Here is a 57,127-nt window from a genome sequence, read left to right as displayed (position 1 = left end):
CTTTGGACCCGGTCAGCCGAACTCGAATAGTCGTACGGTCCCGACCCGCAGCCGACATGCCTTTCGACTTGGGCGACTGCGCCTACTGAAAGGAAAATGGCCCAAATACCAAAGAACCCTCGTTGTCCCTGGAAAACGAGGGTTCTTTTTGTCTATGTCCGGTCGTCAGGATGCCGCGCCGACAACGCCCGCATGCGAGGGGAAGAAGCGCTCGAGACCGCGGCGCTTGCCGAACAGGATGTCGTGCTGCAGGAGCCGATAGTCGCGAATGAGCGGATCGATGTTCTTCTTGCGCGACCAGTCCGGTGTTGCTTTGCCGTCGTCGCCGATCAGCTGGTAGCGGTCGATGACGTCATACTGTTTCTGAACACGACCGAGAAAGCCGGTGTAGTAGGGGTGCTCGAAACCCGCCTCCGTCAGGATGTGGTAGGGCAGCAGCGCCGGGCTGATGGTGCCGATGTCCTCCTTCACGCCGGTCTTGTTGGACCAGACGATGAGCGGGGTTTCGTGCTCCTGCTTCATCTGCTCGACCGAGCCGCGGCGGGAGGCGGTTACATTGTTCATGTAGCCAGTCGCCGTATAGACGGTGTTCAGCGGCGGCAGGTGGTCGCCGAAGACGATGATGATCGTCTCGCGGTCGCGGTTGCTCGCCCAGTCCATCAGCGTCTTCAGGCTGTCATCCGCCTCCTTCACGCCCTGGGCATAGGTAGAAAGTGCCTGCCGGTCGGCAAAGGGCAGGTCACCTTCGACCTTGATCGTGTTCTTCGCATACCGGTTCGGCTCATAGGGGCCGTGACCCTGCAACGTTACGGCGAAGAAGAAGAACGGATCTTGCTGTGCATCGGCCTGGCGAATGATCTCGTTCGTCAGCGCCTCGTCGGAGGCGAAAATACCCCGTTTTGTCATGACAGGCATCGTCTCTTCGGTGCGAAAGGTCTCGAAGCCAAAGGACTTGTAGACGGAGGTACGGTTCCAGAACCAGCCGGCGAAGGGGTGAATGGCACGCGCGGTGTAGCCCTCGCCGCGGAAGAACGTCGCAAGTGACGGGATCGGATTGCGCACATACTGCTGGTAGGGAATGCTGCCGGTTGGCAGGAAGGCGTTGGAGAAACCGGTCAACGCCTCGAACTCCACGTTCGCCGTCAGTCCACCGAACTCCGGAGAGAAGACCGCGCCGGTCGTGTTCTCGCGAATGACGGGCATCGGGTCAGGGGAGAGTTTCAGGCTCGGCAGGCGCGTCGGATCCCATAGCGACTCGCTCATGACCACGATCACGTCGGGCTTGCTGCGGTGGTTGGTCCCTGCGGGAAGCGGCTCCTGCTGAATATGGTCGATCGCGTCGCCCGAGTAGCCGGCCGGAGCCTTGACGTTCGCCATCGGCAGGTTGATCGCAAAGGCGAGCATGAAGCCGTTGTGGCGATAGTTCTCCGCCTGGTCCCACATGATCGGGAAGACGTGCAGACGATCGCGGACCCAGGAAAACTGGTTGTAGTCCATGATCGAGGAGAAGCCTGCCAGCAGCGGAACGGCGATCGCCAGCCGCAGGGCGCGCTCCTTCAGGGTCAGCGGCCGAAACCGCTTCCAGGCAAAAATCCAGACCGAGACGAGTGCGGCGATGGCTGACAGCGAGCCGATTCCGACGGCGACAGCTGTCCACGGCCGATCGCGAACCAGCGCCGGCATCAGTTCCATGATCTGGCGGCCGAACAGCAGGTCGGTGGGATAGAGCGGATCAGTCAGGAAGATCTGCTTCTGCTCGGAGATGAAGGCGAGAAGGATCGCGATCGGCGCCAACACCAGCACCGCCTTGTGCTGGCGGCCGATCAGCGCGTCAAAACCGAGAAAGGCAAGAAGGAACAGGCCGCAGGTGGTCCATCCGGGCTGCGCATAGGTCGTCAGGAAGGTGATCGTGGCACTGGTCGAATTGCGTGTGATCAGTTCGACGGCGGCGACGGTCGCGACGGCGAGCAGCACTGTCAGGCCAACGGAACCCAGCACCGCCATCGTCTTTGCGACGCGGGCGGGATGACCTGTGTCGACGGTAAACCGCTTTTCGACGGCGGTTGCCGTGACGGCAGAACTTACAAGGGTCACGCGTTACTCCAGGCTTCATAAAAGTGTCGTCTCTCTGTCATATCGCTGTCACCTTGAACAGGGGATGAATAGTCGCGCCGGCCGCCGGCGGGACCTCGCTGGCCGTCAGATCGCACGATCCGGCCGCGTCGCCTGACGCGCCCTTGCGGAAACGAAAACCCTTCATTTTCAAACCAGCGATCATCCTTTAAACAGCGTCTTGAGACCGCCCGTCGTGATGACGCCCGGGCGAGTGCGGATCGAGGGCAGAGATGAACGAGAACAACAACAGGACGACGCTCCGGATTGCGGTTGCGCAACTCAACCCGACGGTCGGGGACGTCGCCGGAAACCTGGCGAAAGCGCGCGAGGCGCGTGCCGATGCCGCCCGTCAGGGAGCGGATCTGCTGCTTCTGACGGAGCTGTTCATTTCCGGCTATCCGCCGGAGGACCTCGTTCTGAAGCCGGCGTTCCTCAAGGCATGCCATGCTGCCGTCAATGCACTCGCCGCTGATACCGCCGATGGTGGTCCGGGCGTCGTCGTCGGTTTTCCCCGCCAGGGGGCGACCGGCCGGCACAATTCCGTCGCCGTGCTCGATGGGGGGCGCATCCTTGTGTTCCGCGACAAGCTCGACCTGCCGAACTACGGCGAGTTCGACGAGAAGCGTGTGTTTGTCGAAGGCGCGATGCCCGGTCCGGTTAATTTCCGCGGCGTTCGGCTCGGCATTCCGATCTGCGAGGAGATCTGGAACGACATGGGCGTATGCGAGACGCTGGCAGAAAGCGGAGCGGAAATCCTGCTGGTGCCGAACGGTTCGCCCTACTATCGCGGCAAGGTCGACGTGCGCCACCAGGTGGCGCTGCGACAGGTGATCGAGACAGGGTTGCCGATGGTCTTTGCCAACCAGCTCGGCGGACAGGACGAACTCGTGTTCGACGGGGCGAGCTTTGGCCTGAATGTCGACAAGTCGCTCGCCTTCCAGATGAGCCAGTTCGAGGAATCGGTCGCGCTCGTCACGTGGAAGAAGGAGAACGGCACCTGGCGCTGTGACGGCGGGCCGATGGCCAAACTGCCCGAGCAGGAGGAGGCCGACTACCGCGCCTGCATGCTGGGGTTCCGCGACTACGTCAACAAGAACGGCTTCAAGAACGTGGTGCTCGGACTTTCCGGCGGCATCGATTCAGCGATCTGTGCTGCGCTCGCCGTCGATGCGCTGGGGGAGGAGCGGGTGCGCTGCGTGATGCTGCCCTATCGCTACACCTCGCAGGAGTCGCTGAGCGATGCGGCCGCCTGCGCAAGGGCGCTGGGCTGCCGGTATGACATCGTCCCGATCGAAGCGCCCGTCGTCGGCTTCATGGACGCGCTGTCCGACATGTTCGAGGGCACCGAGTCCGGCATTACCGAGGAGAACCTGCAAAGCCGTGCGCGCGGGACCATTCTGATGGCGATCTCGAACAAGTTCGGCTCGATGGTGGTGACGACCGGCAACAAGTCTGAGATGTCCGTCGGCTATGCAACCCTCTATGGCGACATGAATGGGGGGTTCAATCCGATCAAGGACCTCTACAAGATGCAGGTGTATGCCTTGTCGCGTTGGCGCAACACATCGGTGCCGCCCGGGGCACTCGGCCCCTCGGGCGAAGTGATCCCGCGCAACATCATCGACAAGGCACCGTCCGCCGAATTGCGGCCGAACCAGACCGACCAGGATTCGCTGCCACCCTATCCGGTGCTCGATGACATCCTGGAGTGCCTGGTGGAAAACGAGATGGGCACCGAAGAGATCGTCGCGCGTGGCCATGACGAAGCCACCGTCCACCGTATCGAGCACCTGCTCTACATTGCCGAATACAAGCGCCGGCAGTCGGCACCCGGGGTGAAAATCACCAAGAAGAATTTTGGCCGCGACCGGCGCTATCCGATCACCAACCGGTTCCGCGACCGATGAGGCAAAGGTGAACGACGATGCGCAGTTCGGTCGAGATACACAACATCCGGACAGGACTGACGCACGTCGTCTGGCAGACCGAGCAACTGGTGGAGGCGCCGAACTTTTCCCGGGATGGCCGGTCACTCCTCATCAATGGCGACGGCCGGCTCTACCGGCTGCCGCTCGACGGCAGTCCGCCCGTGCCGATCGACACCGGATTTGCAAACCGCTGCAACAACGACCATGGCCTGTCGCTGGACGGCCGTTGGCTGGCCATTTGCGACAAGACGGAATTCGGCAAGTCGGCCATCTATATCTTGCCTGCTGAAGGTGGAGTGCCGAGGCTCGTCACGCAAAGGCTGCCATCCTATTGGCACGGCTGGTCACCGGACGGGAGGCAGATCTGCTATTGCGGCATCCGCGACGATCTCTTCGATATCTATACGATCCCGGTTGACGGCGGCGAGGAGGAGCGGCTGACCTTCGGCGAAGGTCGCAACGACGGACCGGATTGGTCGGTCGACGGTCGCATCTACTTCAATTCGAGCCGGAGCGGGCGCATGCAGATCTGGTGCGTTCGGCTGGAAAATCGCGAGGTCGCGCGCATCACCGACAGCCAATGGGCAGACTGGTTCCCGCATCCGTCGCCGGACGGGCGACACCTGCTCGTGCTGTCCTACGATGCCGACGTGCTCGACCATCCCCGTGATCAGCGCGTCCGCCTCCGGTTGATGGATGCCGACGGCCGAAACGATCGAGTGCTGTTCGAATTGCTCGGCGGGCAGGGGACGATGAATGTGCCGAACTGGTCACCCGATGGCGACGAGTTCGCCTTTGTGCGCTACGCGCCTGCAGGTTGACGCGCTCGCGGCTCGACCACGTGACGCTTCAAAGGCCGTTCTGCAGCTTCAGATTTTAACCTTTCGGAAACCAGGCTGCTTAAGGGAATATTCCCGCTTTCTGCGCCAAAGTGCCGCGACAAAACGCACAAGGCGGCAATGCAGACCGCCGGCATGTCGGTGGGGAAAGACATGGCGAATGCTGGGGCTGAGGGTCCGGTCGCGCGCCGGAGCAGCGTCAAGATCATGATTGGTCTTGCGGCGATAGTGATCGTCGCCCTGTTCGCGTCCGCCAATTTCATGGTGCTTGACTACTCGATCCGGCAGGCGAACGATTTTGTTGCGACCTCCGAAAAGACGCTCGTTAAGAACGAGTTCCGTCAGCAGATCGAACAGGTTGTGCTTTACCAGAGCGGAATGTCCGTCTGGGATCGAGGCTTCGATGAACTGGCCGACGGCTCGTTCAGCGACGATTTCATTCGCAGGGAGTTGCGCGACTGGCTCTGGAGCGATTTCGGCTTTTCCTGGACGGTCTTCACGAAGCCGGGCGAAGAGACAGTCCTGGCCGTCCACAATCGCCATGTCGTCCGGCCGCAAGAAGCCGACCAATTGCTCTACTGGGTCAGCGACCTGACCAAACGCGCCGAAGCGGCCTACTATGCGGCGCTCAGCCGTACGCGCGATGGCTGGCTTCTTGCAAAGCCGGCCGAGAGCGGCGGCGTATTGTCGCCGACATTGGCGCAGATCAACGTCACCGGAATGCGGATGATCGACGGCACGATGAGCATCATCGTGGTGCAGTCCGTCGTCCCCAAGCGGCTTTTCATTCCGGATGCGCGCAAGAAACCTGTGCTGTTGGTCACCGTCAAGCCGATCACGGCCAAGATGCTGGTGAATTCCGAGCAGCGCCTGGGGATCCGCGATCTGGGCTTCCTGCCAATCACGACCGAGGATAGCGATCTCTTGCTCACCGGTGTCGGCGGCGACGCCTTCAACCCGATGGCTGCGTCCTGGCGCCCGAACCGCCCCGGCTCGTTCGTCTGGTCGATGGCGATGCCGCAGATCACCGCCCTGGTCGCGATCTTCGTCGTGGTCATGGGTTTCGTCGCGCTGAAGTTCGCCTCAACTGTGCGGGCCCTGGAGCGAAGCGAAGCGCGAAATGCTTATCTCGCCTGTCATGATGCGCTGACCGGCTTGCTCAACCGTTCCGGCTTTGACGACGCCATGAAAAAACTGCTCGACAAGGACACCCGTCCGTTTGCCGTCTTCGCGGTCGACCTCGATCAGTTCAAGGCCGTCAACGATCGGCATGGTCACGCAGCGGGCGACGCCGTGCTTAGGACGATCGCTTCCCGGTTTCTGGGCAGGGTCGCCGAAAAGGGAGTGGTGGCGCGCCTGGGTGGCGACGAGTTCGCGGTGCTGCTTCCCGGCATGACCGACAGGCAGGCCCTCCTCGATCTTGCCAACGGTCTGGTGCGCGACGCGCAGATCCCAATTCCGTTCGGCGGACAACTGCTGGCTGTCGGTAGCAGCGCTGGCATCGCTGTTTATCCCGACCATGGCCGGACCGTGCACGACCTTATGGTGGTTGCCGACACGGCGCTCTATACCGCCAAGAACGGTGGCCGCAACCGCGCCGTGTTTGCGTCGCCCGAGGAGGACAACGCGGCAAAAGACATCGGGATTGTCTATCCGCGACACGCCATCGTCGGCCCCGGCCTTGCATCGTAGGCACCGGCGTGCGCAAGTGTCGCCCGTCAGGTGCCCTTGCGCGAGCAGGGGAGAATCGGGAATTCGGTGGGGCTGACGCCATGCGTTCGATCTGAACGCAGACACCTTGGCAAACTCCAGCCTCGAAGCCGAAACGTGCCCAACGCTGTGACGGGGACGGCCAAGCCTGGAAGGATCTACCCTTCCGATCGCCACTGGTGTTTCAACCGGGAAGGCGGCGCGGCCGGAGGATCCGGAGTCAGAAGACCGGCCTGGCGAGATAGACCAACCCGCGCGGACGGCGGACGGTTTCATGCATTGTTGGGGAGATGACGATGCAGCCTCTGCCGAAGGACGATCTCGTCCACGCACAACCCTTTTCGCCCGCGGAGCGGGCAGCCGTATACCGTGCGATCGAAACACGCCGCGATGTGCGCGACCAGTTCCTGCCAGAACCGGTGCCCGAAGACCTGCTCGAGCGCTTGCTTCGCGCGGCACATCTGGCACCCTCGGTCGGTTTCATGCAGCCATGGAACTTCATCGTCATTCGCGATCAGGCAGTGCGTGCGCAAGCGCACGAGGCATTCGAGCGTGCCAACGAGGAGGCGGCGATGATGTTTGCCGGCGAGCGCCGGTCGCTTTATCGCTCGCTCAAGCTCGAGGGCCTCCTGAAGGCTCCGGTCAGCATCTGCGTGACCTGCGATCCGGACCGCGGCGGAGCCGTGGTGCTGGGCCGCACGCACAATCCGCGCATGGACGTATATTCGACCGTGTGCGCGGTTCAGAACCTGTGGCTTGCGGCCCGGGCGGAGGGCGTCGGCGTCGGCTGGGTCAGCATCTTTCACGACGCGGAGATTCGTGCGCTCCTGGGCATTCCCGAACGGGTCGAAATCGTCGCCTGGCTTTGCCTCGGCTTCGTCGACGAGCTCTATCGCGAACCGGAACTCGCAGTGAAAGGCTGGCGGCAACGATTGCCGCTCGACGAGCTCGTTTATGCCGAGCGGTGGGGAGAGCGGCGGTAAAGGCGGTTCAGTTCGCGCCCGCGGGGTTGCGCAGATCGATCTTGGGTTCGTCCGGGACGAAAACAGGGCCGACATTGCGCACCTTGTCCTTCTCCGGATCGTAAGGGCGTTCGATCACGACCTTTGAAGCCGCGCTGCCCACCGGATGCATGCGGATCGTCGTGACGGAGCCGGTGCTGTCCTTGATGGTTTCGGTACCCGTTGCCGGGCTGGTGTAGGCAAGCCGGCCGCAGCCACAGGCTTGCGGCTTCGGCAGGCCGCGTGTGCGATAGGCGAAGGCTGCCGGCAGTTGTCTGTAGAGCCTGCCGGTGACGGTGGAAACCATCTCGCCGCTGTCGACAGAATCGAGCGCCTGGTAGAAGAGTTCGGTTTCCGTCTGTGGACACAACCTGGCGCAGACCCTCTGGTCTCGTCGAAAGTCGAGCGGGGAAGCGCCTGAGGTTACGGGGAAGAAGCCGCCGTCGCAGGTTCTGACGCAGACCGTGCGCAATCTGCCGCCCGAACCGCCGCTGGTAACGTACCGGGTCGCCAGGCCGTCAAGCGGAAACTCGCCATCGGGCAATGGCTCTTCCGAAGCCCGGCTGGCTTGCGCCGTGCTTGGTTCGTCGCCACTGTCGCAACCGTGCGCTTCGATCGCCGCAAGGATATTGACGCGGGCTTCCTGTCCGTTTCCGGCCGACGCAAGTGCGCTGCGCCCCGCCTCGATATTCCTGAGGTTGCGTTCCATTCGTTCGACCGAGGAGGCGAGTTCGCTACATTGGCGGGCAGTCGACGTCCGGTAGACCTTGACGCTGCCCGTGCTGCAGCCAAGCTGGCGCAGACTCGCTCTCGCGCTCTGCAATTGATTGTTCTGCTCGGTGATGGCGCTGGAATAGGGGGCACCGCCGCCGGTCGGAATTTCCACATTCGTGAGGGCCGCAAGACGCGAGTGAAGATCTGCGCAGACGTCGACTGCCCGAGCCGGTACGGCCATGGCGAGGAGGAGGGCGGAGGTCGCCAGAACCATCGAGCGGCGCGAGCACAAGGACACTGCGGCGACTCCGGACAGGGGAATTGCTGGCATCACATCATCATCATACGTTGCAGGAGCGCCGGCGCAACGCGCTCATCGAAATGTGATTAATCGCCGCGCGATGGCCGTCGAAACAGCTGATTTTGGAAATCAGGTTCGCACCGCCGGGTGGAATTGATCTCGCCCCGCCCATGGTGTAGCACAGTGCATCCTATCCGATTGCGTCCACACCTATAGGTTTTGTATGCGCCTCACTTCCGTCCTGCTGAGTCCGTTCTACGCCCTCCAGCTCGCATCGGGTGCCAAATCCTTTGCCGACAATCCGATCATTGGCAGCAAGACGCTGAACAGGATGGGCCTGCACGCGAAACGCGTGGCGGTGGCAATGGACATGGCGGACCGGCGGCGCAAGTCGCTCGCGCAACTCGTCACACCCGAGCAGCGGCGTGAATACGAGGAGAACGGCTTCGTTCGAATTGAGAATTTCCTGCCGGCCGAAGTCTTTGCCAAGGTGACGGCGGAACTGGAGAACAGCGATTTCGACCGCTACGACATGCTGCAGGGGACCACTGTCACCCGCCGCGCACTGATCGATGACAGCGATCTGGAGCGGCTGCCGGGTTTCAAGGCAGCGCGCAACGATCCTCGGATGTCGAACCTCCTGCGTTACGTCTCCTCGCACGATGGCCAGCCGCTGCTCGTCGTCCAGGTCGTGATGGCACTGCCTTCGACACCCTCCAAGGAGACTGCATCCGACCCGCAGACGGCCCTGCACAGCGATACCTTCCAGCCCACCGCCAAGGCCTGGCTTTTCCTGAAGGACGTGGGCGAGGACGACGGGCCGTTCTCGTACGTGCCGGGCTCGCACAAGGTCACGCCGCAGCGCATGGCGTGGGAAAAGCGCATCAGCGAAAACTCCGACACGATCGAGAACAAATACTCCGCGCGTGGCTCGCTGCGCATCATGCCGGAGGAATTGACAGCGCTCGGCTACGGCCAGCCCGTGAGGATGGTGGTGAAAGCGAACACGCTGATCGTAGCCGACACGCACGGCTTCCATGCGCGCTGCCCGAGTTACAAGGAAACGACGCGGGTCGAGATCTACGGGTCGCTGCGCCGCAACCCTTACCTGCCGGTGACCGGCCTGCACTTTGCGTCGCTTTCCTTCATCAAGTCCCGCGTTAATCGGTTGATCATCGGCGGCATGAGCCTCCGTGGGAAGATCGGCCTCAAAGGCTCCCCGTGGGCGCCGGCCGGTCTCGGCAAGGCGCTGGAATGGTCCAAGCGGCTGAAGCGGAAGTAGGCGAAGGATACGGTTGCAAAGTACGATTGGGTGGGTGAACGAGTTGCGCCGCGCCGAATGGCTCGGGCACCGACGAACCCTCGCCGGCCTAGCTACCGCCCTGCTTGTTGCGACCTCAGGTCGTCAAGCCGCACTCGGTCCCGGGTCATCGCCGTCGTTCCGGTCGAAGGGTACCGGCATTGCGCGGGCCGGAAATGAGATGACACGCGAGGTTTCCGCAGGCTCCCCGTGACGTTGCTCCGACCGGGGCACCACTTTCTCGACGATGACCGTTCGCGGCCATCCGTCGTCCGGCATCACCGCTGCAGTATCACCTTCCGAAAGCCCGAAAAGTGCCAAACCAAGCGGGTCGTGAATCGATAGCGCGTGCGGTACGGCCTCGACGGGGAGTTCCGCCTGCACGATCACCACGGTGTGCGGGCTGCATCCTTCAAACCTGTAGGTCACACGGCTATTGATTGTGACGACATCAGGCGGGATTGCACCACTGCAGTAGATCTCCGCGACCGCCAACTTTGCTCGAAGCAAGACCGCGAGCGGATCGCTCGCATCGGGCAGGCGGTCGAGCATGGTCTCCAGGATCGCCATGTCATTGGGGGTGAGTTTGCAACTGATCGGTTCCACGGGCATCTAAAATCTCACTTTCGCCGCAACGATATTCGTTGCACGCTCCAAACGAGGTCCAAGTCGCTGAAATGTTCCCCTGGTCGCGGCGGCCCGCGCCAGGGGTTACGAGCCCGTGATCAAGCTACTCGCATGATGAATGAAGCGGAGGCGGCGTCGGTGGACTGGCGAGGAAGGGGGGGCGCCAAGCCGGGGCAGGGCGATCGCTGCCGAACTCAGTCGATGACACGTGCAGGACGCCATCAGCCAATCCTCACAACCCAGGCGCTAGAAGGGCCCGGATGGCAGGATCGGTGCGCCGGCATGAAAAGTCAAGCGACGGGCCGGTGAGCGAAGAGATCGACGCATGAAGGGAGGCTAGCACAGCGATGACGACATTGGCTCGTCAACGTCATCGAGAACGTTCCGGACTTTATTTCGGGACTGTCTGCGCCGACACCGTAAGTCTGTATCTGGAATGTTCTCATTTTGCCAATGACTGCGTCTTGGCATTTCCTTGATGTGGTAGCAAAATCAAGGTCTTCAATGGTCGGAGCGGCGGGATTCGAACCCACGACCCCTTGACCCCCAGTCAAGTGCGCTACCGGGCTGCGCTACGCTCCGAACCGTCGCAACCCCTATAGTCTCGGTGCCGGGGATGCAAGGGGCAATTTCACCTATGCCAACAAATTGCGAAGATGTTCCCGCTACGGACGCGATGCAGGCGGTGCGGATGGCGCTCGACCAAGGCGAAACGAATGCGTTTCTGTCGAACAACCCCCAGTCTGGGCCAAAAAGATATGCGAAATCAAAAGCTCTGAAGCGCAGCGGGCCTGTGTCAAGCCCACTCATCCTTTAAGGCGGAGTGGGTGCGGCTGTATTACGTGACAAGGCTGCGGTAGATCGCCTCCGTTTCCGATATCATGCGGGGCAGATCGTAATCGTTGCTGCGCAACCTCGCGGCCACGGCGTAGCGTTGCAGACACGAGGGATCGGCGAGGCCTATCATCGCGTTTGCCAGCGTGCGAGGGTCGTCGTCGTTGGGAACCAGAATGCCGTTGTGGCCGTGCTCCAGCACGGTCGATGCGCCGCCGACCTCGGTGAGAATCAGGGGCTTGGCCGCGGAGGCCGCCTCGAGCATGACATAGGACATCGCTTCGTAGCGGCTCGGCATGACGATCGCATCGACCGCATCCATTGCTTCCGGTCCGGTGAAGCGGCTTGTCAGATGAATGCGTGCGCCGGCCGGGCTCTGGTTGATCCGACCGCGTACCAAGTCCTCCAGTTCTCCGGCGCCGACCATCAGAAGATGGGCCTCCGGCAGTTTCGCCGCGGCGATCGTGAAGGCGTCGACCAGACGTTCGGGCGCTTTCTGCGGCGAGAGGCGACCGACAAAGCCGAAGACGAGGGCCTCGGCGGGGATGGCGAACGCCTCACGGACCGTGTCGCGCAGGCCGCCCGGCGGGGTCTCAACGCCGTTGACGACGATGGACAGCTTCTTGCGGGGCATGCCAAGCGCCCGGGCATGGGCATATTCATCGGCGGAGACGCAGATCACCCGGTCGGTTAAAAATCGTGCCAGGCATGTCTCGATTGTGCCGTAGACGAACTGACCGGTCCTGCCGAGTGTGGGATCCATCGTGCGAAACGCATGCGGTGTATAGACCCGCGGCGCATGGCGGCCCGGCAGCCGGATGCGCGCGAGCGCACCGGCCTTCGAGCTGTGGCCGTGGATGGCGTCGAAGGGTCCGTGCTTCCGCATCAGGCGGCGCAGATTTGCAAATGCGCCGAAGTCGGACAGTCCCGGCGAGCGGGCCATGTCGACCGGGTGGACGCCGTCGAGCCCAAGCGAGACGAGCTCATCGACGAAGCGCTCCTCGGCGCGTCGCGGAGAGTAGACCGCGTGAACCGTGTGGCCGCGTTGGGTGAGTCCCCGGCAGAGATCGATGAAATGGCGCCCCGAGCCGCCGCCGCTCGGTTCGAGCACCTGCATCAGGCGCAAGCGTCGCGTGGCCTTGTCGCTATGCCGGTCCATGTTCGCTTCGCTGGTTCGGCCGGAAGCGCTTGCGGTGGCGATGTTCGAGGGCGAAACAGCCCCAGAGAACGCCGACGATGAGATAGAAATGCCGCCAGTGGTCGGTGTCGATGACGAAGCCGATCGCCGTGTGTCCGACAAAGGCGATGTAGGCGATCATCAGATAGGGCTGCCAGGGACGGTTCAGCAGCAGGTTGCGGAAACCGGTCCAGAGCGTCCAACTCACCAGCGTCAGGTAACAGAGAAAGCCGAGCCAGCCGTAGCTGGTCAGCGACTTCAGCCAGATGTTGTGCTCGTCCTCGGGAAAGATGGTGCTGAAGACCATCGGGCCGATGCCGAGCGGGGTTTCCATCGACATGAGAAAGCCGAGGCGGTGCCGGGCGAAGCGGCCGAGATGGCCGCCGTCGTAGTCCTGCACGAGCTGGGTGCGGCTGGAAAACAGCTCGGCGATCTGCGGGATCTGCAAGGCAATGACAAGGCCGATCACCATGAGCCCGATAGCCGAAATGCTGAGCGCCAGGATTTTCAGGCGGAAGGCTCCGGTACGCTCCTTGAGCAGCATGATGAAGACCAGCGCGACCGCCGAAAACAGAAACAGCGCCCAGGCCGCGCGCGAGAAGGACAGGAAAAGCCCGAGCGCGATTATGAGAAGCCCGATCACGTTCAGCGGTGCCTTTGCCAGCCGATTGGCGAGCAGGCCGTGCATCAGATAGAGGGCGGGGGCGACGAGAAAGGGACCGAAGACGTTCGGATCCTGGAATGCGCCCTTTGCGCGATCGTAGAGCGTGAAGGCCTCGCTGCCGGGAAATGCGTTGAAGTAGCCGAGGATCCCCAGCGTGGCCGTGATCAGGGCGCTGGCGACCCAGGCGCGGAAGATCAGTTGCAGCCGCTGCGGCTTCGCCTCGATGATCGCGGCGAAGAAGATGGATGACAGCGCAAGAAACAGCGAGACGGCGACATACATCGGGCCGTCGGCCATGTCGGTCATGACCGTCAACGAAAGCATGCCGCCGATATTGAAGGTTACAAGCAGCGCCAGGAGCGGGGCGACGCTGCGCGAGATCCGCAGCCCGAGGAGCGCCCAGATGCCGATCAGCCCCGCCATGAAGAGCTCGTACGGCGCCGGTTCGGAGATGACGAAACCGGACAGGAACACGCCGATCGTGACGAGCGCAGACGCGATCACGCCGATGGCGGCAAGCTGTGGCCGCAGGGGCGGGAATATCGGCAGGGCCGCGGCGCTCAATAGGCGTTCTCCGTATTGAGCAGCCGGATCGGCGTCAGGAACAGTATCTTCAGGTCGAACAGCAGTGACCAGTTCTCGATGTAGTAGAGGTCGAACTCGGTGCGGTAGCGAATCTTGTCGTCATGGTCGATTTCGCCGCGCCAGCCGTTGATCTGCGCCCAGCCGGTGACGCCCGGTTTGACGCGGTGACGGGCAAAATAGCCCTCGACGATGTCGACGTACTTGCGGTCGTGCGACTGCGCCTGGATGGCGTGCGGGCGCGGACCGACAAGCGACAGTTCGCCTTTGAGCACGTTGAAGAACTGCGGCAGTTCGTCGATCGAGGATTTGCGCAGGAAACGTCCGACCGGGGTCACCCGTGGGTCCCCCTTGGTGACGGCGGCCCTCGCGGTCGGATCGGACATGTTGGTGTACATCGAGCGGAACTTGTAGACCTCGATGATCTCGTTGTTGAAGCCGTGTCGCTTCTGCTTGAAGATGATCGGTCCCGGCGACGTCAGCTTGACGGCAAGGGCTGCGCCGATGAAGACCGGCCACAGCAACAGCAGCGCCAGCAGGCTGAAACCGATGTCGAAGATACGTTTTGCCACCGAATCCCAGTCGGCGATCGGCCTGTCGAAGAGGTCGAGAAGCGGGACGTTGCCGACTTGCGAATAGCTGCGCGGGCGGAAGCGAAGGCCATTGGAATGCGCTGCCAGCCGGATGTCGACGGGCAGAACCCAAAGCTTGCGCAGCAGAGACAGGATGCGCGTCTCGGCCGAGAGCGGCAGCGAGATGATGAGCATGTCGATCCGAGCCAGCCTCGCAAACTCGACCAGCTCCGCTATCGTTCCGAGCTTCGGGTAGCCGGCGACGATCGAGGGGGAACGTCGCTCGTCCCGGTCGTCGAAGATACCGCAGATGCGGATGTCGTTGTCGGGCTGGCGCTCCAGCGCACGGATCAGTTCCTTGGCCGGTTCGCCGCCACCGGCAATCACGGCGCGGCGTTCCATCGTTCCGTTCCGGGCCCAGCGACGGATCGAATAGGCGATCAGTTGCCGCTCCGCTACGAGATAGATGGCACCGAATAAAAACCAGAGCATGAACCAGACGCGGGAGGTGTTTTCGGCGACCTTGAAGAAGAAAAGCGCGAGCGCCATGGTCGCGAACGCAATTGCCCAGGCGCCGAGCAACCGGGGGATCATGCGCCAGGCCGCTCGTAGCGACGGGATCTGGTAGGTGTCGGCCACGTGCAGCAGCAGCACGCCGAGCGCCGAGCCGGCGGCGATCACGCCGATGTAGAACAGCATCATGTCCAGCGATGGGGCGACGTAGATGCTTGTGATGCCGTAGCCGATGACGAACAGCATCGTGAATTCCAGCAGCCGCAGCAGCCCCGTGATCATGTTTGGCGAGTAATTTTCTGCGCGAAACTGCAGAGCAATCTGCTGGGCGAGCGGGTTGAGTTCGACCGTCTTGCCGCCATCCTGCTCCTCGGCCGCGCCACCCGGTTCGATGGTGCGCACCTCGGAAACCTTGCGCCGGATCCGTTCCGGGTCGAAGGCGTCTGGCTTGTCAATACGGTTCATGGCTTGCATCCGGATCGGTCATGCGCACCCGATAGCAGAAAGCCCCTAAGAAACCGCTTACGCGAGGTGGGGCGAAACCGTACAACCTGTCTGGCAGCCGGGGCGTGGCAGCAGTTCGCGGTAGAGCTTCATCATCGACGTCGCCATGACGGAGGCTGAAAACTTGCCCTTAAAGGAAGTCGGGTCCGGCATCACCTGCGTCCGCCACTTCGGGTCGGTGACCGAGCGTGCCATCGTCGCTGCGAGCGCGTCGGCATCGGCGGGTTCGGCCAATGCGATGTTGCCCTGGCCGAGAGCTTCCGGGATGCCGCCGACGCGGCTCGCAATCACCGGCACATTGGCGGCGAGCGCCTCAAGCACGATGTAGGGCATGGATTCCGCCCGCGAGGGGACGACGATCGCGCGTGCCATTGCAAACGCTTCACGGGCCTTCATCGCCGGCATCATCGCGATCCGCCGGCCCAGGCCGAGACGCAGCATCGTTTGCTGGTATTTCTCTTCGTCCGGGCCGTCGCCAATCATCAATGCCGAGAGTGGTCGTCCGACCCGCCGCTCGGTCTTGGCGAAGGCATCGATGAAGACGTCCGGCCCCTTCAGGTCGCGGAGCATGCCGATATAGAGGAAATCGGCCGCACCCTCGTGCGGATAAATCGTGTCGAAGTCGCGGTCACTGATGCCGTTGTAGATGCGCTCGCTTCGGCAACGGGGCTTGCCGACCTTGGCAACGTAGGCTTCGCGCTCGAAATCACAGACGAACACGAGGGCGTCGGTGAAGGGTTCGAGCAGCCGCTCGGTTCGGAGCACCGCATTTCCCGTCATCGTGGCGCGGGAGTAATGCAGGCTGCCGCCATGCGGCGAATAAAGGCGGGCTACGCGATACCTGTTCACCCGCAACGCTGAGCCGATGAGCCGGGCAATGGCGCCGCCCTTGGCGCCGTGCCCGTGAAGCACATCCGGCTGCAAACTTCTTATTTCACGATAGCTGCCCGACAAGGCCCGCAGGTCGCCCGGACTGACCGAGCGGCGGATCGGCAAGCGGAAGATCCCCAGCGACAGGAACGGCCGGATCTCGTCGAACAACGCGTCCTCATAGGTGCCGCCGGTGCTGCTGTCACATACGATTCCGACATCATGGCCTTGCCGCGCATGGTATTCCGCGAGGTCGCGCACGTGCCGGAAGATCCCGCCGATCGGGGAGCGGAAGCAATGGATGATGCGCAGTGGAGGCTCGCTGGCCATGGGCGTCAGAACAGCCGCTCGCGGACATAGATCGTGTCACCGGCCATGATCGGATCGGAGATCGATACGCGGCCGGTGATGATCTTGCCGTTGATCTTGCGTGTGACGTCGACATTCGCCTGGTTCGCCCGCGGTGAGAAGCCGCCGGCGACTGCGATCGCGTTCTGCACTGTCATGCCCGCGACATAACTGTATTGGCCGGCCTGGCCGACTTCGCCCATGATGTAGACGGCGCGATAATTGGCGACTTCGATGGAAACGTCCGGATCGCGCAAATATCCCTGCCGCAGCTTGCCGGCGATGATGCTTTCCATCTCCTGGATGGTGTTGCCGCGCGCAGGCACGGAGCCGATCAGCGGAAAGGCAATGTAGCCGGCCTGGTCCACCAGGTAGGTGTTGGAGAGGTTCGCCTGTTCGAACACGGTGACGCGCAACCGGTCGCCGCTGTCGAGCCGGTAGGGCTGGATCGTCGCTTCCTGAAAGGCTTTTGGGGCAGGGCGATAGCCGCTGCAGCCGGCAACGATGGCCGGCGCGAGCGTCGCCGCCGCAATGATCGCGACTCTGATTGTCCTTGCGAATGCCATTTCGCCCATGCCTGCCGGAAGTGCTTCGTTTCGCTCACTGTTATCAATCCGTTAGGGTTAATAGCCGGTAAATCTGCAACGGGTGGATGTCGATTTCTCTGGCGGCGGCTCTGGGCGGTTGTGGCTGATGTCCGGCATTAACGCTTAGGTTACCATGATTGTTTACCGTGCGCGTGCAGTTGCGTGTTCATGGAGTAGCAGATGTCTGGCGGTTACGGAGCTCAGGACGATGTCGATATCGACCTCGGCGGGCTGGTGCGTGCGATCTGGCGGCGCCGTCGGCAGGTGTTGCTTGCCACTGTGGCATCCGCAGGCATCGCTTTCGGAGTTGCCAGCCTGATCGCGCCGACCTATCGCAGCGAAACCCGCCTGCTGATCGAGGCGCGCGAGCCCGAATTCACGACCAGTGCGGACCGGAGTGTCGGGCGTGAACCGGCGATCGATGAACTGGGCGTGGCCAGCCAGGTACAGTTGCTGAAATCAGCGGACCTCATCAAGCAGGTCGCCCGCAACATGAAGCTCTATGAACTGCCCGAGTTCGATCCGACCGCCAATCCGTCTGCCCTGTCGGACATACTGGTGGCGTTCGGGTTGAAGAAGAATCCGCTCGACCTGCCGCCGGAAGAGCGTGTGCTGAAGGAATTCCAGGAAAAGCTGATCGTCTACCAGGCGGAGAAGTCGCGCGTCGTCGCGATCGAATTCACCTCCAGGGACCCGATGCTCGCCGCCTCCATCCCCAACGAGATAGCAAAAGTCTACCTCTCGCTGCAGAGCGGTGCGAAGCTCGACAGCAATTCGGAGGCAACGCGCTGGCTGGAACCGGAGATCGCCAATCTGCGGGAGAAGGTGCGGGAGGCCGAGGAGAAGGTGGCGAAGTACCGCTCCAGTTCCGACCTGCTGCCCACCGGTGAGAACGCCACCTTCGCCGTGAAGCAGCTGAACGACATTTCCACCGAGCTTGCGCGGGTGCGGACGGAAAAGGCGACGGCCGAGGCGAGGGCGGAGAGCGTGCGGGCCGTGCTGAAGAATGGCGGCGAGCCGGATACGCTGAGCGATGTCGTCGGTTCCCAGATGATCCAGCGGATGAAGGAGACCGAGGCGCAGCTGCAGGGCCAGATTTCCGATCTGACGACGTCGCTGCTCGATCAGCACCCTCGTCTGAAGGGGCTGCGCTCGCAGCTCGCCGGCATTCGCGGCCAGATCAAGGCGGAGACGTCGAAGATCCTCGCGAGCCTCGAGAACGAGGCCAAGGTCGCCCGTCTGCGCGAGCAGCAGCTCGTGCAGCAACTGAACACGCTGAAGGCGGATTCGGCGCGCGCGGGTGAAGAGGAGGTGGGGCTGAAAGCGCTCGAGCGCGAGGCGACGGCACAGCGTCAACTGCTGGAGACCTATCTTGCGCGCTACCGCGAAGCGGCCTCGCGCACCGGCGCCAACGCGACGCCCGCGGATGCCCGGATCATCTCGGCAGCCGTGCCGCCGACCGAACGGCAGTTCCCGAAGGTGCTGCCGATCACGATCGTCGGCGGCCTGGCCGGGTTCCTCCTCTCGGTCGTTGCCATCATGCTGGCGGAACTGTTCAGCGGACGAGCGCTCAAGCCCGTTTCGCCGGCGCAGCGGGAACCGGAAAACGGCTTCTCGGACGACGATTCCATTACCGGGCGTAACGCCACGCGGGCCGACGTGGCTGCAGCGCGGCGCGCATTGACGAATGTGGACATCGCCGCGCAGGGGGACAGTCCAGCCCATGAGCCGTTTCTGGTCGGGCTTAACGCCGACGAGCCTGCGGGATTGTCTCCGCAGGATACGCAGCCTTCCGGAGACGGTGAAGAAGACGCGAATTTCACGGTCGCAGCCGTGGCGCGCCATCTGATCGATAGCGATGTGGCCGTTGCTATCACCATCTCGCCGTCCGGCGATCCGGGCTCGTCCGCCACCGTGGCGCTTGCCCGGACTATCTCGAACAGCGGGCGAAAGACCGTGCTGGTCGACCTGACCGGCTCCGCGTGCCCGACCCGGCTGATGGCGGCGACGACCTGGCTTCCCGGGATCACCGATCTTCTCGTCGGCGATGCGGCGTTCTCGGACATCATTCACGGTGACGAGGAATCGAAGGCGCATATCGTCGCGCGCGGCAACGCGAACATCAAACGGGCGATGCGTGGCATCGACCGGCTGTCGATGATCATCGACGCCCTGGCTGATGCCTACGACACGGTTCTCGTCGAGTGCGGGGCGGCGGAGGTGGAGGGCGTACGCCGGCTGACCCGGTCCGGCACGGCGGAGATCATACTTTCGATCCCCGATGCCGATGAGGACCGGCTCGTCGAGCTTATCAACGCCTTCGGCGATGCCGGATACAGCGAGATCGTGCTGATGACTGGAGATGGGGCACCACGGTATCCAGGGCGCCGGGCGGCTTAGAGCGGTTTCCCTTCGGCGTCATTCGGGTCGCCATCGACGGGGTTCTCGCGGAAATCCGTGTTGCCCGAGCGAAGCCGCTGGACGAAGCCGTACAGTCGGGGGTTCTGCTTGATGGTGCGCTTGACGTTCGCCTTGGCACGGTGCAGCGCTGCGATCGCACTGCCCGCAGCCGTCGTCGGCCAGAGCAGGTCGTGCTGACGCGTTTCGATGGTGCACCAGGAACGCTTGTACGCCTGATCGCCGATGCCGAAATCGAACACAGCGACGCCTTCGCCGCAGAGCTTCCGGATCATCAGGTGAAACAGGAATTCACCCGGACTGGTCTCGGGCGCAAACGTCTCGTCGATCGAGCCGAACTGGCAGATGACGTGGTCGCCTTTGCGCGAAAGACCAGCGATGGCGATGATCCTCCCCTGTTCGTCACCACTTTTGATCCGCAGGGCGTGCAGTTGCAAGGCATACGCGTCTCTCTTTGCCGGCATGCGGACTAGGGTTCGGAAGAATGCCTGCGTTTCGTCATCCCGAAACACGTTGGGCAATCCAAGGGCTTCGAAGCGCGTCGCCTTCTGCTGAAAGAACTGGTCAAGCGTGGAGCCGGTATCCCCCGGTGTTTCGGCAATGAGATGCTCATACCCTCCGAGCGCCTCCAATCGGCGCTCGGATTGGCGGAACTTCTTGCGCCGCCGCTTGGCGTTCAACTGTGTGAGTGTCTCATCGAAGTCCGCAAGAAGCGGCAACTGGTAGGCCGCATTCTGGTTCAACACGGCGGGGAGGTGCGAGAACGGATGTTCGTGTCCGCGCCAATGAAGCGGCATGTTCTCCAGCATGAACAGGTCGAAATGGCGTGAGAATTGCCCGCGTGCCTGATCGAGCGCCCGGCGCAGCATCGCCGGCGAGACGAGCGACCGGAAGCTCTCCGTATAGAGGCCGGTGTTGATGTTGCTGAAACGGGAGCCGAGAAAGCGCGCCGTGCGGACCGGGCCCTGGCGCACGATTTCCAGCGGCATGATCAGCTCCGTCCGGCCCGCATGAACCCCCTCGACGATGAGGAGGCGACTGTCGTGCGTTTGAGCCCAGGCGCGGCACCAGTCATAGCTCTGGTGCAGGGAGAGATCGTTGCCCGCCTCCAGCCGACGCCACGTCGCCTCGAGCGGCTCCATCCGGTTGTGCAACTGGATCGTAAAGGGAATGACGGACGCACGCCGCTCGGCGCCGGGGGCATAGCGCGCCAGCTTGCCCAGGACGTCCCCGTCCGCAGGCATGACCTGGAAATCAAGCTGCATTGCACGCATGTCCAGCCCCATTGCATCCCTTCGCGGCTACGCTGCCGTTGTCGACCTTACGTCGGGATGATCGGTAACTGGTTTACATCCATGCCAGCGGCGGGATCTGTCCGCCAAAAACGGCCGCCACGGTTAGCAAGACGCTAACGTCTCGCATGCGCAGGATTTGCTGCTGGGCCAGTGCGGCCGGCCGTCCGTCAGTCTCGCGGCTTGGACGGCTTCTCCATCCACTTGATGATCAGCATTGCCGGGAGAATCCAAAGCAGCCCCGTGAAGAAGAAGTAGAGCATGTGGACCCACCAGGGCGATGTCGCCAGCGTCAGCGATGCCACGGTCGTCGCGACCAGCGCGTAGACGATGACGAGTATGATAATCAGGACTGTGCCGATCAGTTTGCGCAGGCGAGGGGGCATCGAGTTTCTCATTTCGTTGCGCGGGCAGGCCGGCAAAATCGCCGCGACCGGATGCCGCAAAGGTTTCAGGCTTGTTTTGCATGGCACGGTGATGCAAATCAACGCCGATAAGACAGGAGCCGCCATGACCACCACCGCCGCCGCCGCGACAGAACAGCAGCTGTTGAGCGACATTGATCGCAACGACCGTAACCGCCGGCTGGTGCGCCGCTGGCTTGCCGTAGTGTTGCTGACGTTGTTTGCACTCGTGCTCGTTGGCGGGGCGACGCGGCTGTCCGGATCGGGCCTTTCTATCACGGAATGGAAACCGATCCACGGCGTCATCCCGCCGTTGAATGCGGCCGAATGGCAGGAGGAGTTCGAGCTCTACAAGCGCATTCCGCAGTACTCCGAGCTGAACAGCGACATGACCGTGGAGAGCTTCAAGTCGATCTTCTGGTGGGAGTGGTGGCACAGGATCCTCGCCCGCTCCATCGGCTTGGTCTTCGCGCTGCCGCTGGTCTTCTTCTGGGCGACCGGACGGATCGAGCGGCGTTTGCGCTGGCCGCTCGTCGGCTTGCTGGCCCTCGGCGGCTTTCAGGGCTTTATCGGCTGGTGGATGGTGTCGTCCGGGCTTTCGGAACGGGTCTCCGTCAGCCAGTACCGGCTCGCCACCCATCTCGTCATCGCCTGTCTGATCTTTGCTGCTTGCACCTGGATAATGCGCGGCCTGTCACCGCATAGTGACGATCGGGCGCCGACGGCGCGATCGCGGGGAATGGCGGCGGCGATCGCCTGCATGGCCCTGTTTCAGATCTATCTCGGTGCGCTCGTCGCGGGGCTTCATGCGGGATTGACCTACAACACCTGGCCGCTCATGGACGGCGCTATCGTCCCGGGCGACCTGTTTATCCAGCAGCCGTGGTGGATCAACCTGTTCGAAAACCCCAAGACGGTTCAGTTCATCCATCGTTGTGGCGCCTATATACTTTGGGCGCTGGCCCTTGTGCACATGATCGCCTCGCTGCGCGCCGCACCTAATACCACCCATGCCCGCCGCACCGTCTTGCTGTTCGGTCTCATCAGCCTGCAGGCGTTGATCGGCATATTGACGCTGGTCTGGCAGGTGCCGTTTGGGTGGGCGCTTGCGCATCAGAGCTGCGCGCTCATCGTCCTCGGCTTTGCCGTCGCCCACTGGCGCGGTTTCGTCGGCCCGTATCCGAAAGAGGCGCGGATCGAAGTCGGGGCGTGACAGGCTGGGCTCGCCACCGCCGGAAATGTAGCAATACAATGAACGAAGGGCGCCGGTCCCGCTTGGACCGACGCCCTTCTGCATATCTGTCGGATGCCGATCGGTCGTATTCGGCCGCTCAGTTCCCCAGCATCAGATCCATATTCTGCACTGCAGCCCCCGAGGCCCCCTTGCCGAGATTGTCGAGCAGCGCCACGAGGTTGACGTGCGGCGCTCCGGCGGTGCCGAAGACGTAGAGCTTCATCCGGTCGGTATTCGCCAGTTCCACTGCGTTGATGCGCGCGAGGTTGGCGCTCTCCTTCAGGTCGACGACCTCGACGATGTCCTGCCCGGCATAATGGTCGGCGAGTGCCGCGTGAATGGTGCCAAGCGAAGCGCCATCGTTGAGGTCCGCCAGATAGAGCGGTACCTGCACGATCATCCCTTGCGGAAACTTGCCGACGGAGGGGGAGAAGAGGGGCGCGCGGGACAGAAGCCCGTGCACCTGCATCTCCGGTACGTGCTTGTGCTTCAGCGGCAGGCCGTAGAGGAAGTGCGGCGCGTCGATGTGGTCCGCGTTGTCGGCATCTTCCATCTGGGCGATCATCTGCTTGCCGCCGCCGGTGTAGCCGGAGACCGCGTTGACGGTGATCGGGTAGTCCTCCGGCAGGATGCCGGCGGCACGCAACGGCCGGATCAGGCCGATCGCGCCGGTCGGATAGCAGCCGGGATTGGCGACATAGAGGGCTCCGGCGATCCGTTCGGCTTGGCGCGAATCCATCTCGGCAAAGCCGTAAGCCCAGTCCGGATGGACGCGGTGGGCCGTCGAAGTGTCGATGATGCGCACCCTGTTGCTGCCCGCCACCATGGCGACGGCCTCTTTCGCGGCGTCGTCCGGCAGGCAGAGGATGGCGATGTCGGCGCTGTTGAGCAGGTCCTCGCGCATCGCATTGTTGCGGCGCTCGGCTTCCGGGATCGACAGGAGTTCGACGTCGGTGCGGTCGGCCATGCGCGTGCGGATCTGCAAGCCGGTCGTGCCGTGTTCGCCATCGATGAAGATCTTCGGTCTCATGGGGATGCCTTTCAGTCTGCCGGGCTGCGGGTGCTCTGGGTCAGGACTGCCGCCATGCACTGGTGCCCAGCGCGGCCAGCCGTTCGCCATGGAGAGGCTATAACGCCTCCCCATGGCGCTTTCAATGCGCGCGTATTGCCGGGCCGGTCTAACGCCGTTCGGCCAGCCAGCCGGCCCGCAGGCCGAGCATGTACATCGCGATCGTCGAGCCGGCGATGGCGGTGATGTCGGCGTGGTCATAGGCCGGCGCGACCTCGACGACGTCGGCTCCCTTGATGTGCAGCGCGCCGAGTTTGCGCAGCACGGAGAGGATCTTGGCGCTCGAGGGGCCGCCGGAAACGGGCGTGCCCGTGCCAGGGGCGTAGGCGGGGTCCAGGCAGTCGATGTCGAACGTCATGTAGCAGGGGCGGTCGCCGACATGGCGCAGGATCGTATCGGCAATGGCGTCGGCGGTCATTTCCTCGACCTGGTAGCCGTACATGATGCGGATGCCACAGTCCTCGGGCGCATGGGTGCGGATGCCGATCTGGATCGAACTGTCGGGATCGATGACGCCGTCCTTGACAGCGCGGCCGACGAAGGAGCCGTGGTCGATGCGACCCTTCTCGTCGCCCCAGGTGTCCTGGTGTGCATCGAACTGCACCAGCGACAGCGGCCCATGGATCGCCGCGTGCGCCTTCAGCACCGGCCAGGTGACGAAATGATCGCCGCCGAGGGTGAGCAGGAAGGCGCCGGATTTGAGAATTTTTGCGGCCTCGCGCTCGATCGTGGCCGGCGTCTTCTGGTGATTGCCGTAGTCGAGCAGGCAGTCGCCGTAGTCGATCACCGCCATGTTCTCGAACAGATCCTGCTGGAACGGATACTGCGGATCGTTGTCCATGATCGCCGATGCCCGGCGGATCGCCTGCGGCCCGAAGCGCGCGCCGGGACGGTTGGAGGTGGCTGCATCGAAGGGGATGCCCCAGACGACGGCATCGACGTCCTTCAGGCTCTTCGTATAGCGGCGGCGCATGAAGGAGAGGATACCGGCATGCGTCGGGTCCGAGGCAGCGCTCTTGAGCGTTTTCGCGGTAATCGCGTGATCGATGGTCTTGTTGGCCAATTTGTCCTCCTGAAATGCGCCGGGAACGTGGACAATCGGCGGACGGATGGCAAGGGGGGAGGAGTGCGAATTTATTGGCCCGCGGGGCCGGTGTGCCTCACCAAGTCACAGGGCAAAGAAAAAGGCGGGGCCGAAGCCCCGCCTTCCAGATGCGTGATCCGCGAGCGCGATTAGCGCTTCGAGAACTGGAACGAACGGCGGGCCTTGGCCTTGCCGTACTTCTTGCGCTCGACGACGCGGCTGTCGCGGGTCAGGAAGCCGCCCTTCTTCAGGACCGAGCGCAGGCCCGGTTCGAAGTAGGTCAGCGCCTTGGACAGGCCGTGACGAACGGCACCGGCCTGGCCGGAGAGACCGCCGCCGGCAACGGTTGCGTCGATGTCGAACTGGCCTTCGCGGGCCGCAGCGACGATCGGCTGCTGCAGGATCATCTGCAGGACCGGACGGGCGAAGTAGGCTCCGTGCGGCTTGCCGTTGATGGTGATCTTGCCGGAGCCCGGCTTGATCCACACGCGGGCGACGGCGTCCTTGCGCTTGCCGGTCGCGTAGGAGCGGCCCTGGGCGTCAACCTTCTTGACGTGAACCGGGGCAGAAGCCGGAGCGGCTGCGACCGCGCCGAGATCCTTCAGGGAAGAGAGGTCAGCCATTATCAGGCGCTCCTTACGTTCTTGCTGTTCAGCTTGGCGACGTCGAGGACGGTCGGCTGCTGTGCTTCATGCGGATGGTTCGGGCCTGCATAGACGCGCAGGTTCTTCATCTGACGACGGCCAAGCGGGCCGCGCGGAACCATGCGCTCGACGGCCTTCTCGAGAACGCGCTCCGGGAAGCGGCCTTCGATGATCTGGCGAGCGGTGCGCTCCTTGATGCCACCCGGATGGCCGGTGTGCCAGTAGTACGTCTTGTCGGAGTACTTCTTGCCGGTCAGCGCGACCTTCTCGGCGTTGATGACGATGACGTTGTCGCCGTCGTCGACGTGAGGGGTGTAGGTGGCCTTATGCTTGCCACGCAGGTGATTTGCGATGATGGAGGCGAGGCGACCGACAACGAGGCCTTCGGCGTCGATGATGATCCACTTCTTTTCCACCTCGGCGGGCTTCTGTACGAAGGTTGCCATGGTAAAACTCTTTTCGTTCGGACCCGAGACGATGCCCGGGCGTTTCTTGTTGCTTGGCTTGGCAGGCTTGAAATATGCCAAAAACGAAAGCGGCCCGTGAGGACCGCGATCCGCGCCAGCTTATAGGCGAGGCGTCGCCGGGCGTCAAGCGCGGGGTTTCAGGTAGTTGTTTAAATAAACGTTTAGATTCAATGGCTTATTGTTGCGGTATTATGTTACCACAAGTTACCGCGGCGGAATCGAATAGGTTGCGGTGGCGTGCGCGACCAGTTCGTCGTCTACTCCCGTCGAAATCGACACCTCGATCACGGCGAGTCGCTTGCCGAGTTTGAGGAGCCGGCTGGTGCAGGAGAGGGCGCCCGGCTCCGGCTTTCTCAGGAAATTGATGTTGAGATTGGTGGTGACGGCAAGAGCGACCGGACCGATATGGGCCAGCACCGCGCAATAGGCCGTGACATCGGCGAGCGCGAACATCGTCGGGCCCGAAACGGTGCCGCCCGGACGCAGGTGTTTCTCCGACGGTGCCAGTCGCATCGTCACGCTGCCCGGTTCGACTGCCGTCACCTCGAACAGCTTGCCGTCGGTGTGAATCTCGGGAAAATCGGTCTCGAGAAAACGGTTCAGTTCGGAGACCGTCATGACCGGGGTGAGTTTGGTTTCCATGCTGGTCTCCATTTCTTTCGGTTCAAGCTTTCTTAGAGGTCAAGGCCGACCGGCGGCAATTGGCGAAAGGTCCGACTGGCGAGGAGCTTAGCCAGAGACACTTGAAAGGCCACTCCCGTCCGCGTACCACGGTTCAACGACGACGACGACACGGGAGATGGCCATGGCCGATGTGGTGCACTTGCGCAAAGAGGATGCCGGCGGGCTGGTGCTGAAGGAGCAGACCGGTGCGGTCCTGCGCCTCACCCTCAACAATCCGCCGGCCAATGTGCTGTCGATCGCGCTGATGGAGGCGCTGTCTGCGGCACTGGACGCAGCAGCCGCGGACGGGGCCGTTCGCGTGGTCGTGCTGGCTTCGACCGGCAACATCTTTTCCGCCGGCCACGACCTGAAGGAGATGACCGCGCACCGCTCCGATGCCGACAACGGCGGGGCCTTTTTCGAAAAGACGCTGCGGATGTGCGCCGACCTGATGCTGAAGATCGCAGGCCTGCCGCAGCCGGTGATTGCCGAAATCGACGGGCTCGCGACGGCGGCAGGGTGTCAACTCGTCGCCACCGCCGATCTGGCGATTTGCACCGACACTTCGACCTTCTGCACCCCGGGCGTCAACATCGGCCTGTTCTGTTCCACGCCGATGGTGGCGGTGACGCGAGCGGCACACCCGAAGCAGGCGATGGAAATGCTGCTCACCGGCGAGACGATCGACGCCTCGACCGCCAAGGATTTCGGCCTCGTCAACCGCATCGTGCCGAAGCAGTACCTGCGCCAGGTCGTCGACAAGTACGCCGCGGTGATCGCGTCGAAGTCGCCGGAGGCGCTGAAAATCGGCAAGGCCGCCTATCGCGCGCAGGCCGGGCTGCCGCTGCCCGAAGCCTATGACAAGGCCGTGTCGGTCATGGTCGACAACATGCTTCGCGACGATGCGAAGGAGGGCATCGGCGCCTTCCTCGGCAAGCGGATGCCGGAGTGGAAGGGCGAATAGGCTCGTCTTCGTCCTTGTATTCGCAACCAACCCGTAGATCGTCCTCAAAGCGTCGATCCAACTCGTACAGCCAGCCCACAGAAAGTTGTTGTAATATGGTAGAGAGCGGCCCGTCGAAACATTGGTCCGTGGTAGAACTCCTGCACGAGACCGTGAAAAATCCGAACATCCATATCCGTGGGACGCACAGCTATTACAGCGCTGCGTGGACAGGCTCATTCGAGGAGAGCGTCGTTCGCTATCACTATGGAGATGAGTACAGCCTCAAGACATGGGAACCCATGTGGCCAATCGATCAGCTCTATATAGGCGACTACGTATGCATCGGTGCAGAAGCTGTCATTTTGATGGGTGGCAATCACACGCACCGGACCGACTGGTTCAGCCTTTATCCGTTTCCTGAGGTCATTCGTGATGCTTACATCGGTAAGGGCGACACCACGCTCGGCGACGGAGCTTGGATTGGAATGCGGGCGATGATCATGCCGGGCGTCACTATTGGCGAAGGCGCGGTGGTGGCTTCTGGGGCTATCGTCACGAAAGATGTTGCACCCTACACGATCGTGGCTGGTAACCCTGCCGCTCCCATTCGCCAGCGTTTTCCGGCAGACACAGTCAAGAAGCTTCTCGAGCTCGATATCTACAAATGGCACGAGGCTAAGTTCGACGCCTTGAAGTCATTCGTTTCAGCCGATGATATTGAAGCGCTCGTCGCTGCTTCAGCCGAGTACGATCAAAAACAAGGCACGACCACTTAGGGTCGAACGCAGTCGTCGAGCCTTGTTCGCCTTGCGCCAATAGGCGGACATAGATGAGCGAACTGTTGGCGGCGACCGCTTTTGGGGCGGCAGACTAGCCTACTGCTTGGACGGCATGCCTGTAGCCATGGGCTTGCTTGCGACAATGGCGTACCGGTGCTGAAGGCCGCGCGCCATCGCCTTGAGGAAGTTCCAGTTCTTTGCCTGCGCCCGGTGAATTGCGCGGAGATTGGTGTCGACTGTGATTGCCTCGAAGCCGGCCTTCTCGAGCAGGTTGGCTACCGCGTCGGCGCGTGCCCCTTCCGAAAAGTGGACGCGCGCCAGGATGCTCTTGTGACGCTCGGCCATGTGTGGTGCCTGCACTGGATCTGGCCGCACGAGACCCGCCTTCTCCAGCATCGCCGCCAGATGTCTTGCGATTCTCTCACCGCGGCCCACGTCAACGAAGTCACCATCGATGACCAGGAGCCGGCCACCGGGTTTCAACACACGCAGCCACTCGCGGAAACAGGCTTCGGGATCGACCAGCGTCCAGACCAGGTGCCGGTTGATCATCACGTCGAAACTGTCGCCCGCCTCCATCGTGTTCTCGGCGTCTCCAACATAAAAACGGATTGAGCGGTTTCGCTGTTTCGCCTTTGCCCGTGCCCGCTCCAGCATTGCCTCCGACCAGTCCAATCCGGTCACCTCGAAGCCGACATCGTCCATCAGGTGAGAGATGACCCCTGTGCCGCTGGCCAAATCGAGCGCTTTACGGCCATGCCCCGGCCCCAGGTGTTTGCAGATGAGCTGCTGCCATGCCTGTCTCTCGGTTTCAGAAAAAATCTCGTGTCCCGGCGACAGGTCGAAGGTTGCTGCGCGTTCAGACCAATAGGCTTTGATGTCCTCGCGCAGACCGTGATTGTGACCATGCATGTGAGCGTTTCCCGCGAACGTTGTTTCGAATTTCTCTAAAAGATAAAACTTGACTATTGCAATCATAAAATAATAGACGGCGCGCAATTTCCACTGGAGACAGTTCAATGCGCCTCAACCTCAAAGCTACGGCCCTCTCGGCCGCGATGCTGCTGTCCACCGTCTGGCCGGCACTGGCCGACACCATCACACTCAAGGACGTGACCGGCCGTGACGTGGAGGTGAGCGTTCCGGTGAAACACGTCATTCTGGGCGAGGGGCGGCAAATCTATTTCCTGGCCGCTCTCAACAAGGAAAATCCGTTTGAGCAAGTCGTCGGCTGGCGCGACGACCTGCCGAAGGCCGATCCGGAGACCTACGCGGCCTATCTCGCGAAGTATCCGGAGATTGCCAAGCTGCCGACCTTCGGCGGCATGAAGGATGGCACCTTCGACATCGAACAGGCGGTCGCCCTCAAGCCCGACGTCATCCTGATGAACGTCGACGCGAAGACCGCGACGGAAGAGGCGGGCTATATCGAGAAGCTCGGCAAGATCGGCATCCCGCTGGTCTATGTCGATTTCCGCGAAAAGCCGATGGAAAACACCGAACCCAGCATGCGCATCATGGGCAAGCTGATGGCGAAGGAACAACTGGCCGAGGATTTCATCAAGTTCCGGTCTGACAGCATTGTCCGCGTCACGGAGGTCCTGGCGAAGGCCAATCCGCAGAAACCGGTCGTCTTCGTAGAGCGTGCAGGCGGCTATTCCGACGATTGCTGCATGTCCTTCGGCAACGAGAATTTCGGCAAGATGGTCGAGATTGCCGGTGGCATCAACATGGCCAAGGACATCATTCCCGGCACCTTCGGCACGGTGAATCCCGAGCAGATCATCGCCTCGAACCCGGAACAGGTCATCATCACCGGCGGGATGTGGGATGCGTTCGTGCCCGGTGGCGACTGGGTCGGCGTCGGCTATGGTGCAGACATCAACGAAGCGCGCGCAAAGCTCGAGAAGCTGACCGAGCGCCCCGCCTTCACAGGCGTCAAAGCCGTGAAGGACCGCCAGGTTCATGCGATCTGGCACCAATTCTACAACAACCCCTATCAGTTCGTGGCCATCCAGGAGATCGCCAAGTGGCTGCATCCCGAACTGTTCCAGGACCTCGATCCCGAGGCGACCTTCAAGGAACTGCACGAACGCTTCCTGCCGCTTGACTACAAGCCCGGGTACTTCGTCTCGCTGAAGGACGAGTAGGCGATGGCCAGCGTGGCGCAGCAACCGGTCGCCGCGGGGCGGGAGCGCTATCGCGCTCTCGCCCTCAGGCGCATCTTCATTCTCATGCTGCTGACGGCTGCATTGGCATTCAGCATGGCCGCCGACATGGCGCTCGGCCCGGCGCGTTACTCGCTGGCTGACGTGCTCAAGGCGCTCTTTCATCCAGCGGAGGTGGGCGATCAGCTTCGCGTCGTGATTTGGGACATCCGCATGCCGATCGCCCTGATGGCGGTGACGGTCGGCGCGTCGCTTTCGGTCGCCGGCGCACAGATGCAAACCATTCTGTCTAATCCTCTAGCAAGCCCGTTCACGCTCGGAATCTCCGCGGCCGCCAGCTTCGGCGCAGCGCTGGCGCTGGTGACGGGCGTCGCACTCTTCCCGGCTGCTCTCCAGTACATGGTGCCTCTGAATGCGTTCCTGATGGCCATGGTGGCAGCGCTGTTTATCCACTTCGCCTCCACCATGCGGGGTGTGACCGTCGAGACGATTGTCCTTCTCGGCATCGCGCTCGTCTTCACCTTCAACGCGGCGCTTTCACTGCTCGAGTATCTCGCTTCGGAGCAGGCGCTCGCAGCCGTGGTGTTCTGGACAATGGGCAGCCTGACGAAGGCGACCTGGGGCAAGGTCTACGTCACCGCGACGATCCTCGTTCTGACCGTGCCGCTCTTCATGAAGAACGCCTGGGCACTGACCGCCCTTCGCCTCGGTGACGACAAAGCCGCCAGCATGGGCGTCAAGGTCCGCAGCCTCCGCCTGCAAACGCTGCTCACCGTCAGTCTCCTCGCGGCAATTCCCGTCTCTTTCGTCGGAACGATCGGTTTCGTCGGGCTCGTGGGGCCGCATATCGCCCGCATGGTGGTGGGTGAGGACCAGCGGTTCTTCCTGCCGGGCTCCCTCATTTGCGGCGCGCTGCTTCTGTCGGTCACGTCCGTCGTCAGCAAGATACTGATCCCAGGTGCGATTCTGCCGATCGGCGTCATCACCGCCGTCGTCGGCGTTCCGTTCTTCTTCGTGCTCATTTTCAGTAACAGGAGGCGGGCATGGTAGCCCTCGCTTTCAAGGACGTCGGTGCCTCCTACGGGCGCAAGACGGTGCTTTCCAATGTCGGCATAGACGCGCTGAAGAGTGGCAGCCTCACCGCCATAATCGGCCCCAATGCAGCGGGAAAGTCGACACTGTTCAGGCGCGTCGCCGGGCTGATTTCAGGGCCGGGTGTCGTGCATTTGTCAGATACCAAGCGCGGTGATCGCGCCATCTGTTACATGCCGCAGGATACGGGAGCGAATGCCGTCCTGAGCGTCTATGAGTCCATCCTGCTGTCCGCCAAGCAAGGCGGCGGCTGGCGGGTCCACGACGACGAGCTCTTTGAGATCGATGCGATTTTGAAAGCGCTGCGGATCGAGGATCTGGCCTTCCGCGGTTTGGGTGAATTGTCGGGCGGCCAGCGCCAGCTTGTCTCCCTCGCGCAGGCGTTGGTCCGCAAGCCGGAAGTGCTTCTGATGGACGAGCCGACCTCGGCGCTCGACCTGCATCGACAGATCGAGGTTCTGGATTTCGTCAGCGGACTTGCCGGCAAGACCGGTATGATTGTCCTGGTGGCCCTGCATGACCTGAACCATGTGCTGCGCTACTGCGAGCAGGTCATCGTCGTTGCCGACGGTGAGATGGTTGTCAGCGGCCCAACTGCGGAAGTCATCAATTCCGACATGTTGCGTGATATCTACAAGGTCACAGCGCGTATCGAAGCCTGTTCGAAGGGCCATCGGTTCATTCTCGTGGACGGATTGGCATAGCGCGCTTCTGGGGAGATGCGCACGCCACCTGGCTGCTCGGCGGCGACTGCTTCATACTCTCGACCAGCCCTGTCCGCTTCGGCCAAAAGCGCGCGGCTTCGAGCAATTCGAGGCAACTCGTGCTGTATCAGGCCAATGCACCGTCAGCTTGTCAATCCGGTGATTGCCGGAAGCGCAAGTGGTTGATTGAGGACACCCTTTCCCGCCGGACGTGCCGGGCAGAAGCCGGCTGCAATCTGGCGTGTTCAGCTATATTTTGGGTGTAAAACGCGGCGCGCGATATTGACCTTGACGGCAGAATCCGTTGGTTTTTATGATCAGTTTTCGAGGTTGAGGCGGAGGTGATCATGCTCGTTTTGATGTTTGCGACCGTCCTGGCGTTGACGGCCGCGCAGCCGACCGTCGAAGACCTGCAAACGGACTTTGAAACGGCGCGGCCGTGCCAGCACGAGGTCGATGGTCGTGAGGTCTGGGAGGGAAAAAAGGCTTTCTTCATAGCCTCATACACGAAACAGGCTGCGGAACTGGACCCCAGCCTTGTCGGGGCTGATGCCGTTCTTCGCGACGATAATTCCCCCGATGTTATTGGCGAGTTTGAGACGGCTTGTTCGGACTAAAGCGCGGCAGCATAGGCCACGTCGAAGCTATCCGGAAACTGAAGCGAGTTGTCACCTTGGCGGACAAATAGGCCCGCATGCGGCTCTATTGCTTCGCGCCAACGATGAGATTGCGGATTTTCTGTAGCCTGACTTCGCGCGGCTCATGCATATCAAGAGTTCCGCGGAAACTGCCGTCGGCGTTCATCAGATAAACGACCGCGGTGTGATCCATCGTGTAGCCGCCGTCGATGGGAACCTTGCGAGCGTATGCGGCGAAAGCCTTCACCGCCGTATTCGTCTGATCCGCGGTGCCCCGCAGCGCCGTGATCCGGGGATCGAAGGAGGTCATGTAGAGTTCCAGCAGTTCCCGCGTATCGCGTTCCGGATCGACGGTAATGAACACCACATTGAGCTTGTCGCCGTCCAGCCCGAGCTCCTTCATCAGGTCGGTCAGTTCGAAAAGAGTCGTCGGGCAGACATCCGGACAATGCGTAAAACCGAAGAATGCGAGATACGGCTTACCGGCCAGCGTGCCGTTGTTCACCACCGCCCCCCGATGTGACGTCAGTTCGAACGGCTTGCCGACCGCAGAGGCCGAAGCTTCCGGCATGACCACGCCAACGGCCCGCCTTGGTGGCAGGATGTAGCCGAAGACGAACAGCGCCGTTGCGGCGGCGGCGACGAGAGTCCAGGCGACCAGGTGGAAAGTCCGAAGTCTTGTCATGATGCGTGCCCCCAATTGCCATCGGCGCATGGCAATAGCCCGTCAAGCCACCAGAGGGTCAAGCCGACGGTGCGCGAATGCGGCAATCTGCCCTTGATCCTGTGGTCTCGGAGACTTTGTTCCGGGGATGCTTTCTGCCAACTTCGTAGCCCCGTCGCGCCTCAGAAGCTCTCTGAAACTCGGATGCATGCCTGCATCGACATAGGCGGACACCGAGAGAGGAGGATCGCCGCAGACCGATATCCTCGGCTGCTGTCGCGTAATCTCGAACAAAGCGTAGCCGTCATGACATTTGGTGAGGCAAAGGCCGGTTTGGACGACAGAGAGAAAGCGCGAGGCAGTCGTTCACTCCTCGAGTCCTTTTTTGTCCGCTGAGGGTCGACTGCCGTCATGGCGCAGAAGCGCCATGCGCGGCCATTCTACCCTTCGCGCCACGATGGAATTCCATGGGTGCTTTTGGCGCGCGCAGTGTAAGCTGACACTTATTCAAGACCATGGAGGTGGCTCATGCCCCGTTTCCTTGCCGTTTACACCATCAAGCCCGAAGACATCGTGTCTTTTCGAAGCCTGCCGAAAGCCGAGCAGGATGCTGTCGATGCTATCGGCGTCGGACAGTGGGCGGCGTGGGAGGAAAGAAACGCTGCGTCTATCCTTGATCGTGGCGGCATGGTGGGAAAGACGACGCGCATCACCAGGGATGGCGTCAACGACGCGGTCAATCCATTCTGCGGCTATCTGGTGGTTGAGGCTGAAACCGCAGATGCCGCCGCAAGGCTTTTTCAGGACCACCCCCACATTACCGTCTTTCCCGGCGACGGCGTCGATATCATGCCGTTTGTAACCTGACTTCTTTGCTGGACCGTCCCACGATGGCGAGTGTGAGCCCTGTCGAGCCAGGAGCGGCGCGCGTGCTCAAGGACGAGGGCAATAAACGAGGGAATCAGCGCGCTCGTCCTGAGCCGTTCCGACCGATGAAAGCTGTTGCAGTCCGCCCAGGCATGCGATAGGCGCGTTGCGTGCGCACTATGCCGACAGTAGGTGAAGCAATGCTAATCCGCCCCGCAAGCAACGACGATCGAAGCGCCATCTGGAGGATTATTGGTCCTACAATCCGCGCGGGTGAGACCTATACCCTCGACCGCAATCTTAGCGAAAGCGATGCGCTGGATTACTGGATGAGTCCGGATCGGGAAACGTTCGTCGTGGAAGAGAATGGCCTGATTTTGGGCACATACTACATCCGAGCGAATCGGACGGGCGGCGGGCAACATGTCTGCAACTGCGGCTACATGACCGACCCAACGGCAAGTGGCCGAGGTGTGGCCCGCCAGATGCACGAGCACTCGCTCGCTCATGCCCGCGCGAAAGGCTTCCGGGCGATGCAGTTCAACTTCGTCGTCAGCAGCAACGAACGCGCGGTGCGGCTGTGGCAATCGCTCGGATTTGAGATCGTCGGCCGGCTTCCGGAAGCGTTCCTTCATCCCTCCCTCGGCTACGTCGACGCCTTCGTGATGTTTCGCAAGCTTTAAGCGGCAGCGTATGCCGCGAGGGGGCACGCGACAGACGCCACCATTCCGTTAGTTTCTCCCCAACCTGGACCATGGGTCCTAAGAACTGGCACTGGCCCGACCTCTCAGTCTGCCATATGGGTCACGGGCAGACGCTGGAGGAAACTGGAATGGCAGATAGCGAACGACGGCCTTCGGCACCGTCCTTGGCAACCGTAACCATCGCCTTTGTGCTGGTCAGTGGCTTGATTGGGCTCGCCATCGCTTACGAGGTCATAAGCGACCGGGCGCGGGCATTCGAACAAGCAAGCCTGACAAGGGCGGTAGAAACCCGGGTCAAGGGGGTGCAGGTCGCGTTGGCCCAGGCCTTATATAGGGAGTGGGGCAATCTCACCTCGGTTCGCCGGACCCTAAGTCCCGGCAATCCGGCACGGACAAAAGATCAGCTCAGCACACTTGCTGGTGAAGGCACGGTCATTTCCTGGGCCGGATTTTCGAACAGCGAAGGCCAGGTGGTTGCAGCCTCCAACGATCTCCTGCTTGGTGCCGATGCCAGCTCCCGACCCTGGTTCCAGCGGGGATTGCAGGGCGATTTTGCCGGCGACGTTCATGAATCTGTTTTGCTGGCCTCCAAACTGCCTCCAGCGGCCGACGGGCGACCGCCGAGTTTACTCGATTTGGCGGCCCCCATCGCCGGACCGGATGGCACCGTCGCCGGGGTGTTGAGCCTTCACCTCAACTTCGACTGGGCGCAGACGCTTGTCGAAGAGCTGGCCGAAGCCATGAACCTGGAGCTCTTCGTCGTCAATCCGGAAGGGAGAGCGGTCCTTGCGAGCGACGGCGGCAACTATGCAGACCTCGACATTCCAAGCTTTCGCATGGCGAGGGCTGGGGCATCCGGCGTCAACGTGGAGACCTGGCCGGATGGAAAGCTCTACTTCACCGCGACCGTTCCGGAGCTTGCTTACCGCGGACTGCCGAAGTTCGGTTGGAACATCATCGCCCGAATCGATGCTGACGCCGTCATCCGGCCGGCGCAGGCGATGTCTAATGAGGTGCTGGTCAACCTCATGCTCTTCGGGTTGCTGCTCGTGCTGCTGACGCTTCTCTTTATCGTGGCCTACATCCGCCCCTTCCGCGCTCTGGCCGGCAATGCCAGCGCCATCGCCCAAGGGGAGGACGTCTATCCATACGAAAGCGGTCGTACCTCGGAGTTGTCCACGATCGGCGCAGCACTTGCCCGTCTTCAGGGATACGCCCGGAGCACGTCCGAAGAAGAGGGCAGTTTTGAGCAAGTCGGCAGAGCCCGCCCTAGCGACGGATAAGCCTGCTGATCCCGTCGCTCAGGATGCCGCTCATCCGGGTCGATGTGATGCTGGGGACGCTGCCTTCTGCGTAGAGCCTGCGCAGAAGCGCGTCGTACTGATCGGGCTGCATCGACAAGGAGAGGACGCCGCCGTCGGCGGTGCTTTCGATCACGGTGGCGGGCATGACCCCGACGCCACGGATCTTGATCTCCAGACGATGGCCGGCATCGAGCGCCAATCCGCGAATCCGTGCGCTCTGCTGCGTCAGGTCCGTCATCCATACCCGCCTGAGCGCGCCGCCGACGGAAATCACGACACGTTCCGGCTGGTCCGCAAAGTGTTTCTCGATCCTCGGGAGTTCCACGCAAACCGCAAGCGTAACGCCGAGGACGACCAGATTGTAGAGCGTCCAGAACAGGATGATGACCTTGCCGTCGCCGGCGTCGTTGTGGGCAAAGTGATCGGAAAAGATGCCGATCAGGAGACCGGCAAAGGTCAACGCGGCCAGGACGGCAAACGGTATCATGAGCCGCCACTGGACCACGACCTTCGTCCGGTCGCCGCCCTTTGCCGTGACGCTGAACGGGTGGCCCTTCGGTTTGATCAGTCCCACGACCGCTGCCCGGGTAATCGGTATTGCACCGAGCAGTTGCCCAACGTCGTTTACGATCGGGACAACCATTCCGGAGGAAATGAAATTCAGGACGAAGAGTACCCAGATGATGTAGGGGCCAAAATACCGGATGACATCAGAAACGCTCGCGTCCACCACGGCGATGTTGAAAAACCAAAACAGCAGCGGGAATGTCATCGCCGCCAGCCGGAAGGAGAAGGTGGTGAGCCAATAGAAAACCGAATCCATGACACTCCACCGGTCGCGCAGTCGCAGCCGGTTTTTTGCGAGTGGGCCTAGACGGCCGCGGGCGATCTGCATCAGCCCCAGGCACCACCGTGCGCGTTGGGTGACATACTCCTTCAATCCCTCTGGAGCCAGGCCTTCCGTCAGCGGCTCGTTCAGGTAGACGGTACGGAAGCCGATTTCCTGAAGCGCGAGCGTGAGCATGAAATCTTCTGTGATGCTGTCGGTCGGAAAGCCTCCGGCTGCCTGCACGGCATCCCAGCGGATCACGGACGACGTTCCACAGCAGAAGGCAATTCCCCAAGCATCGCGGCTTGGCTGCAGGTGGTCGAAAAAGAACCGCTGCTCGTCAGGGTAGGAGCGGCTCAGGCCGAGGTTGTGCTGAATGGGGTCGGGGTTGAAGAAGTGCTGGGGCGTCTGGACCAGGCCGACCTTGCTGTCATGGAACAGCGCAAGGGCGCGTGGAATAAAGTCCCTATGAGGCACGAAGTCGGCATCCAGGACCGCAACGAACTCAGGAGGGGCGGGATCAGCCGCCAAAACTCCGAGCGCGTGGTTGATATTCCCCGCCTTTGAGCCCTTGTTGTCGGGGCGCCTCAGGTATCTTGTGCCCCGGTCTTCGCAGTAATCACGCAGCCAATCGCGGCGGCCGTCGTCCAGGACTAGAACCTCGCAATTCGGGTGGTCGCTCGCGACCGCGCCAACGATTGTCCGTTCCAGCACCGATAGCTCTTCATTGTATGTGGCGATGAGGATTGCCACCCGAGGAGCAGCCGCCGGCTCCCACCAACTCTGGTGCTGATCAACCTCTGCGGTGCGCGAACGGGTTCGACCAAGGATGACCAGGGAACTGATGGACGACATCAGGGCCGCCGCTTCCAGGATGAAGAAGGACCAGCTGAACAGGCAGTCCCAGGTCAAACCGGCGGGAGCAAGCGTCTCCGAGCCTCTCCACCAGATGTACCGGAGAGACAGGCCTATCGCGATCGCGAAAAGGAGGCCCCGATGAACATTGTTGCGCGGATCGAGAAGCGCCGGCAGAAGCAGCACCAGACCCATTGCGAGGAAAATCGCGGCATAGGCGGACTGCGCTTCGCTCACATGATACCAAACGGACATGTCAGGCCCAGAGCCGCCTGATCCAGTCGAGCGGTCGGCTGTCGAAGAAGACACGGCCAGTGCGACCGATGAGGCAGCTCAAGCTTTGGTCCTCACGCAGCGCGGGGACATCCAAGGTGACGTCAAAACGTTGGAGGTGGCGCTGGCTGGGTTTTATGGCCAGGTTCTCATAGATCGTCGCGGTGCCAGAACCGGCGAGACGTGTAACAGTGCCATCCAACAGCCGAGAACTGCCATCCAGCCGAAAGCTTACTCGGTCACCGTGGGTGATTGTGTTGTAAACACTCTCCGACACCGAAAGGCTGACGATCACGGTGCCGCAGTCGACCAGCCTGAGGAGGTCCTGTCCATTCTGAACGGTCTCGTTGGAAGCAGCGAGATAGTCCCAAATCAGTCCGTTGACATTTGACTCCAGCGTGGCCGAGGAGAGCCGGTTGACCCTGCCACGTTCAGAGGCGATGCGTGTGTCGATCGACCTTAGCGAAGCCGTTTGCGCGTCGAGTTGCGCCTGAAGCTCTGCCTTCTGCACCTCTAGTTCTGAGATGCGTTGTTCCGAATAGGGAGCATCATTGTAACCATCGCCGAGAAAAATGCCCCTTTCCGCGGCGGCTAGCCCGATACTTGACACCGCGCCTTGCTGCTGCGCGTTCTTAAGTTCCAGTTCAGACACTTCGGCAAGGGAACGCGCCTCGTCAAGAGACTCGGCGGCCTGGATCCCACGCTCGCTTAGGCGGGTGGATCGCTCAAGACGGGTATTTGCGTGGCGCAGGCGAGCTGCTGCAGCGGCGCTGAGGGAAGCTGCGGCATCCACCTGTGCTCGCAATTGTTGAGTTCGCTCTTCAAGGTAAACGGCGGCGCGCGTCCGCAATTTGTCAATGGCGCTTGCCAAGGACTGTATTGTCACCGCCATACGATCAACATTCGCCTGGTGGACTGCTCGCTCATTGATGAGGTCGGCCAGCCTGACGTCATCGACACGTCGGCCGGAGATCGTGCCGATGGGATCGTTAACACCCACCCGGGCGCCCAATGGGCGGTCGGTAAGTTGAAGACTGCCGGCGATCGGGGCTCTAAGCGTGGTTATCCGGGCATTTACGAAAGCATTGCCGCTTGCACCGGATAACTGTTCGCCAATGATTATGAACAACGCACCAGCGATAACGATCAGACCCACAACGATCCGCAGCAACTTCATCCGGCTCATCCACTCCACCTCGACTCACAGAACTGAATCATGAAGGACACGAAAGGTTCAATCTTTACTGATCCGTATGAAATCATGCTCAACAAGTGGTAAACGGACCCGGCCATGTCGGCTCCGGCAGTGTGCGAGCTCGGACCCAACGTGTCGTCAATCACCCTCTTGAGGCGATCGTCAGATGGACAGGCCTCCTGGATCTCTCCGGCATAGGTGGGGCAGGCGGGCAACTTCGGCTCGAAAGGTCGCTGATCCGGCCTTCCGTGGTCACAACGGCCGAACCTTCCCGAATTCGTTGGAAGCGATGCCTGTCTTAAATAGCTGATTGGATGGTATAAAAAGACCTGTGGACGAAATCTGAGCTTCAGAAACCTGCTCAATGCTTGGTCGCCTTCATTGATGTGAAAAATGAGACAACACCCTTGCCAATGTGCCGTTCGCGTCTTAAAGGAGCGCCATGCTTGTTGTTTAGCCCTCGACTCGATCGGGTTGGGGCTATGAGCGCAGCATAAAGGGGTATAGCTCAGTTGGTAGAGCGGCGGTCTCCAAAACCGCAGGTCGGGGGTTCGAGCCCCTCTGCCCCTGCCATTCGCACATCAGCGCAGCGCCGTCTGGGCGGATGGCGGAAGGCGAACCGGACGGAGGCGTCCATTTTCGGGAAAAGCGTGTTTACCTCTTGTGAAAAGAAGAATCGCGCTTTATGTAGGGCAAAACAGACACGCGGTGCGTGGGGCTGAGGTTTCGGCTTTACGCGCCGTAATGGCGTGGGCATTCAATGGCATCCAAAACGAATCCGATAGCGTTTCTGCAGCAGGTTCGCTCCGAAGCGTCGAAAGTGACTTGGCCGTCGCGGCGCGAGACGATGATCTCGACCGTGATGGTGTTCATTATGGTCTTCTTCGCCGCATTGTTCTTTTTTGCTGCGGACCAGCTGATGGGTTGGCTGATTGGCCTGATCCTGCACGTCGGTATGTGATTGGGTGGAGATGATCATGGCTTCGCGTTGGTACATTGTTCACGCCTATTCGAATTTCGAGAAGAAGGTTGCTGAATCGATCGAGGAGAAGGCTCGCCAGAAGGGGCTTGAGCATCTTTTCGAGAAGATTCTGGTGCCGACCGAGAAGGTCGTTGAGGTGCGTCGTGGCCGCAAGGTCGATGCAGAGCGCAAGTTCTTTCCGGGCTACGTTCTGGTGCGTGCCAACCTGACGGATGAGGCCTACCATCTCATCAAGAATACCCCAAAGGTGACCGGTTTCCTCGGTTCCGATAATAAGCCGATTCCGATTCCGGATCACGAGGCCGAGCGGATCCTTGGTCAGGTGCAGGAAGGTGTTGATCGGCCGAAGCCGTCGATTTCCTTCGAGATCGGTGAGCAGGTTCGCGTTTCCGACGGCCCGTTCGCGTCGTTCAACGGGATTGTCCAGGATGTCGACGAAGAGCGTTCTCGCCTGAAGGTTGAGGTTTCGATCTTCGGTCGCGCCACCCCGGTCGAGCTGGAATACGGCCAGGTCGAAAAAATCTGATAACCGGCGCCGGAGGAGTGAGTTACGTTCGGCGCGGTTCGAGTTCCGGCTCCTTAAGAGCCGGTGCGGGAGTTCCCGCAATCGCGTGGAAGGATGGGTGCCTAAAGCCGGGTGCCACGTTCCGCACCACGCAACCGCAGCCGTCGTCCGCTTTATGCGGGCGGCATGAATGACCGGGCAACCGGTCGCGTACAGAAAAGGCAGAGAGAAATGGCTAAGAAAGTTGCAGGCCAGCTCAAGCTGCAGGTTTCGGCAGGTTCGGCAAACCCGTCCCCGCCGATTGGTCCTGCGCTTGGTCAGCGTGGCATTAACATCATGGAATTCTGCAAGGCGTTCAATGCCGCCACGCAGGAAATGGAAAAGGGTATGCCGATTCCGGTCGTCATCACCTATTACCAGGACAAGTCCTTCACTTTTGTGATGAAGCAGCCGCCGGTCACCTACTTCCTCAAGAAGGAAGCGGGCCTGAAGTCGGGTTCCAAGGCTCCGGGCAAGACGAAGGCTGGCACCATCACCGAGGCTCAGATCCGCAAGATCGCCGAAGCCAAGATGAAGGACCTGAATGCTGCCGACGTAGAAGGCGCAATGGCAATGGTCGCGGGTTCGGCTCGCTCCATGGGCCTGGAAGTGGTGGGCTGAGACCATGGCGAAGATTGCAAAGCGTATTCAGAAGATCCGTGAAGGGATCGATCCGACCAAGCTCGTCGCCCTCGGCGACGCAATCGCTCTGGTGAAGGAGCGGGCAACGGCGAAGTTCGACGAAACCGTCGAAATCGCGATGAACCTCGGCGTCGACCCGCGCCATGCCGACCAGATGGTCCGTGGCGTTGTCAACCTGCCGAACGGCACCGGCCGCTCGGTTCGCGTCGCCGTTTTCGCCCGTGGCGCCAAGGCCGACGAAGCCAAGGCCGCTGGTGCGGACATCGTCGGCGCGGAAGACCTGCTGGAAATCGTCCAGGGCGGCAAGATCGACTTCGATCGCTGCATCGCCACCCCGGACATGATGCCGCTCGTCGGCCGCCTCGGTAAGGTTCTCGGCCCGCGTGGCATGATGCCGAACCCGAAGGTTGGCACCGTCACGATGGATGTCGCCGGCGCTGTGAAGGCGTCCAAGGGCGGCGCTGTCGAGTTCCGCGTCGAGAAGGCCGGCATCATTCACGCCGGTATCGGCAAGGCTTCCTTCGACGCCAAGGCGCTCGAAGAGAACATCAAGGCCTTTGCTGACGCCGTCATCAAGGCGAAGCCGACCGGGGCGAAGGGCAACTACGTCAAGCGCGTAGCGATCTCCTCGACCATGGGCCCGGGCGTCAAGATCGACCCGTCGACCGTAACGGCTTAACGATTTCGCCGGACCATGCGTCCGGCGTACCAAGAATTCCCGGTCATGTCTGGCCGGGAATTTCCGGGGAAACCCGGAATTCCTGTCCGAGATTGCAGGTGGTTGGCCCTTAATCACTTTGCCTGCATGAGACGGGTAAGACCTGGATTTCGACCCCGTAGCGATACGCGGAAAAGATTCGGTTCGAACCTACCTTGCCTTGTGCCCCGGCCGAAAGGTCGAGCGCGAGGGGACAGGATCCTCGAGCGTCGCTCGGGATCGTCGATGAGATGATCCCTGGCGGCAAAGGCAAACCCGATGGGGACTGCGGCAATCGTAGCCCCGTCAACTGGAGATAGGCAGTGGAAAGAGCGGAAAAACGCGAATTCGTCACGGAGCTGAACGAAGTCTTCAAGGCTTCCGGTTCGGTTGTCGTGGCCCGCTATGCCGGTATCACCGTTGCACAGATGAACGATCTTCGTTCGAAGATGCGTGCAGCGGGCGGAACCGTCAAAGTCGCGAAGAACCGCCTGGCCAAGATTGCCCTTCAGGGTACGGAGTCGGAAGGGATCACCGATCTCTTCCAGGGTCAGACGCTCATTGCATATGCAAATGATCCGATGACCGCTCCGAAGGTTGCCATGGATTTCGCCAAGACCAACGACAAGCTCGTTGTTCTCGGTGGCGCCATGGGTGCGACCACGCTCGACGCCGATGCAGTCAAGTCGCTTGCGACCCTGCCGTCGTTGGACGAGCTGCGTGCGAAGCTGCTGGGCCTGCTGAATGCCCCGGCAACGCGCGTCGCCACGGTCGTTGCAGCACCGGCAAGCCAGCTTGCTCGTGTGTTCGCCGCCTACGCCAAGAAGGACGAAGCCGCTTGAGGCGGTTTTTCGCTGTAAATCAAACAACCCAGTTCGAACCGAACAAAAGGAACTACCAAAATGGCTGATCTCGCAAAGATCGTTGAAGACCTCTCCTCGCTGACCGTCCTGGAAGCCGCTGAGCTTTCCAAGATGCTCGAAGAAAAGTGGGGCGTTTCGGCTGCTGCTCCGGTAGCTGTTGCTGCTGCTGGCGGCGGTGCTGCTCCGGCTGCTGCTGAAGAAGAAAAGACCGAGTTCGACGTCATCCTCGTTGATGCCGGCGCGAACAAGATCAACGTCATCAAGGAAGTCCGCGCCATCACCGGCCTCGGCCTCAAGGAAGCCAAGGACCTCGTCGAAGGCGCTCCGAAGCCGGTCAAGGAAGCCGTTTCCAAGGCTGAAGCCGCTGACCTCAAGAAGAAGCTTGAAGACGCCGGCGCCAAGGTCGACGTCAAGTAATATCGGAATGTGCCGGGGAAGGGTCTCCTTCCCCGGTCATTTCCCCCGAACTGATTACCCAAGATCCGTCAAAAACGGCTCTTGGGTAATGGGTTCTCAAGAGGATGGTCCCAAACCGAACCGCTTCAGGCAATCCGGCCGGTGTGTTCGGGAGGCGGGACGAGATTGAGAATACCATTGATCGACGGGATCGACTGGCCAGCGAACCCCGTCCGTTGCAGGCCCGGATGCACAAAATTGAAGGAGCGACGATGGCTCAGACCCTTTCGTTTAACGGTCGTAGGCGCGTACGCAAGTTTTTTGGAAAAATTCCCGAAGTAGCAGAGATGCCGAACCTCATCGAGGTTCAGAAGGCATCTTATGATCAGTTTCTGATGGTCGACGAACCCGCGGGCGGCCGCCCGGACGAGGGCCTTCAGGCCGTATTCAAGTCGGTATTCCCGATCACCGACTTTTCCGGCGCGTCGATGCTGGAATTCGTCTCCTATGAGTTCGAGCCGCCGAAGTTCGACGTCGAGGAATGCCGTCAGCGCGATCTGACCTATGCCGCGCCGCTCAAGGTGACGCTGCGCCTCATCGTGTTCGATATTGACGAGGATACCGGCGCCAAGTCGATCAAGGACATCAAGGAACAGAACGTCTACATGGGCGACATGCCGCTCATGACGGACAACGGTACCTTCATTGTCAACGGCACCGAGCGCGTCATCGTCTCGCAGATGCACCGTTCGCCGGGCGTCTTCTTCGACCACGACAAGGGCAAGAGCCATTCGTCCGGCAAGCTGCTCTTCGCAGCGCGCGTCATTCCCTATCGCGGCTCCTGGCTCGACATCGAATTCGACGCCAAGGACATCGTACACGCCCGCATCGACCGTCGCCGGAAGATCCCGGTGACGTCGCTTCTGATGGCGCTCGGCATGGACGGCGAGGAAATTCTGTCGACCTTCTACACACAGTCGCTCTACCAGCGCGACGGCGAAGGCTGGCGCGTGCCCTATCATCCGGACGCGCTGAAGGGCCAGAAGGCCATCGCCGACATGATTGACGCCGACACCGGCGAAGTCGTGGTCGAGGCCGGCAAGAAGCTGACCCCGCGTCTGCTCAAGCAGCTCACCGAAAAGGGCTTGAAGGCGCTGAAGGCGACCGACGACGATCTCTACGGCAACTACCTCGCCGAGGACGTCGTCAACTACTCGACGGGTGAAATCTATCTGGAAGCCGGCGACGAGATCGACGAGAAGACCCTTCCGGTCATCCTCTCGGCCGGCTTCGACGAAATCCCGGTTCTCGACATCGATCACATCAACGTCGGCGCCTATATCCGGAGCACACTCAACGTCGACAAGAACGAGAACCGTCAGGACGCGTTGTTCGACATCTACCGCGTCATGCGTCCGGGCGAGCCGCCGACGATGGATTCGGCCGAGGCGATGTTCCAGTCGCTGTTCTTCGATGCCGAGCGCTACGACCTGTCGGCCGTCGGTCGCGTCAAGATGAACATGCGTCTCGACCTCGACGTTGCCGATACCGTCCGCGTGCTGCGCAAGGAAGACATCCTGGCGGTCGTCAAGATGCTGGTCGACCTGCGCGACGGCAAGGGCGAGATCGACGACATCGACAACCTCGGCAACCGCCGCGTCCGTTCGGTCGGCGAGTTGATGGAGAACCAGTACCGTCTCGGCCTGCTGCGCATGGAGCGCGCGATCAAGGAGCGCATGTCGTCGATCGAGATCGACACCGTCATGCCGCAGGACCTGATCAACGCCAAGCCGGCAGCCGCCGCCGTTCGCGAATTCTTCGGCTCCTCGCAGCTGTCGCAGTTCATGGACCAGGTGAACCCGCTATCGGAAATCACCCACAAGCGCCGTCTCTCGGCCCTTGGTCCGGGTGGTCTGACCCGCGAGCGTGCCGGCTTTGAAGTCCGCGACGTTCACCCGACCCACTACGGCCGCATCTGCCCGATCGAGACGCCGGAAGGCCCGAACATCGGTCTGATCAACTCGCTTGCGACCTTCGCCCGCGTCAACAAGTACGGCTTCATCGAAAGCCCGTACCGCAAGATCGTGGACGGCAAGGTGACGACCGAAGTCGTCTATTTGTCGGCGATGGAAGAGGCCAAGTACCACGTCGCCCAGGCGAACTCGATCCTGAACGCCAACAACGAATTTGAAGAAGAATTCGTCGTTTGCCGTCACGCCGGCGAAGTCATGCTGGCGCCGCGCGACCAGATCAACCTGATGGACGTTTCGCCGAAGCAGCTCGTCTCCGTCGCGGCCGCGCTCATTCCGTTCCTCGAGAACGACGACGCAAACCGCGCGCTGATGGGTTCGAACATGCAGCGTCAGGCCGTGCCGCTTCTGCGGGCGGAAGCGCCGTTCGTCGGCACCGGCATGGAGCCGGTTGTCGCCCGTGACTCGGGTGCTGCGATCGCGGCCCGCCGCGGCGGCGTCGTCGACCAGGTCGACGCGACGCGTATCGTTATCCGCGCCACCGAAGACCTCGATCCGTCGAAGTCGGGCGTCGATATCTACCGGCTGCAGAAGTTCCAGCGTTCCAACCAGAACACCTGCGTCAACCAGCGTCCGCTGGTCACCGTCGGTGACGTTCTGAACAAGGGCGACATCATTGCCGACGGTCCGTCGACCGACCTCGGCGATCTGGCGCTCGGCCGCAACGCGCTCGTCGCGTTCATGCCGTGGAACGGCTACAACTACGAAGACTCGATCCTGCTCTCCGAGCGCATCGTGTCCGACGACGTGTTTACCTCCATCCACATCGAAGAATTCGAAGTGATGGCGCGTGACACCAAGCTTGGTCCGGAAGAAATCACGCGCGACATTCCGAACGTTTCGGAAGAGGCGCTGAAGAACCTCGACGAAGCCGGCATCGTCTATATCGGCGCCGAAGTTCAGCCGGGCGACATCCTCGTCGGCAAGATCACGCCGAAGGGCGAAAGCCCGATGACGCCGGAAGAAAAGCTCCTGCGCGCCATCTTCGGCGAAAAGGCTTCCGACGTTCGCGATACGTCCATGCGCATGCCTCCGGGCACCTTCGGCACCGTCGTCGAAGTCCGCGTCTTCAACCGCCACGGCGTGGAGAAGGACGAGCGCGCGATGGCGATCGAGCGCGAAGAAATCGAGCGTCTCGCCAAGGACCGTGACGACGAGCAGGCGATCCTCGACCGCAACGTCTACGGCCGCCTGATCGACATGCTGCGTGGTCACGTGGCGGTTGCCGGTCCGAAGGGCTTCAAGAAGGGCACCGAGCTCTCCAACGCCGTCATCTCGGAATACCCCCGCTCGCAGTGGTGGATGTTCGCCGTCGAAGACGAGAAGGTCCAGGGCGAGATCGAGGCGCTTCGCGGCCAGTACGACGAATCCAAGTCGCGCCTTGAGCAGCGCTTCATGGACAAGGTCGAGAAGGTCCAGCGCGGCGACGAAATGCCTCCGGGCGTGATGAAGATGGTCAAGGTCTTCGTCGCGGTGAAGCGCAAGATCCAGCCGGGCGACAAGATGGCCGGCCGTCACGGCAACAAGGGCGTCGTGTCGCGCATCGTTCCGGTCGAGGACATGCCGTTCCTCGAAGACGGCACACATGTCGACATCGTGCTGAACCCGCTGGGCGTGCCCTCGCGCATGAACGTCGGCCAGATCCTGGAGACGCACCTCGGCTGGGCTTGCGCCGGCATGGGCAAGCAGATCGGCGAGATGCTGGACGCCTACAAGGCAGGCGCCGACATCCAACCGCTGCGCGACACCATTGACAGCGTCATCGGTTCCGGCCCGAAGGGCGAGCCGATCAAGCAGTACGACGATGAGTCGATCGTCAAGCTTGCCGAACAGACCCGTCGTGGCGTGTCGATCGCGACCCCGGTGTTCGACGGTGCTGTCGAGAAGGACGTCAACGAGATGCTCGCACAGGCCGGCCTCAAGGTCACCGGCCAGTCGACGCTCTATGACGGCCGTACCGGCGACCAGTTCGACCGCCAGGTCACCGTCGGCTACATCTACATGCTGAAGCTGAACCACCTCGTGGACGACAAGATCCACGCCCGTTCGATCGGCCCGTACTCGCTCGTGACCCAGCAGCCGCTGGGTGGCAAGGCGCAGTTCGGCGGTCAGCGCTTCGGGGAAATGGAGGTCTGGGCGCTCGAAGCCTACGGCGCCGCCTACACCCTGCAGGAGATGCTGACGGTGAAGTCGGACGACGTGGCGGGTCGTACCAAGGTGTACGAGGCGATCGTGCGTGGCGACGACACCTTCGAGGCAGGCATTCCGGAGAGCTTCAACGTTCTCGTCAAGGAAATGCGCTCGCTGGGTCTGTCGGTCGAGCTGGAGAACTCGAAGGTCGAGCAGACCGCCGAGGGCCAGCTTTCGGACGCCGCCGAGTAAGCTTCACGGGCGCGCGCTGCGATGTGGCGCGCACCGTTCCTGTTCCGCCGTAACGGCGGGGCAGGGGCTTGGCCGCTTCTTCGGGAGCGGCACTATCCGTTTCAAGCGGCATTGCGGCACCCGGGTATCGCCGCATTCGCCCGCTAAGCTGAGGGCCTCAGGCCCACAAAGGAGACAGGCATGAACCAAGAGGTCATGAATCTTTTCAATCCGCAGGTGCCTGCACAGACCTTCGATTCCATCCGGATCTCGATTGCGTCGCCGGAGAAGATTCTTTCCTGGTCTTATGGCGAGATCAAGAAGCCGGAGACAATCAACTACCGCACGTTCAAGCCGGAACGCGACGGTCTCTTCTGCGCGCGCATCTTCGGGCCGATCAAGGACTACGAGTGCCTGTGCGGCAAGTACAAGCGCATGAAGTACAAGGGCATCATCTGCGAAAAGTGCGGCGTCGAAGTCACGCTGTCGCGCGTTCGCCGCGAGCGCATGGGCCACATCGAGCTCGCAGCGCCCGTTGCCCACATCTGGTTCCTGAAGTCGTTGCCCTCGCGCATCTCGACGCTGCTCGACATGACGCTGAAGGATGTCGAGCGCGTTCTCTACTTCGAGAACTACATCGTCACCGAGCCGGGCCTGACGGCGCTGAAGGAAAACCAGCTTCTTTCCGAAGAAGAGTACATGATCGCGGTCGATGAATATGGCGAGGACCAGTTCACCGCCATGATCGGCGCCGAGGCGATCTACGAGATGCTCGCTTCGATGAACCTCGAGAAGATCGCGGGCGACCTGCGCGCCGAGCTTGCCGACACCACGTCGGATCTCAAGCAGAAGAAGCTGATGAAGCGCCTGAAGATCGTCGAGAACTTCATCGAGTCCGGCAATCGTCCGGAATGGATGATCATGAAGGTCGTCCCGGTGATCCCGCCGGACCTGCGTCCGCTGGTTCCGCTCGATGGCGGCCGCTTCGCGACGTCCGACCTCAACGATCTCTATCGCCGCGTCATCAACCGCAACAACCGTCTGAAGCGGCTGATCGAGCTGCGCGCACCGGGCATCATCATCCGCAACGAGAAGCGCATGCTTCAGGAGTCGGTGGACGCCCTGTTCGACAACGGCCGTCGCGGCCGCGTCATCACCGGTGCCAACAAGCGTCCGCTGAAGTCGCTGTCCGACATGCTCAAGGGCAAGCAGGGCCGCTTCCGCCAGAACCTGCTCGGCAAGCGCGTCGACTATTCCGGCCGTTCGGTCATCGTGACCGGTCCGGAACTGAAGCTGCACCAGTGCGGCCTGCCGAAGAAGATGGCGCTCGAGCTGTTCAAGCCGTTCATCTACGCCCGCCTCGACGCGAAGGGTTTCTCCTCGACCGTCAAGCAGGCCAAGAAGCTGGTCGAGAAGGAAAAGCCGGAAGTCTGGGATATCCTCGATGAGGTCATCCGCGAGCATCCGGTTCTGCTGAACCGCGCGCCGACGCTGCACCGCCTGGGCATCCAGGCCTTCGAACCGATCCTGGTCGAAGGCAAGGCGATCCAGCTGCACCCGCTCGTCTGCACCGCCTTCAACGCCGACTTCGACGGCGACCAGATGGCCGTTCACGTGCCGCTGTCGCTGGAAGCCCAGCTTGAAGCCCGCGTGCTGATGATGTCGACGAACAACATCCTGCACCCGGCAAACGGCGCGCCGATCATCGTTCCCTCGCAGGACATGGTTCTCGGCCTGTACTACCTGTCGATCATGAACCAGAATGAGCCGGGCGAAGGCATGGCTTTCTCCGATCTCGGCGAACTGCAGCACGCACTTGAAACCAAGTCCGTGACCCTGCACGCCAAGATCAAGGGCCGCTACAAGACCGTCGACGCCGAGGGCAACCCGGTCTCGAAGATCTACGAGACGACCCCGGGCCGGCTGATGATCGGCGAACTGCTGCCGAAGAGCGCCAACGTTCCGTTCGACATCTGCAACCAGGAAATGACCAAGAAGAACATCTCCAAGATGATCGACACGGTCTATCGCCACTGCGGCCAGAAGGACACGGTCATCTTCTGTGACCGGATCATGCAGCTCGGCTTCACTCACGCCTGCAAGGCCGGCATTTCGTTCGGCAAGGACGACATGGTCATTCCGGACACCAAGGTGAAGATCGTCGGAGATACCGAAGCGCTCGTGAAGGAATACGAGCAGCAGTACAACGACGGCCTGATCACCCAGGGCGAGAAGTACAACAAGGTCGTCGACGCCTGGGGCAAGGCCACCGAAAAGGTCGCCGAAGATATGATGGCCCGCATTAAGGCCGTCGAGTTCGACTCGGAAACCGGTCGTCAGAAGCCGATGAACGCGATCTACATGATGTCCCACTCGGGCGCCCGTGGTTCGCCGAACCAGATGCGGCAGCTGGGCGGCATGCGCGGCCTCATGGCCAAGCCGTCGGGCGAGATCATCGAGACGCCGATCATTTCGAACTTCAAGGAAGGCCTGACCGTGAACGAGTACTTCAACTCGACGCACGGTGCTCGTAAGGGTCTGGCAGATACCGCCTTGAAGACCGCGAACTCCGGTTACCTGACCCGTCGTCTCGTCGACGTGGCCCAGGACTGCATCGTCAACTCCGTCGATTGCGGCACCGATAAGGGCCTCACGATGACGGCGATCGTCGATGCCGGTCAGGTCGTGGCTTCGATCGGCACTCGCGTTCTCGGCCGTACCGCACTTGACGACATCGATCATCCGGTCACGGGTGCGCGCATCGTCGATGCCGGCAAGATGATCCTTGAGGCCGACGTCGTCGAGATCGAGAAGGCTGGTATCCAGTCGATCCGCATCCGCTCGGCGCTGACTTGCGAAATCCAGACCGGCGTCTGCGGCGTCTGCTACGGTCGCGACCTTGCACGTGGCACACCCGTCAACATGGGCGAAGCCGTTGGCGTCATCGCGGCACAGTCGATCGGTGAACCGGGCACCCAGCTCACCATGCGTACCTTCCACCTTGGCGGCACAGCGACCGTGGTCGACCAGTCGTTCCTGGAAGCATCGTATGAAGGCACGGTGCAGATGAAGAACCGCAACATGCTGCGCAACTCCGACGGTAACCTCGTCGCGATGGGCCGTAACATGGCGATCACCATCCTCGACGAGCGTGGCGTTGAGCGTTCCTCGCAGCGCGTTGCTTACGGTTCGAAGATTTTCGTTGACGATGGCGACAAGGTGAAGCGCGGTCAGCGTCTCGCCGAATGGGATCCCTACACCCGTCCGATGATGACGGAAGTGGAAGGCACCGTTCACTTCGAGGACGTGGTCGACGGCATCTCCGTTCTGGAAGCAACCGACGAGTCCACCGGCATCACCAAGCGCCAGGTTATCGACTGGCGTTCGACGCCGCGTGGCACCGACCTGAAGCCCGCGATCGTCATCAAGGACAAGAACGGCGCCGTCGCCAAGCTTGCCCGTGGTGGTGAAGCCCGCTTCATGCTGTCGGTCGACGCGATCCTCTCGGTCGAGCCCGGCAACAAGGTCAGCCAGGGTGACGTGCTTGCCCGTTCGCCGCTGGAAAGCGCCAAGACCAAGGACATCACCGGTGGTCTGCCGCGTGTTGCCGAACTGTTCGAGGCACGTCGTCCGAAGGATCACGCCGTCATCGCAGAGATCGATGGTACGGTCCGTTTCGGCCGCGACTACAAGAATAAGCGCCGCATCACGATCGAGCCGGCGGAAGACGGCGTCGATCCGGTCGAGTACCTGATCCCGAAGGGCAAGCCCTTCCACCTTCAGGACGGCGACTACATCGAAAAGGGTGACTACATCCTCGACGGCAATCCGGCGCCGCACGACATCCTGGCGATCAAGGGCGTCGAAGCGCTTGCTTCGTACCTCGTCAACGAGATCCAGGAAGTCTACCGGTTGCAGGGCGTTTTGATCAACGACAAGCACATCGAGGTGATCGTTCGCCAGATGCTGCAGAAGGTCGAGATCACCGATGCGGGCGACAGCACCTACATCGTCGGCGACAACGTCGACCGGATCGAACTGGAAGACGTCAACGCCCGCCTGATCGAGGAAGGCAAGAAGCCTGCCTTCGGCGACCCGGTCCTGCTCGGCATCACCAAGGCGTCGCTGCAGACCCCGTCCTTCATCTCCGCCGCATCCTTCCAGGAAACGACGAAGGTGCTGACGGAAGCTGCGATCGCCGGCAAGATGGATGGCCTGCAGGGTCTGAAGGAGAACGTCATCGTCGGCCGCCTGATCCCGGCCGGCACCGGCGGAACCATGACCCAGATCCGCCGCATCGCGACGGCTCGCGACGAGATGATCCTCGACGAGCGCCGCAAGTCGACGGGGGCGGCGGTTGCCACCCCGATGCTTGCGGACCTGGCCGAAGACGTCACCGTCCCGGTCGGCGAGTAAGCTGGCCGTTGCGCCGCGCCGTGCGGCTGAATTGACAAAGCAGAACGCCCGGAGAGATCCGGGCGTTTTTTTATGGGCGGATTTCGCGGCATCTTTCAGCATCGCGGGCCAATGCCGTCGATCCGAGGCTGCGGCGAACGGCATCCCACGATTGGCAGCGCACGGGAAAAATTTGCGGATCTAACCCAAATGGGGGTGGCAGGCGCAACGCATTGCACGCATGAGTTACGGCGCAACCTACATCCAGAGGGGAATTCGATGGCAGATGAAGTGGAATGCATACTGCACCCTGCTGAATCGCATTTGGGTGCCGTCAATGGAAGCGTGCCGATACTGATCTCAAAAACCGCGACAACGGCGATCTATCGTGACGCCGGCGGTGGCAAGATCCTCCTGAGGGGGAGGGGATTCCAATACGAAGGCGATGTCGCCGTCGGTGGTACCGTCACAGGTGCCACCTTCAGCGACAGAGCAGGAGCCGTTTATCTCGCTTGGGAGGCCTAGCTCCCGAGAGCTTCGCCGATCGACGCGGACAGGGACGCGCTAGGGGCCTGTGGCTATCGGCGAAGCCGCATTGGGATGACCTGCATGAGCCGGAGCCGGCTATTGGGGAACAGGCCGGCGGCGATCAGGCAAAGCGAATGATCGCAACCTCACCTTCAAGCGCCCCCTGATACGCGGAAGCGTGCGGTTCGTCTTCGGGCGCGCCGGACAGCGTACCGATCTGGTCAAGGTCGGCTTCCAGAAATCCTTCCTCCGCCAGCGCATTGAGAGCCTCGCGAACCGCGCTGTCGTCGTCCGGAGCCCGCAACATGACGTGGATGTCGATGCCTTCCTCGTCGCCATCGCGCTCATAGGCCTTGCCGATGATGATGAACACCATTGCGTCCTCGGTATTGTCGTTGTCGGGCGAGATGGTCATGATGCTGTCCTTCGGAATGCTGCGAGCGTGCAAGAGCCGTCCTGCATACGCCGATTGCCGCCAAATGGAAAGTGACGCCGAAAAATGCGCGGCTGCCACCGGCGTCGATGGGGCCGGCGCAGATCGGCATTGATTCCTTCTTCACGATTCTTTAAGAATGACCGTGCAAGAGGCTTCGCTCCAAGCTCGATAACAGTTTTAAGAGCAAGCCTCAGGTATCGACGCGTAAACCCCGCTTTTCAGGGCTTTCGACGTCCTGCGCGCAAGAATATTTCCCGGCTCCCCTTGACGCCAGGGGTTTAAGTCAGTAGATGGCACGCGCATCGGAGCCCATGTGAGGCTGGCTGGTTCGGTTCGACTCGTTCTGAAGTTCGCCTCAAACAAGGCTCCAACGCACGTTGAAGACATGACTGCTGCACGCATGACGCGGGAATATCGCGTCCTCTGCCTTTGAGGGCCATCTGCGATAAGCGGATCGGTCCTGTTTTGCGCATGAACGCAAGCGTGTGGCAATCACCGGAAACGGTACATTTCCGCCCGGAAGGGTAAACGAGACAAATTGCAAGGGATGGTTATATGCCTACCGTACAACAGCTGATCCGTAAGCCGCGTCAGGCACAGGTAAAGCGCAACAAGGTTCCCGCTCTTCAGGAGAACCCGCAGAAGCGCGGCGTATGCACCCGCGTCTACACGACGACCCCGAAGAAGCCGAACTCGGCTCTGCGTAAGGTCGCCAAGATCCGCCTGACCAACGGCTTCGAAGTCATTGGTTACATCCCGGGCGAAGGCCATAACCTTCAGGAACACTCTGTGGTCATGATCCGCGGCGGCCGCGTGAAGGACCTTCCGGGTGTGCGTTATCACATCATCCGCGGCGTTCTCGATACCCAGGGTGTCAAGAACCGCAAGCAGCGCCGCTCCAAGTACGGCGCGAAGCGTCCGAAGTAATCAGTCACCGGCGCCATTTCGCTGGAACCCATTCTAAGTTGAGAGACGAAAAGTATGTCCCGTCGCCATAAAGCAGAAAAGCGCGAGATCAACCCGGACCCGAAGTTCGGCGACCTCGTAGTCACCAAGTTCATGAATGCCATCATGCTGGACGGCAAGAAGTCCGTCGCCGAAACGATCGTTTACGGTGCCTTCGATGTTGTCCAGGGCAAGTCCAAGCAGGATCCGGTGACGGTGTTCCATTCTGCTCTCGACAACGTCGCTCCGCACGTCGAAGTGCGCTCGCGCCGCGTCGGTGGTGCGACCTACCAGGTTCCGGTCGACGTTCGTCCGGAGCGCCGCCAGGCTCTCGCAATCCGTTGGCTGATCGCCGCGGCGCGCAAGCGCAACGAAACCACCATGGTCGAGCGCCTTTCGGGCGAACTCATGGACGCGGCAAACAACCGCGGCAGCGCCGTCAAGAAGCGCGAAGACACGCACAAGATGGCCGATGCCAACCGTGCGTTCTCGCACTACCGTTGGTAATCTCGAAAAAGGCAGTCCCTTATGGCACGCGAATACAAGATCGAAGACTACCGTAACTTCGGTATCATGGCGCACATCGACGCCGGCAAGACGACGACGACCGAGCGCATCCTCTACTACACCGGCAAGTCGCACAAGATGGGCGAGACCCACGACGGCGCCTCGACGATGGACTGGATGGAGCAGGAGCAGGAGCGCGGCATCACCATCACGTCCGCCGCCACCACGACCTACTGGAAGGGCCGTGACGGCAAGATGCGCCGCTTCAACATCATCGACACCCCCGGCCACGTTGACTTCACCATTGAAGTTGAGCGCTCGCTGCGTGTTCTCGACGGCGCTGTCGCGCTGCTCGACTCCAACGCTGGCGTCGAGCCGCAGACGGAGACCGTCTGGCGCCAGGCCGAGAAGTATCATGTTCCGCGCATGATCTTCTGCAACAAGATGGACAAGACCGGCGCCGATTTCTATCGCTGCCTGAGCATGATCAAGTCGCGTCTGGGTGCGATCCCGGTTGCGATGCAGCTGCCGATCGGCGCCGAAAGCGATTTCCAGGGCGTTGTCGACCTGATCGAGATGAACGCCCTCGTCTGGCGCGACGAAGCGCTTGGCGCGCAGTGGGACGTTGTTGAGATCCCGGAAGACATGAAGGCCCAGGCCGAAGAATATCGCGAGAAGCTGATCGAGACCGTGGTCGAGATCGACGAAGCCGCGATGGAAGCCTATCTCGAAGGCCAGATGCCGGACAACGACAAGATCCGCGAGCTCGTTCGTCGCGGCACGATCGACGTCAAGTTCCACCCGGTTTTCTGCGGCACCGCCTTCAAGAACAAGGGCGTCCAGCCGCTCCTCGACGCCGTCGTCGACTACCTGCCGTCGCCGGTCGATATCCCGGCCATCAAGGGCATCGACGCCAAGACGGAAGCTGAAATCGAGCGTCATTCCGACGACAACGAGCCGCTGTCCTTGCTGGCGTTCAAGATCATGAACGACCCCTTCGTCGGTTCGCTCACCTTCTGCCGCATCTACTCGGGCAAGCTCGAGAAGGGCGCTTCGGTGATGAACACGGTCAAGGAAAAGCGCGAGCGCGTCGGCCGTATGCTGCAGATGCACTCCAACTCGCGTGAAGACATCGAAGAAGCCTTCGCGGGCGACATCGTTGCTCTGGCCGGTCTGAAGGAAACCACCACCGGTGACACGCTCTGCGACCCGCTGAAGCCGGTCATTCTTGAGCGCATGGAGTTCCCGGAGCCGGTCATCCAGATCGCGATCGAACCGAAGTCCAAGGGCGATCAGGAAAAGATGGGCCTCGCGCTCAACCGTCTGGCCGCTGAGGACCCGTCCTTCCGCGTCAAGACCGACCAGGAATCCGGCCAGACGATCATCGCCGGCATGGGCGAGCTTCACCTCGACATCCTCGTTGACCGCATGCGTCGCGAGTTCAAGGTCGAAGCAAACGTCGGTGCACCGCAGGTTGCCTACCGCGAAACGATCACCAAGGCTTGCGAAGAAGACTACACGCACAAGAAGCAGACCGGTGGTACCGGCCAGTTCGCCCGCGTCAAGATCATCTTCGAACCGAATCCGGAAGGCGAAGACTTCAAGTTCGAGTCCAAGATCGTCGGCGGTGCGGTTCCGAAGGAATACATCCCGGGCGTTCAGAAGGGCATCGAAAGCGTTCTGACGTCTGGTCCGCTTGCCGGCTTCCCGATGCTGGGCGTCAAGGCGACCCTCATCGACGGTGCGTTCCACGACGTCGACTCGTCGGTTCTCGCCTTCGAAATCGCCTCGCGTGCCTGCTTCCGCGAAGCGGCAAAGAAGGCCGGTGCCCAGCTCCTCGAGCCGATGATGAAGGTCGAGGTCGTGACCCCGGAAGATTACGTCGGTGACGTGATCGGCGATCTGAACTCGCGTCGTGGTCAGATCCAGGGTCAGGAAGCGCGTGGCGTGGCGGTTGTCATCAACGCTCACGTGCCGCTGGCAAACATGTTCAAGTACGTCGACAACCTGCGCTCGATGTCTCAGGGCCGCGCGCAGTACACGATGACGTTCGATCACTATGCGCCGGTTCCGTCGAACGTAGCGCAGGAAATCCAGGCGAAGTATTCCGGTCAGAAGTGACCGGAATACGCCATCCGAAACGATTTGAACTATTCCCCCTCCAGGGGACAGATATGGAGAGCCGGAAATGGCAAAAGGTAAGTTTGAGCGCAACAAGCCTCACGTGAACATCGGCACGATCGGCCACGTCGACCATGGCAAGACGTCGACGACGGCGGCGATCACGAAGTACTTCGGCGAGTTCAAGGCGTATGATCAGAT

50 protein-coding genes, 2 tRNA genes and 1 riboswitch (1 of these 53 cut by a window edge) are annotated in these 57,127 nt (G+C 61.5%); of the genes, 31 read left to right on the top strand and 21 right to left on the bottom strand.

Annotation, left to right across the window (positions count from 1 at the left end; all coding sequences use genetic code 11):
- A protein-coding gene (mgrA, locus tag J2Y48_RS24170) for an L-glyceraldehyde 3-phosphate reductase (RefSeq protein ID WP_310423797.1) crosses the window boundary here: on the top strand, nucleotides 1-30 show its 3' portion. It extends 1,002 nt beyond the left edge of the window; 30 of the gene's 1,032 nt are visible here — the last part of the coding sequence; the start codon falls outside the window, past its left edge; it ends in the stop codon at nucleotides 28-30.
- A 135-nt stretch (nucleotides 31-165) separates the two neighbouring features.
- Here mgrA and J2Y48_RS24165 read toward each other — a convergent pair whose 3' ends face one another.
- On the bottom strand, nucleotides 166-2,094 hold the full coding sequence (locus J2Y48_RS24165; RefSeq protein ID WP_310423794.1) for an LTA synthase family protein: 1,929 nt from the start codon (nucleotides 2,092-2,094) through the stop codon (nucleotides 166-168).
- Between the two features lie 251 nt (nucleotides 2,095-2,345).
- On the opposite strand from J2Y48_RS24165, the gene J2Y48_RS24160 reads away from it, so the two are divergent.
- The 4 genes from J2Y48_RS24160 (at nucleotide 2,346) to bluB (ending at nucleotide 7,575) form a co-directional block, all read left to right on the top strand.
- Nucleotides 2,346-4,022 carry an NAD+ synthase gene (locus J2Y48_RS24160; RefSeq protein WP_310423791.1) on the top strand — a complete coding sequence of 559 codons (1,677 nt, stop codon included), beginning with the start codon at nucleotides 2,346-2,348 and terminating at the stop codon, nucleotides 4,020-4,022.
- Nucleotides 4,023-4,039: 17 nt separating this feature from the next.
- Nucleotides 4,040-4,864 carry a hypothetical protein gene (locus tag J2Y48_RS24155; RefSeq protein WP_310423788.1) on the top strand — a complete coding sequence of 275 codons (825 nt, stop codon included), beginning with the start codon at nucleotides 4,040-4,042 and terminating at the stop codon, nucleotides 4,862-4,864.
- Nucleotides 4,865-5,035: 171 nt separating this feature from the next.
- On the top strand, nucleotides 5,036-6,574 hold the full coding sequence (locus J2Y48_RS24150) for a GGDEF domain-containing protein (RefSeq protein WP_310423785.1): 1,539 nt from the start codon (nucleotides 5,036-5,038) through the stop codon (nucleotides 6,572-6,574).
- Nucleotides 6,575-6,585: 11 nt separating this feature from the next.
- Nucleotides 6,586-6,844, top strand: a riboswitch (cobalamin riboswitch).
- A 44-nt stretch (nucleotides 6,845-6,888) separates the two neighbouring features.
- Nucleotides 6,889-7,575 (top strand): 5,6-dimethylbenzimidazole synthase, encoded by a 687-nt coding sequence (bluB, locus tag J2Y48_RS24145; protein WP_310423783.1) that lies wholly within the window; start codon nucleotides 6,889-6,891, stop codon nucleotides 7,573-7,575.
- Between the two features lie 7 nt (nucleotides 7,576-7,582).
- Here bluB and J2Y48_RS24140 read toward each other — a convergent pair whose 3' ends face one another.
- A complete protein-coding gene (locus J2Y48_RS24140; protein ID WP_310423780.1) occupies nucleotides 7,583-8,638 on the bottom strand; it encodes a DUF2865 domain-containing protein in 1,056 nt (351 codons plus the stop codon).
- A 193-nt stretch (nucleotides 8,639-8,831) separates the two neighbouring features.
- Here J2Y48_RS24140 and J2Y48_RS24135 point away from each other — a divergent pair, with 193 nt between their 5' ends.
- Nucleotides 8,832-9,890, top strand: coding sequence for a phytanoyl-CoA dioxygenase family protein (locus tag J2Y48_RS24135; RefSeq protein ID WP_310423777.1), 1,059 nt, complete (start codon nucleotides 8,832-8,834; stop codon nucleotides 9,888-9,890).
- A 123-nt stretch (nucleotides 9,891-10,013) separates the two neighbouring features.
- On the opposite strand, the gene J2Y48_RS24130 is transcribed toward J2Y48_RS24135, so the two are convergent.
- The 7 genes from J2Y48_RS24130 to J2Y48_RS24100 form a co-directional block, all read right to left on the bottom strand.
- On the bottom strand, nucleotides 10,014-10,520 hold the full coding sequence (locus J2Y48_RS24130) for a hypothetical protein (protein WP_310423774.1): 507 nt from the start codon (nucleotides 10,518-10,520) through the stop codon (nucleotides 10,014-10,016).
- A gap of 520 nt (nucleotides 10,521-11,040) precedes the next feature.
- A tRNA-Pro gene (locus tag J2Y48_RS24125) sits at nucleotides 11,041-11,117 on the bottom strand.
- Nucleotides 11,118-11,373: 256 nt separating this feature from the next.
- Nucleotides 11,374-12,528, bottom strand: a complete 1,155-nt coding sequence (locus tag J2Y48_RS24120) for a glycosyltransferase (protein WP_310423771.1) — start codon at nucleotides 12,526-12,528, stop codon at nucleotides 11,374-11,376.
- Complete coding sequence (locus tag J2Y48_RS24115) at nucleotides 12,515-13,774, bottom strand: O-antigen ligase family protein (RefSeq protein WP_310423769.1); 1,260 nt, start codon at nucleotides 13,772-13,774, stop codon at nucleotides 12,515-12,517. The genes J2Y48_RS24120 and J2Y48_RS24115 overlap by 14 nt, the downstream gene beginning before the upstream one ends.
- The gene (locus J2Y48_RS24110; RefSeq protein WP_310423766.1) at nucleotides 13,771-15,342 is read right to left on the bottom strand and encodes an undecaprenyl-phosphate glucose phosphotransferase; all 1,572 of its coding nucleotides are present in this window, start codon (nucleotides 15,340-15,342) and stop codon (nucleotides 13,771-13,773) included. The genes J2Y48_RS24115 and J2Y48_RS24110 overlap by 4 nt, the downstream gene beginning before the upstream one ends.
- A gap of 57 nt (nucleotides 15,343-15,399) precedes the next feature.
- The gene (locus tag J2Y48_RS24105; RefSeq protein WP_310423763.1) at nucleotides 15,400-16,581 is read right to left on the bottom strand and encodes a glycosyltransferase family 4 protein; all 1,182 of its coding nucleotides are present in this window, start codon (nucleotides 16,579-16,581) and stop codon (nucleotides 15,400-15,402) included.
- Nucleotides 16,582-16,586: 5 nt separating this feature from the next.
- Nucleotides 16,587-17,165, bottom strand: a complete 579-nt coding sequence (locus J2Y48_RS24100) for a polysaccharide biosynthesis/export family protein (protein ID WP_310423760.1) — start codon at nucleotides 17,163-17,165, stop codon at nucleotides 16,587-16,589.
- Between the two features lie 201 nt (nucleotides 17,166-17,366).
- On the opposite strand from J2Y48_RS24100, the gene J2Y48_RS24095 reads away from it, so the two are divergent.
- Nucleotides 17,367-19,586, top strand: coding sequence for a Wzz/FepE/Etk N-terminal domain-containing protein (locus tag J2Y48_RS24095; protein ID WP_310423758.1), 2,220 nt, complete (start codon nucleotides 17,367-17,369; stop codon nucleotides 19,584-19,586).
- Here J2Y48_RS24095 and J2Y48_RS24090 read toward each other — a convergent pair.
- Both J2Y48_RS24090 and J2Y48_RS24085 read right to left on the bottom strand, forming a co-directional pair.
- Nucleotides 19,583-20,869: a GNAT family N-acetyltransferase gene (locus J2Y48_RS24090; protein WP_310423754.1), complete on the bottom strand. Its 1,287-nt coding sequence runs from the start codon at nucleotides 20,867-20,869 to the stop codon at nucleotides 19,583-19,585. The genes J2Y48_RS24095 and J2Y48_RS24090 overlap by 4 nt on opposite strands.
- Before the next feature lie 197 nt (nucleotides 20,870-21,066).
- Entirely contained in the window at nucleotides 21,067-21,282 is a 216-nt protein-coding gene (locus tag J2Y48_RS24085; protein ID WP_310423751.1) for a DUF2842 domain-containing protein, read from the bottom strand.
- A 124-nt stretch (nucleotides 21,283-21,406) separates the two neighbouring features.
- Here J2Y48_RS24085 and J2Y48_RS24080 point away from each other — a divergent pair, with 124 nt between their 5' ends.
- Nucleotides 21,407-22,513, top strand: a complete 1,107-nt coding sequence (locus tag J2Y48_RS24080; protein ID WP_310423748.1) for a COX15/CtaA family protein — start codon at nucleotides 21,407-21,409, stop codon at nucleotides 22,511-22,513.
- 118 nt (nucleotides 22,514-22,631) lie between these two features.
- Here J2Y48_RS24080 and argC read toward each other — a convergent pair whose 3' ends face one another.
- From argC to J2Y48_RS24055, 5 genes are all read right to left on the bottom strand, one after another.
- Complete coding sequence (argC, locus tag J2Y48_RS24075; RefSeq protein ID WP_310423745.1) at nucleotides 22,632-23,564, bottom strand: N-acetyl-gamma-glutamyl-phosphate reductase; 933 nt, start codon at nucleotides 23,562-23,564, stop codon at nucleotides 22,632-22,634.
- A gap of 148 nt (nucleotides 23,565-23,712) precedes the next feature.
- Entirely contained in the window at nucleotides 23,713-24,666 is a 954-nt protein-coding gene (speB, locus tag J2Y48_RS24070; RefSeq protein ID WP_310423742.1) for an agmatinase, read from the bottom strand.
- A 170-nt stretch (nucleotides 24,667-24,836) separates the two neighbouring features.
- Nucleotides 24,837-25,310 (bottom strand): 30S ribosomal protein S9, encoded by a 474-nt coding sequence (rpsI, locus tag J2Y48_RS24065; RefSeq protein WP_310423739.1) that lies wholly within the window; start codon nucleotides 25,308-25,310, stop codon nucleotides 24,837-24,839.
- Nucleotides 25,311-25,312: 2 nt separating this feature from the next.
- On the bottom strand, nucleotides 25,313-25,777 hold the full coding sequence (rplM, locus tag J2Y48_RS24060; protein ID WP_310423735.1) for a 50S ribosomal protein L13: 465 nt from the start codon (nucleotides 25,775-25,777) through the stop codon (nucleotides 25,313-25,315).
- Nucleotides 25,778-26,002: 225 nt separating this feature from the next.
- A complete protein-coding gene (locus tag J2Y48_RS24055) occupies nucleotides 26,003-26,452 on the bottom strand; it encodes a PaaI family thioesterase (protein WP_405030310.1) in 450 nt (149 codons plus the stop codon).
- A 151-nt stretch (nucleotides 26,453-26,603) separates the two neighbouring features.
- Between J2Y48_RS24055 and J2Y48_RS24050 the strand changes: the two genes are divergently transcribed.
- Nucleotides 26,604-27,425, top strand: a complete 822-nt coding sequence (locus tag J2Y48_RS24050; protein ID WP_310423729.1) for an enoyl-CoA hydratase — start codon at nucleotides 26,604-26,606, stop codon at nucleotides 27,423-27,425.
- Between the two features lie 128 nt (nucleotides 27,426-27,553).
- Nucleotides 27,554-28,183, top strand: coding sequence for a CatB-related O-acetyltransferase (locus tag J2Y48_RS24045; RefSeq protein ID WP_310423726.1), 630 nt, complete (start codon nucleotides 27,554-27,556; stop codon nucleotides 28,181-28,183).
- 99 nt (nucleotides 28,184-28,282) lie between these two features.
- Here the strand turns inward: J2Y48_RS24045 and J2Y48_RS24040 are convergent, their stop codons facing one another.
- The gene (locus tag J2Y48_RS24040; protein WP_310423830.1) at nucleotides 28,283-29,098 is read right to left on the bottom strand and encodes a methyltransferase domain-containing protein; all 816 of its coding nucleotides are present in this window, start codon (nucleotides 29,096-29,098) and stop codon (nucleotides 28,283-28,285) included.
- A 107-nt stretch (nucleotides 29,099-29,205) separates the two neighbouring features.
- On the opposite strand from J2Y48_RS24040, the gene J2Y48_RS24035 reads away from it, so the two are divergent.
- From J2Y48_RS24035 to J2Y48_RS24020, 4 genes are all read left to right on the top strand, one after another.
- Nucleotides 29,206-30,336, top strand: a complete 1,131-nt coding sequence (locus J2Y48_RS24035; RefSeq protein ID WP_310423723.1) for an ABC transporter substrate-binding protein — start codon at nucleotides 29,206-29,208, stop codon at nucleotides 30,334-30,336.
- Nucleotides 30,337-30,339: 3 nt separating this feature from the next.
- Nucleotides 30,340-31,404 carry an iron ABC transporter permease gene (locus tag J2Y48_RS24030; RefSeq protein WP_310423720.1) on the top strand — a complete coding sequence of 355 codons (1,065 nt, stop codon included), beginning with the start codon at nucleotides 30,340-30,342 and terminating at the stop codon, nucleotides 31,402-31,404.
- Nucleotides 31,398-32,150, top strand: a complete 753-nt coding sequence (locus J2Y48_RS24025) for an ABC transporter ATP-binding protein (RefSeq protein WP_310423718.1) — start codon at nucleotides 31,398-31,400, stop codon at nucleotides 32,148-32,150. The genes J2Y48_RS24030 and J2Y48_RS24025 overlap by 7 nt, the downstream gene beginning before the upstream one ends.
- A gap of 347 nt (nucleotides 32,151-32,497) precedes the next feature.
- On the top strand, nucleotides 32,498-32,767 hold the full coding sequence (locus J2Y48_RS24020) for a hypothetical protein (RefSeq protein ID WP_310423715.1): 270 nt from the start codon (nucleotides 32,498-32,500) through the stop codon (nucleotides 32,765-32,767).
- An 85-nt stretch (nucleotides 32,768-32,852) separates the two neighbouring features.
- Here J2Y48_RS24020 and J2Y48_RS24015 read toward each other — a convergent pair whose 3' ends face one another.
- Nucleotides 32,853-33,473 (bottom strand): SCO family protein, encoded by a 621-nt coding sequence (locus J2Y48_RS24015; RefSeq protein WP_310423712.1) that lies wholly within the window; start codon nucleotides 33,471-33,473, stop codon nucleotides 32,853-32,855.
- 507 nt (nucleotides 33,474-33,980) lie between these two features.
- Here J2Y48_RS24015 and J2Y48_RS24010 point away from each other — a divergent pair.
- From J2Y48_RS24010 to J2Y48_RS24000, 3 genes are all read left to right on the top strand, one after another.
- Nucleotides 33,981-34,319: a hypothetical protein gene (locus J2Y48_RS24010; RefSeq protein ID WP_310423708.1), complete on the top strand. Its 339-nt coding sequence runs from the start codon at nucleotides 33,981-33,983 to the stop codon at nucleotides 34,317-34,319.
- A gap of 200 nt (nucleotides 34,320-34,519) precedes the next feature.
- Nucleotides 34,520-35,002, top strand: coding sequence for an N-acetyltransferase (locus tag J2Y48_RS24005; protein ID WP_310423827.1), 483 nt, complete (start codon nucleotides 34,520-34,522; stop codon nucleotides 35,000-35,002).
- 149 nt (nucleotides 35,003-35,151) lie between these two features.
- A complete protein-coding gene (locus J2Y48_RS24000; RefSeq protein ID WP_310423706.1) occupies nucleotides 35,152-36,306 on the top strand; it encodes a cache domain-containing protein in 1,155 nt (384 codons plus the stop codon).
- Here J2Y48_RS24000 and J2Y48_RS23995 read toward each other — a convergent pair.
- Together J2Y48_RS23995 and J2Y48_RS23990 are read right to left on the bottom strand one after the other, a co-directional pair.
- Nucleotides 36,293-38,266, bottom strand: coding sequence for a glycosyltransferase (locus J2Y48_RS23995; protein WP_310423703.1), 1,974 nt, complete (start codon nucleotides 38,264-38,266; stop codon nucleotides 36,293-36,295). The two genes, J2Y48_RS24000 and J2Y48_RS23995, sit on opposite strands and share 14 nt — an antisense overlap.
- A gap of 1 nt (nucleotide 38,267) precedes the next feature.
- Entirely contained in the window at nucleotides 38,268-39,470 is a 1,203-nt protein-coding gene (locus tag J2Y48_RS23990; protein WP_310423700.1) for an HlyD family efflux transporter periplasmic adaptor subunit, read from the bottom strand.
- Nucleotides 39,471-39,976: 506 nt separating this feature from the next.
- Between J2Y48_RS23990 and J2Y48_RS23985 the strand changes: the two genes are divergently transcribed.
- The 10 genes from J2Y48_RS23985 (at nucleotide 39,977) to J2Y48_RS23940 (ending at nucleotide 52,914) form a co-directional block, all read left to right on the top strand.
- Nucleotides 39,977-40,052: transfer RNA gene (locus J2Y48_RS23985), tRNA-Trp, on the top strand.
- A 187-nt stretch (nucleotides 40,053-40,239) separates the two neighbouring features.
- Nucleotides 40,240-40,440 (top strand): preprotein translocase subunit SecE, encoded by a 201-nt coding sequence (gene secE / locus J2Y48_RS23980; RefSeq protein ID WP_310423697.1) that lies wholly within the window; start codon nucleotides 40,240-40,242, stop codon nucleotides 40,438-40,440.
- Between the two features lie 16 nt (nucleotides 40,441-40,456).
- Complete coding sequence (nusG, locus tag J2Y48_RS23975) at nucleotides 40,457-40,987, top strand: transcription termination/antitermination protein NusG (protein WP_310423694.1); 531 nt, start codon at nucleotides 40,457-40,459, stop codon at nucleotides 40,985-40,987.
- 210 nt (nucleotides 40,988-41,197) lie between these two features.
- Entirely contained in the window at nucleotides 41,198-41,626 is a 429-nt protein-coding gene (rplK, locus tag J2Y48_RS23970; RefSeq protein ID WP_310423691.1) for a 50S ribosomal protein L11, read from the top strand.
- Nucleotides 41,627-41,630: 4 nt separating this feature from the next.
- Complete coding sequence (rplA, locus tag J2Y48_RS23965; protein WP_310423688.1) at nucleotides 41,631-42,326, top strand: 50S ribosomal protein L1; 696 nt, start codon at nucleotides 41,631-41,633, stop codon at nucleotides 42,324-42,326.
- Between the two features lie 341 nt (nucleotides 42,327-42,667).
- Nucleotides 42,668-43,186 carry a 50S ribosomal protein L10 gene (gene rplJ, locus J2Y48_RS23960; protein ID WP_310423685.1) on the top strand — a complete coding sequence of 173 codons (519 nt, stop codon included), beginning with the start codon at nucleotides 42,668-42,670 and terminating at the stop codon, nucleotides 43,184-43,186.
- A 60-nt stretch (nucleotides 43,187-43,246) separates the two neighbouring features.
- Complete coding sequence (gene rplL / locus J2Y48_RS23955) at nucleotides 43,247-43,624, top strand: 50S ribosomal protein L7/L12 (RefSeq protein WP_310423682.1); 378 nt, start codon at nucleotides 43,247-43,249, stop codon at nucleotides 43,622-43,624.
- A gap of 251 nt (nucleotides 43,625-43,875) precedes the next feature.
- On the top strand, nucleotides 43,876-48,015 hold the full coding sequence (gene rpoB, locus J2Y48_RS23950) for a DNA-directed RNA polymerase subunit beta (protein WP_310423679.1): 4,140 nt from the start codon (nucleotides 43,876-43,878) through the stop codon (nucleotides 48,013-48,015).
- 180 nt (nucleotides 48,016-48,195) lie between these two features.
- Nucleotides 48,196-52,410: a DNA-directed RNA polymerase subunit beta' gene (rpoC, locus tag J2Y48_RS23945; protein WP_310423677.1), complete on the top strand. Its 4,215-nt coding sequence runs from the start codon at nucleotides 48,196-48,198 to the stop codon at nucleotides 52,408-52,410.
- A 258-nt stretch (nucleotides 52,411-52,668) separates the two neighbouring features.
- Nucleotides 52,669-52,914 carry a hypothetical protein gene (locus J2Y48_RS23940; protein WP_310423674.1) on the top strand — a complete coding sequence of 82 codons (246 nt, stop codon included), beginning with the start codon at nucleotides 52,669-52,671 and terminating at the stop codon, nucleotides 52,912-52,914.
- A gap of 124 nt (nucleotides 52,915-53,038) precedes the next feature.
- Here J2Y48_RS23940 and J2Y48_RS23935 read toward each other — a convergent pair whose 3' ends face one another.
- Nucleotides 53,039-53,332 carry a transcriptional regulator gene (locus tag J2Y48_RS23935; protein ID WP_310423672.1) on the bottom strand — a complete coding sequence of 98 codons (294 nt, stop codon included), beginning with the start codon at nucleotides 53,330-53,332 and terminating at the stop codon, nucleotides 53,039-53,041.
- 576 nt (nucleotides 53,333-53,908) lie between these two features.
- Here J2Y48_RS23935 and rpsL point away from each other — a divergent pair.
- From rpsL to J2Y48_RS23915, 4 genes are all read left to right on the top strand, one after another.
- A complete protein-coding gene (rpsL, locus tag J2Y48_RS23930) occupies nucleotides 53,909-54,280 on the top strand; it encodes a 30S ribosomal protein S12 (RefSeq protein WP_108001311.1) in 372 nt (123 codons plus the stop codon).
- 54 nt (nucleotides 54,281-54,334) lie between these two features.
- A complete protein-coding gene (gene rpsG, locus J2Y48_RS23925; protein WP_192244053.1) occupies nucleotides 54,335-54,805 on the top strand; it encodes a 30S ribosomal protein S7 in 471 nt (156 codons plus the stop codon).
- A gap of 21 nt (nucleotides 54,806-54,826) precedes the next feature.
- Nucleotides 54,827-56,926 (top strand): elongation factor G, encoded by a 2,100-nt coding sequence (fusA, locus tag J2Y48_RS23920; protein WP_310423668.1) that lies wholly within the window; start codon nucleotides 54,827-54,829, stop codon nucleotides 56,924-56,926.
- A 67-nt stretch (nucleotides 56,927-56,993) separates the two neighbouring features.
- Nucleotides 56,994-57,127 (top strand): GTP-binding protein (locus tag J2Y48_RS23915; protein ID WP_310423822.1); only part of this gene is annotated, 134 nt, incomplete at its 3' end.

The sequence above is a fragment of the Mycoplana sp. BE70 genome, assembly GCF_031455855.1.
Classification (GTDB): Bacteria; Pseudomonadota; Alphaproteobacteria; order Rhizobiales; family Rhizobiaceae; genus Mycoplana.
Note: the sequence above shows the minus strand (reverse complement) of the source record. Positions and strands in the feature narration are given on the sequence as shown.

Coding starts and splice junctions, on each gene's coding strand:
- J2Y48_RS24090 (WP_310423754.1), bottom strand. CDS start 20,869: ATGCAGCTTGATTTCCAGGTCATGCCTGCGGACGGGGACGTCCTGGGC.
- rpoB (WP_310423679.1), top strand. CDS start 43,876: ATGGCTCAGACCCTTTCGTTTAACGGTCGTAGGCGCGTACGCAAGTTT.
- J2Y48_RS23935 (WP_310423672.1), bottom strand. CDS start 53,332: ATGACCATCTCGCCCGACAACGACAATACCGAGGACGCAATGGTGTTC.
- J2Y48_RS24000 (WP_310423706.1), top strand. CDS start 35,152: ATGGCAGATAGCGAACGACGGCCTTCGGCACCGTCCTTGGCAACCGTA.
- J2Y48_RS24160 (WP_310423791.1), top strand. CDS start 2,346: ATGAACGAGAACAACAACAGGACGACGCTCCGGATTGCGGTTGCGCAA.
- J2Y48_RS24030 (WP_310423720.1), top strand. CDS start 30,340: ATGGCCAGCGTGGCGCAGCAACCGGTCGCCGCGGGGCGGGAGCGCTAT.
- rpoC (WP_310423677.1), top strand. CDS start 48,196: ATGAACCAAGAGGTCATGAATCTTTTCAATCCGCAGGTGCCTGCACAG.
- J2Y48_RS24155 (WP_310423788.1), top strand. CDS start 4,040: ATGCGCAGTTCGGTCGAGATACACAACATCCGGACAGGACTGACGCAC.
- J2Y48_RS24150 (WP_310423785.1), top strand. CDS start 5,036: ATGGCGAATGCTGGGGCTGAGGGTCCGGTCGCGCGCCGGAGCAGCGTC.
- J2Y48_RS24020 (WP_310423715.1), top strand. CDS start 32,498: ATGCTCGTTTTGATGTTTGCGACCGTCCTGGCGTTGACGGCCGCGCAG.
- rplK (WP_310423691.1), top strand. CDS start 41,198: ATGGCTAAGAAAGTTGCAGGCCAGCTCAAGCTGCAGGTTTCGGCAGGT.
- J2Y48_RS24100 (WP_310423760.1), bottom strand. CDS start 17,165: ATGGCATTCGCAAGGACAATCAGAGTCGCGATCATTGCGGCGGCGACG.
- J2Y48_RS24040 (WP_310423830.1), bottom strand. CDS start 29,098: ATGCATGGTCACAATCACGGTCTGCGCGAGGACATCAAAGCCTATTGG.
- J2Y48_RS24130 (WP_310423774.1), bottom strand. CDS start 10,520: ATGCCCGTGGAACCGATCAGTTGCAAACTCACCCCCAATGACATGGCG.
- J2Y48_RS24135 (WP_310423777.1), top strand. CDS start 8,832: ATGCGCCTCACTTCCGTCCTGCTGAGTCCGTTCTACGCCCTCCAGCTC.
- J2Y48_RS24110 (WP_310423766.1), bottom strand. CDS start 15,342: ATGAACCGTATTGACAAGCCAGACGCCTTCGACCCGGAACGGATCCGG.
- J2Y48_RS24055 (WP_405030310.1), bottom strand. CDS start 26,452: ATGGAGACCAGCATGGAAACCAAACTCACCCCGGTCATGACGGTCTCC.
- J2Y48_RS24085 (WP_310423751.1), bottom strand. CDS start 21,282: ATGCCCCCTCGCCTGCGCAAACTGATCGGCACAGTCCTGATTATCATA.
- rpsI (WP_310423739.1), bottom strand. CDS start 25,310: ATGGCTGACCTCTCTTCCCTGAAGGATCTCGGCGCGGTCGCAGCCGCT.
- J2Y48_RS24140 (WP_310423780.1), bottom strand. CDS start 8,638: ATGCCAGCAATTCCCCTGTCCGGAGTCGCCGCAGTGTCCTTGTGCTCG.
- J2Y48_RS24025 (WP_310423718.1), top strand. CDS start 31,398: ATGGTAGCCCTCGCTTTCAAGGACGTCGGTGCCTCCTACGGGCGCAAG.
- nusG (WP_310423694.1), top strand. CDS start 40,457: ATGGCTTCGCGTTGGTACATTGTTCACGCCTATTCGAATTTCGAGAAG.
- J2Y48_RS24105 (WP_310423763.1), bottom strand. CDS start 16,581: ATGGCCAGCGAGCCTCCACTGCGCATCATCCATTGCTTCCGCTCCCCG.
- J2Y48_RS24120 (WP_310423771.1), bottom strand. CDS start 12,528: ATGGACCGGCATAGCGACAAGGCCACGCGACGCTTGCGCCTGATGCAG.
- bluB (WP_310423783.1), top strand. CDS start 6,889: ATGCAGCCTCTGCCGAAGGACGATCTCGTCCACGCACAACCCTTTTCG.
- secE (WP_310423697.1), top strand. CDS start 40,240: ATGGCATCCAAAACGAATCCGATAGCGTTTCTGCAGCAGGTTCGCTCC.
- J2Y48_RS24005 (WP_310423827.1), top strand. CDS start 34,520: ATGCTAATCCGCCCCGCAAGCAACGACGATCGAAGCGCCATCTGGAGG.
- J2Y48_RS23995 (WP_310423703.1), bottom strand. CDS start 38,266: ATGTCCGTTTGGTATCATGTGAGCGAAGCGCAGTCCGCCTATGCCGCG.
- J2Y48_RS24010 (WP_310423708.1), top strand. CDS start 33,981: ATGCCCCGTTTCCTTGCCGTTTACACCATCAAGCCCGAAGACATCGTG.
- fusA (WP_310423668.1), top strand. CDS start 54,827: ATGGCACGCGAATACAAGATCGAAGACTACCGTAACTTCGGTATCATG.
- rplA (WP_310423688.1), top strand. CDS start 41,631: ATGGCGAAGATTGCAAAGCGTATTCAGAAGATCCGTGAAGGGATCGAT.
- J2Y48_RS24015 (WP_310423712.1), bottom strand. CDS start 33,473: ATGACAAGACTTCGGACTTTCCACCTGGTCGCCTGGACTCTCGTCGCC.
- J2Y48_RS23940 (WP_310423674.1), top strand. CDS start 52,669: ATGGCAGATGAAGTGGAATGCATACTGCACCCTGCTGAATCGCATTTG.
- J2Y48_RS24080 (WP_310423748.1), top strand. CDS start 21,407: ATGACCACCACCGCCGCCGCCGCGACAGAACAGCAGCTGTTGAGCGAC.
- rpsL (WP_108001311.1), top strand. CDS start 53,909: ATGCCTACCGTACAACAGCTGATCCGTAAGCCGCGTCAGGCACAGGTA.
- J2Y48_RS24095 (WP_310423758.1), top strand. CDS start 17,367: ATGTCTGGCGGTTACGGAGCTCAGGACGATGTCGATATCGACCTCGGC.
- J2Y48_RS24050 (WP_310423729.1), top strand. CDS start 26,604: ATGGCCGATGTGGTGCACTTGCGCAAAGAGGATGCCGGCGGGCTGGTG.
- rplM (WP_310423735.1), bottom strand. CDS start 25,777: ATGGCAACCTTCGTACAGAAGCCCGCCGAGGTGGAAAAGAAGTGGATC.
- rpsG (WP_192244053.1), top strand. CDS start 54,335: ATGTCCCGTCGCCATAAAGCAGAAAAGCGCGAGATCAACCCGGACCCG.
- J2Y48_RS23990 (WP_310423700.1), bottom strand. CDS start 39,470: ATGAGCCGGATGAAGTTGCTGCGGATCGTTGTGGGTCTGATCGTTATC.
- argC (WP_310423745.1), bottom strand. CDS start 23,564: ATGAGACCGAAGATCTTCATCGATGGCGAACACGGCACGACCGGCTTG.
- J2Y48_RS24035 (WP_310423723.1), top strand. CDS start 29,206: ATGCGCCTCAACCTCAAAGCTACGGCCCTCTCGGCCGCGATGCTGCTG.
- rplL (WP_310423682.1), top strand. CDS start 43,247: ATGGCTGATCTCGCAAAGATCGTTGAAGACCTCTCCTCGCTGACCGTC.